The organism is Microbacterium sp. zg-YB36 (assembly GCF_024623575.2).
Taxonomy (GTDB): domain Bacteria; phylum Actinomycetota; class Actinomycetes; order Actinomycetales; family Microbacteriaceae; genus Microbacterium.
In genome coordinates this window covers 57672-112992 of the sequence record NZ_JANJFD020000003.1, presented here as the reverse complement: position 1 = coordinate 112992, position 55321 = coordinate 57672, and the positions used below count along the sequence as shown (strand labels likewise).

At 70.2% G+C, this 55321-nt stretch carries 55 protein-coding genes and 1 pseudogene (2 of these 56 only partly in view); 35 read left to right on the top strand and 21 right to left on the bottom strand.

Annotated elements, in window-relative coordinates; all coding sequences use genetic code 11:
- Window positions 1-283, bottom strand: partial view of a phosphotransferase gene (locus NQ151_RS09805; RefSeq protein ID WP_257527965.1) — the beginning only. The gene continues 443 nt to the left of window position 1, outside the view; only the first 283 of its 726 coding nucleotides appear in the window; the start codon lies at window positions 281-283; its stop codon lies off the left edge, out of view.
- Between the two features lie 136 nt (window positions 284-419).
- Here NQ151_RS09805 and NQ151_RS09800 point away from each other — a divergent pair, with 136 nt between their 5' ends.
- The 3 genes from NQ151_RS09800 to NQ151_RS09790 are packed head-to-tail and all read left to right on the top strand — an operon-like array spanning window position 420 to window position 2832.
- Window positions 420-1181, top strand: a complete 762-nt coding sequence (locus tag NQ151_RS09800) for an SDR family NAD(P)-dependent oxidoreductase (RefSeq protein WP_257507728.1) — start codon at window positions 420-422, stop codon at window positions 1179-1181.
- Between the two features lie 8 nt (window positions 1182-1189).
- Window positions 1190-2008, top strand: a complete 819-nt coding sequence (locus NQ151_RS09795; protein ID WP_257527964.1) for an enoyl-CoA hydratase/isomerase family protein — start codon at window positions 1190-1192, stop codon at window positions 2006-2008.
- Entirely contained in the window at window positions 2005-2832 is an 828-nt protein-coding gene (locus tag NQ151_RS09790; RefSeq protein WP_257527963.1) for an SDR family oxidoreductase, read from the top strand. The genes NQ151_RS09795 and NQ151_RS09790 overlap by 4 nt, the downstream gene beginning before the upstream one ends.
- 53 nt (window positions 2833-2885) lie before the next feature.
- Here NQ151_RS09790 and NQ151_RS09785 read toward each other — a convergent pair whose 3' ends face one another.
- The 4 genes from NQ151_RS09785 to NQ151_RS09770 all read right to left on the bottom strand — a co-directional run bounded on the left by NQ151_RS09785 (window position 2886) and on the right by NQ151_RS09770 (window position 8245).
- Window positions 2886-3731 carry a Cof-type HAD-IIB family hydrolase gene (locus NQ151_RS09785; protein WP_257527962.1) on the bottom strand — a complete coding sequence of 282 codons (846 nt, stop codon included), beginning with the start codon at window positions 3729-3731 and terminating at the stop codon, window positions 2886-2888.
- 78 nt (window positions 3732-3809) lie between these two features.
- Window positions 3810-5249 (bottom strand): glycoside hydrolase family 1 protein, encoded by a 1440-nt coding sequence (locus tag NQ151_RS09780; protein ID WP_502883573.1) that lies wholly within the window; start codon window positions 5247-5249, stop codon window positions 3810-3812.
- Between the two features lie 59 nt (window positions 5250-5308).
- Window positions 5309-7156: a beta-glucoside-specific PTS transporter subunit IIABC gene (locus NQ151_RS09775; RefSeq protein WP_257527960.1), complete on the bottom strand. Its 1848-nt coding sequence runs from the start codon at window positions 7154-7156 to the stop codon at window positions 5309-5311.
- 186 nt (window positions 7157-7342) lie between these two features.
- Window positions 7343-8245, bottom strand: a complete 903-nt coding sequence (locus tag NQ151_RS09770; RefSeq protein WP_257507512.1) for a PRD domain-containing protein — start codon at window positions 8243-8245, stop codon at window positions 7343-7345.
- A 73-nt stretch (window positions 8246-8318) separates the two neighbouring features.
- On the opposite strand from NQ151_RS09770, the gene NQ151_RS09765 reads away from it, so the two are divergent.
- Window positions 8319-8669: a VOC family protein gene (locus NQ151_RS09765; protein WP_257507513.1), complete on the top strand. Its 351-nt coding sequence runs from the start codon at window positions 8319-8321 to the stop codon at window positions 8667-8669.
- A 12-nt stretch (window positions 8670-8681) separates the two neighbouring features.
- Here NQ151_RS09765 and NQ151_RS09760 read toward each other — a convergent pair whose 3' ends face one another.
- Window positions 8682-9155: a GNAT family N-acetyltransferase gene (locus NQ151_RS09760; protein ID WP_257527959.1), complete on the bottom strand. Its 474-nt coding sequence runs from the start codon at window positions 9153-9155 to the stop codon at window positions 8682-8684.
- Window positions 9156-9223: 68 nt separating this feature from the next.
- On the opposite strand from NQ151_RS09760, the gene rlmN reads away from it, so the two are divergent.
- From rlmN to NQ151_RS09745, 3 genes are all read left to right on the top strand, one after another.
- Window positions 9224-10468 (top strand): dual-specificity RNA methyltransferase RlmN, encoded by a 1245-nt coding sequence (gene rlmN, locus NQ151_RS09755; protein ID WP_257527958.1) that lies wholly within the window; start codon window positions 9224-9226, stop codon window positions 10466-10468.
- 68 nt (window positions 10469-10536) lie between these two features.
- Complete coding sequence (locus NQ151_RS09750; RefSeq protein WP_257527957.1) at window positions 10537-11550, top strand: aldo/keto reductase family protein; 1014 nt, start codon at window positions 10537-10539, stop codon at window positions 11548-11550.
- On the top strand, window positions 11550-12029 hold the full coding sequence (locus NQ151_RS09745) for an NUDIX hydrolase (RefSeq protein ID WP_257507517.1): 480 nt from the start codon (window positions 11550-11552) through the stop codon (window positions 12027-12029). The genes NQ151_RS09750 and NQ151_RS09745 overlap by 1 nt, the downstream gene beginning before the upstream one ends.
- Before the next feature lie 31 nt (window positions 12030-12060).
- On the opposite strand, the gene NQ151_RS09740 is transcribed toward NQ151_RS09745, so the two are convergent.
- Window positions 12061-13677, bottom strand: coding sequence for an ABC transporter permease (locus tag NQ151_RS09740; protein ID WP_257527956.1), 1617 nt, complete (start codon window positions 13675-13677; stop codon window positions 12061-12063).
- The gene (locus NQ151_RS09735) at window positions 13674-14597 is read right to left on the bottom strand and encodes an ABC transporter ATP-binding protein (RefSeq protein WP_257527955.1); all 924 of its coding nucleotides are present in this window, start codon (window positions 14595-14597) and stop codon (window positions 13674-13676) included. The genes NQ151_RS09740 and NQ151_RS09735 overlap by 4 nt, the downstream gene beginning before the upstream one ends.
- Window positions 14598-14635: 38 nt before the next feature.
- Between NQ151_RS09735 and NQ151_RS09730 the strand changes: the two genes are divergently transcribed.
- The 12 genes from NQ151_RS09730 (at window position 14636) to NQ151_RS09675 (ending at window position 26792) form a co-directional block, all read left to right on the top strand.
- A complete protein-coding gene (locus NQ151_RS09730) occupies window positions 14636-15016 on the top strand; it encodes a hypothetical protein (RefSeq protein ID WP_257527954.1) in 381 nt (126 codons plus the stop codon).
- A 76-nt stretch (window positions 15017-15092) separates the two neighbouring features.
- Window positions 15093-15773: a GntR family transcriptional regulator gene (locus NQ151_RS09725; protein ID WP_257527953.1), complete on the top strand. Its 681-nt coding sequence runs from the start codon at window positions 15093-15095 to the stop codon at window positions 15771-15773.
- Between the two features lie 14 nt (window positions 15774-15787).
- Complete coding sequence (locus NQ151_RS09720) at window positions 15788-17314, top strand: MmgE/PrpD family protein (RefSeq protein ID WP_257527952.1); 1527 nt, start codon at window positions 15788-15790, stop codon at window positions 17312-17314.
- Window positions 17314-18213: a methylisocitrate lyase gene (prpB, locus tag NQ151_RS09715; RefSeq protein ID WP_257507523.1), complete on the top strand. Its 900-nt coding sequence runs from the start codon at window positions 17314-17316 to the stop codon at window positions 18211-18213. The genes NQ151_RS09720 and prpB overlap by 1 nt, the downstream gene beginning before the upstream one ends.
- Before the next feature lie 7 nt (window positions 18214-18220).
- The gene (locus NQ151_RS09710) at window positions 18221-19408 is read left to right on the top strand and encodes a bifunctional 2-methylcitrate synthase/citrate synthase (RefSeq protein WP_257527951.1); all 1188 of its coding nucleotides are present in this window, start codon (window positions 18221-18223) and stop codon (window positions 19406-19408) included.
- Between the two features lie 62 nt (window positions 19409-19470).
- Window positions 19471-20247 carry an electron transfer flavoprotein subunit beta/FixA family protein gene (locus NQ151_RS09705; protein WP_257527950.1) on the top strand — a complete coding sequence of 259 codons (777 nt, stop codon included), beginning with the start codon at window positions 19471-19473 and terminating at the stop codon, window positions 20245-20247.
- A 14-nt stretch (window positions 20248-20261) separates the two neighbouring features.
- Window positions 20262-21251 (top strand): electron transfer flavoprotein subunit alpha/FixB family protein, encoded by a 990-nt coding sequence (locus NQ151_RS09700; RefSeq protein ID WP_257507526.1) that lies wholly within the window; start codon window positions 20262-20264, stop codon window positions 21249-21251.
- 444 nt (window positions 21252-21695) lie between these two features.
- Window positions 21696-23003, top strand: a complete 1308-nt coding sequence (locus NQ151_RS09695) for a cytochrome b/b6 domain-containing protein (RefSeq protein ID WP_353477570.1) — start codon at window positions 21696-21698, stop codon at window positions 23001-23003.
- A gap of 6 nt (window positions 23004-23009) precedes the next feature.
- Window positions 23010-23825, top strand: a complete 816-nt coding sequence (locus NQ151_RS09690) for an MBL fold metallo-hydrolase (RefSeq protein WP_257527948.1) — start codon at window positions 23010-23012, stop codon at window positions 23823-23825.
- Window positions 23826-23890: 65 nt separating this feature from the next.
- A complete protein-coding gene (locus tag NQ151_RS09685) occupies window positions 23891-25072 on the top strand; it encodes an acyl-CoA dehydrogenase family protein (RefSeq protein WP_257527947.1) in 1182 nt (393 codons plus the stop codon).
- 4 nt (window positions 25073-25076) lie between these two features.
- Window positions 25077-25853: an enoyl-CoA hydratase gene (locus NQ151_RS09680; protein ID WP_257527946.1), complete on the top strand. Its 777-nt coding sequence runs from the start codon at window positions 25077-25079 to the stop codon at window positions 25851-25853.
- Between the two features lie 27 nt (window positions 25854-25880).
- Window positions 25881-26792: an alpha/beta fold hydrolase gene (locus NQ151_RS09675; RefSeq protein WP_257527945.1), complete on the top strand. Its 912-nt coding sequence runs from the start codon at window positions 25881-25883 to the stop codon at window positions 26790-26792.
- On the opposite strand, the gene NQ151_RS09670 is transcribed toward NQ151_RS09675, so the two are convergent.
- From NQ151_RS09670 to NQ151_RS09635, 8 genes are all read right to left on the bottom strand, one after another.
- The gene (locus tag NQ151_RS09670) at window positions 26758-27567 is read right to left on the bottom strand and encodes a glycosyltransferase family 2 protein (protein ID WP_257507532.1); all 810 of its coding nucleotides are present in this window, start codon (window positions 27565-27567) and stop codon (window positions 26758-26760) included. The genes NQ151_RS09675 and NQ151_RS09670 overlap by 35 nt on opposite strands.
- A 65-nt stretch (window positions 27568-27632) precedes the next feature.
- A complete protein-coding gene (locus tag NQ151_RS09665) occupies window positions 27633-28799 on the bottom strand; it encodes a 3-hydroxyacyl-CoA dehydrogenase family protein (RefSeq protein WP_286130181.1) in 1167 nt (388 codons plus the stop codon).
- A 29-nt stretch (window positions 28800-28828) separates the two neighbouring features.
- The gene (locus NQ151_RS09660) at window positions 28829-29590 is read right to left on the bottom strand and encodes an ABC transporter permease (protein ID WP_257527944.1); all 762 of its coding nucleotides are present in this window, start codon (window positions 29588-29590) and stop codon (window positions 28829-28831) included.
- Window positions 29587-30393: an ABC transporter ATP-binding protein gene (locus NQ151_RS09655; RefSeq protein ID WP_257527943.1), complete on the bottom strand. Its 807-nt coding sequence runs from the start codon at window positions 30391-30393 to the stop codon at window positions 29587-29589. Before NQ151_RS09655 ends, NQ151_RS09660 begins: the two co-directional genes overlap by 4 nt.
- Entirely contained in the window at window positions 30390-30773 is a 384-nt protein-coding gene (locus tag NQ151_RS09650; protein WP_257507536.1) for a DUF1048 domain-containing protein, read from the bottom strand. Before NQ151_RS09650 ends, NQ151_RS09655 begins: the two co-directional genes overlap by 4 nt.
- Window positions 30774-30775: 2 nt before the next feature.
- Window positions 30776-31105, bottom strand: coding sequence for a PadR family transcriptional regulator (locus tag NQ151_RS09645; RefSeq protein ID WP_257507537.1), 330 nt, complete (start codon window positions 31103-31105; stop codon window positions 30776-30778).
- Between the two features lie 276 nt (window positions 31106-31381).
- A complete protein-coding gene (gene cofE, locus NQ151_RS09640) occupies window positions 31382-32155 on the bottom strand; it encodes a coenzyme F420-0:L-glutamate ligase (RefSeq protein ID WP_374113778.1) in 774 nt (257 codons plus the stop codon).
- 5 nt (window positions 32156-32160) lie between these two features.
- The gene (locus tag NQ151_RS09635) at window positions 32161-32667 is read right to left on the bottom strand and encodes a GNAT family N-acetyltransferase (RefSeq protein ID WP_257507538.1); all 507 of its coding nucleotides are present in this window, start codon (window positions 32665-32667) and stop codon (window positions 32161-32163) included.
- 203 nt (window positions 32668-32870) lie between these two features.
- On the opposite strand from NQ151_RS09635, the gene NQ151_RS09630 reads away from it, so the two are divergent.
- The 3 genes from NQ151_RS09630 (at window position 32871) to NQ151_RS09620 (ending at window position 34910) form a co-directional block, all read left to right on the top strand.
- On the top strand, window positions 32871-33509 hold the full coding sequence (locus NQ151_RS09630) for a hypothetical protein (RefSeq protein ID WP_257527942.1): 639 nt from the start codon (window positions 32871-32873) through the stop codon (window positions 33507-33509).
- On the top strand, window positions 33425-34282 hold the full coding sequence (locus NQ151_RS09625; RefSeq protein WP_353477569.1) for an HNH endonuclease signature motif containing protein: 858 nt from the start codon (window positions 33425-33427) through the stop codon (window positions 34280-34282). The genes NQ151_RS09630 and NQ151_RS09625 overlap by 85 nt, the downstream gene beginning before the upstream one ends.
- 67 nt (window positions 34283-34349) lie before the next feature.
- Complete coding sequence (locus NQ151_RS09620; protein WP_257507540.1) at window positions 34350-34910, top strand: acyl-CoA thioesterase; 561 nt, start codon at window positions 34350-34352, stop codon at window positions 34908-34910.
- Between the two features lie 29 nt (window positions 34911-34939).
- Here the strand turns inward: NQ151_RS09620 and NQ151_RS09615 are convergent, their stop codons facing one another.
- Window positions 34940-35812, bottom strand: coding sequence for a class II glutamine amidotransferase (locus NQ151_RS09615; RefSeq protein WP_257527940.1), 873 nt, complete (start codon window positions 35810-35812; stop codon window positions 34940-34942).
- A 244-nt stretch (window positions 35813-36056) separates the two neighbouring features.
- Here NQ151_RS09615 and NQ151_RS09610 point away from each other — a divergent pair, with 244 nt between their 5' ends.
- From NQ151_RS09610 to NQ151_RS09565, 10 genes and pseudogenes are all read left to right on the top strand, one after another.
- Window positions 36057-39812 (top strand): proline dehydrogenase family protein, encoded by a 3756-nt coding sequence (locus tag NQ151_RS09610; RefSeq protein ID WP_257527939.1) that lies wholly within the window; start codon window positions 36057-36059, stop codon window positions 39810-39812.
- A 91-nt stretch (window positions 39813-39903) separates the two neighbouring features.
- Window positions 39904-40338, top strand: a complete 435-nt coding sequence (locus NQ151_RS09605) for a hypothetical protein (protein ID WP_257527938.1) — start codon at window positions 39904-39906, stop codon at window positions 40336-40338.
- A complete protein-coding gene (locus tag NQ151_RS09600; protein ID WP_257507544.1) occupies window positions 40338-40562 on the top strand; it encodes a helix-turn-helix transcriptional regulator in 225 nt (74 codons plus the stop codon). Before NQ151_RS09605 ends, NQ151_RS09600 begins: the two co-directional genes overlap by 1 nt.
- Window positions 40559-41572, top strand: a complete 1014-nt coding sequence (locus NQ151_RS09595) for an NAD(P)-dependent alcohol dehydrogenase (RefSeq protein ID WP_257527937.1) — start codon at window positions 40559-40561, stop codon at window positions 41570-41572. Before NQ151_RS09600 ends, NQ151_RS09595 begins: the two co-directional genes overlap by 4 nt.
- A gap of 147 nt (window positions 41573-41719) precedes the next feature.
- Window positions 41720-42604: a dimethylargininase gene (gene ddaH / locus NQ151_RS09590; RefSeq protein WP_257527936.1), complete on the top strand. Its 885-nt coding sequence runs from the start codon at window positions 41720-41722 to the stop codon at window positions 42602-42604.
- A 1-nt stretch (window position 42605) separates the two neighbouring features.
- Window positions 42606-43826 carry an ornithine--oxo-acid transaminase gene (gene rocD, locus NQ151_RS09585; RefSeq protein ID WP_257527935.1) on the top strand — a complete coding sequence of 407 codons (1221 nt, stop codon included), beginning with the start codon at window positions 42606-42608 and terminating at the stop codon, window positions 43824-43826.
- Between the two features lie 164 nt (window positions 43827-43990).
- Window positions 43991-45667 (top strand): circularly permuted type 2 ATP-grasp protein, encoded by a 1677-nt coding sequence (locus tag NQ151_RS09580; RefSeq protein WP_257527934.1) that lies wholly within the window; start codon window positions 43991-43993, stop codon window positions 45665-45667.
- Between the two features lie 79 nt (window positions 45668-45746).
- Window positions 45747-46679, top strand: coding sequence for an alpha-E domain-containing protein (locus tag NQ151_RS09575; protein ID WP_257507549.1), 933 nt, complete (start codon window positions 45747-45749; stop codon window positions 46677-46679).
- Window positions 46676-47521 carry a transglutaminase family protein gene (locus NQ151_RS09570; protein ID WP_257527933.1) on the top strand — a complete coding sequence of 282 codons (846 nt, stop codon included), beginning with the start codon at window positions 46676-46678 and terminating at the stop codon, window positions 47519-47521. The genes NQ151_RS09575 and NQ151_RS09570 overlap by 4 nt, the downstream gene beginning before the upstream one ends.
- A 263-nt stretch (window positions 47522-47784) precedes the next feature.
- A pseudogene (locus tag NQ151_RS09565) lies at window positions 47785-47984 on the top strand (rhamnose ABC transporter substrate-binding protein); the annotation flags it as partial.
- A 54-nt stretch (window positions 47985-48038) separates the two neighbouring features.
- Here the strand turns inward: NQ151_RS09565 and NQ151_RS09560 are convergent.
- Complete coding sequence (locus NQ151_RS09560; RefSeq protein WP_257527932.1) at window positions 48039-48188, bottom strand: hypothetical protein; 150 nt, start codon at window positions 48186-48188, stop codon at window positions 48039-48041.
- A 123-nt stretch (window positions 48189-48311) separates the two neighbouring features.
- Complete coding sequence (locus tag NQ151_RS09555) at window positions 48312-49310, bottom strand: LacI family DNA-binding transcriptional regulator (RefSeq protein ID WP_257527931.1); 999 nt, start codon at window positions 49308-49310, stop codon at window positions 48312-48314.
- Between the two features lie 177 nt (window positions 49311-49487).
- On the opposite strand from NQ151_RS09555, the gene NQ151_RS09550 reads away from it, so the two are divergent.
- On the top strand, window positions 49488-50885 hold the full coding sequence (locus tag NQ151_RS09550; protein ID WP_257527930.1) for a glycoside hydrolase family 5 protein: 1398 nt from the start codon (window positions 49488-49490) through the stop codon (window positions 50883-50885).
- Window positions 50886-50901: 16 nt separating this feature from the next.
- Here NQ151_RS09550 and NQ151_RS09545 read toward each other — a convergent pair whose 3' ends face one another.
- Together NQ151_RS09545 and NQ151_RS09540 are read right to left on the bottom strand one after the other, a co-directional pair.
- Window positions 50902-52545 carry an MGH1-like glycoside hydrolase domain-containing protein gene (locus NQ151_RS09545; RefSeq protein WP_257527929.1) on the bottom strand — a complete coding sequence of 548 codons (1644 nt, stop codon included), beginning with the start codon at window positions 52543-52545 and terminating at the stop codon, window positions 50902-50904.
- Between the two features lie 68 nt (window positions 52546-52613).
- Entirely contained in the window at window positions 52614-53933 is a 1320-nt protein-coding gene (locus NQ151_RS09540) for an ABC transporter substrate-binding protein (protein WP_257527928.1), read from the bottom strand.
- 303 nt (window positions 53934-54236) lie between these two features.
- Here NQ151_RS09540 and NQ151_RS09535 point away from each other — a divergent pair, with 303 nt between their 5' ends.
- Together NQ151_RS09535 and NQ151_RS09530 are read left to right on the top strand one after the other, a co-directional pair.
- The gene (locus tag NQ151_RS09535; protein ID WP_257527927.1) at window positions 54237-55184 is read left to right on the top strand and encodes a carbohydrate ABC transporter permease; all 948 of its coding nucleotides are present in this window, start codon (window positions 54237-54239) and stop codon (window positions 55182-55184) included.
- Window positions 55185-55224: 40 nt separating this feature from the next.
- A protein-coding gene (locus NQ151_RS09530) for a carbohydrate ABC transporter permease (RefSeq protein WP_257527926.1) crosses the window boundary here: on the top strand, window positions 55225-55321 show its 5' end (the start). It continues 812 nt past the right edge of the window; only the first 97 of its 909 coding nucleotides appear in the window; the start codon lies at window positions 55225-55227; its stop codon lies beyond the right edge, outside the window.

The following is a 55321-nucleotide window of genomic DNA, read 5'->3' as shown; positions in this document are numbered from 1 at the left end:
AGCGCCCCGGAACGGCTGCTGTCACGAGCCATTCATCCGCGCCATCGTCACCCGCGTCGAGTACGCGCGGCACCGGCGTGAGGGCGCCCGCCCAGCGCAGCCGTGCCGCTTCGGCGGCCAGCGAGGTCTCGCCGTTGAGCGGTCCGTGCTTGATGAACCGCCCGTCGTCGGTGCGGAACGTCACCCCGCCCGCGTTGTTGAGCCAGACCGGCGTGAGGGCGGCGAGGCCGGCGAGGGCGCGTACCCGGGTCGGCACGGTGATCGGCTCAACAGGGAAGGACACCGCATCATCCTGGCAGTCGACCGCGCTGCACCGCGCGCCCGGTAGCCTGTAACCGCGAGGCCCTACCACGGCACGCAGTCGCACCCAGCGTGAGACGCAGCACCAGTTCGGCGGCACCAGTTCGAAGGAGAACCAGATGGACATCGTCGGCGCATCCGCGCTCGTCACGGGGGGCGCGAGCGGTCTCGGCCTCGCCACCGCGCAGCGGCTGGCAACCGCCGGAGCGCACGTGGTGATCATCGACCTGCCCGGCTCTGCGGGCGCCGAGCGCGCCGCGGAGTTCGGCGGCACGTTCGCTCCCGCCGACGTCACCGACCCGAGTGAGGTCGCCGCCGCCGTGGCGACCGCCGCCAGCGTCGGACCCTTGCGCGTCGTGGTCAACTGCGCGGGCATCGCACCGCCGGCGAAGGTGCTCGACCGCGACGGCATGCCCACCCCGCTGGCGCACTTCGAGCGCATCGTGCGGGTCAACCTCATCGGCACGTACAACGTGATCGCGCAGGCATCCGCGGCGATCGTGCGCACCGAGCCCACCGCCGACGGCGACCGCGGCGTCATCGTCAGCACCGCCAGCGTCGCCGCGTTCGACGGGCAGATCGGCCAGCCCGCCTACTCGGCCAGCAAGGGCGGCGTGCACGCGATGACGCTGCCGATCGCGCGGGAACTCGCGCGCCACGGCATCCGCGTCGTCACGATCGCGCCCGGGATCATGGAGACGCCCATGCTCGCCACACTGCCGCAGGCCGCGCAGGACTCCCTCGGCCAGCAGGTGCCGTACCCGGCACGGCTCGGCCGCGCCGACGAATACGCCGCGCTCGTGCAGCACATCGTCGACAACGGCTACCTCAACGGCGAGACCATCCGCCTCGACGGCGCCATCCGCATGGCAGCGAAATAAGGAGAATCATGAGCGACGCCATCCTGTTCAGCGTCCACGACGGGCTCGCCCGCATCACGCTCAACCGACCCGCAAGTCTCAACGCCTTCGACGCCGCGCTCGCTCGGGAGTGGCAGCGCGTCACGGTCGAGGCCACCTCGCGCGACGATGTCGGGGCGATCCTGCTGGATGCCGCCGGGCGGGCGTTCTGCGCCGGCGGCGATGTCCGCGCGATGGCCCAGACGATGGGGTCGGGTCAGGACATCCGCGACCTCGCCGAGGTGATCAACACCGGCATCCGCGCGCTGACGGAGTCGGCCGTGCCGGTCGTCGCCGCGGCCCACGGCACCACCGCCGGCGGGGGCCTGGGCATCCTTCTCACCAGCGACTACGCGATCGTCGGCGCGGACTCGCGCATCGGCAGCCTCTACGCCAACATCGGGCTGACTCCGGATCTGTCGGTGTCGGCACAGCTCGCGCAGGCGGTGGGCGAGCGCCGGGCGCTGCAGCTCGTGCTGCAGGATCGGATGCTGACGGCGGACGAGGCTCGCGAGTGGGGGCTGGTGGCCGAGGTGGTCGCAGGCGAGGATGCCGAATCGACCGCCACCGCGGTGCGGGCACGCGCCGAGGAGGTCGCCCGGTTCTGGCTCGCGGGCGCCCACGGCGCCTACGGGCAGGCCAAGCGCCTCATCCGCTCCCGGCCCGAGCGCAGCTTCGCCGAGCAGCTCGACGAGGAGGCGCGTTCGATCGGGGCGGCCCTCGACACCCCCGAGGCGAAGGCCCGCGTGGCCGCGTTCGCCGCGGCATCCCGCAAAAACACCCCCTCGACCGCCAAGGAGACCGTATGAGCCTCGCCGGAAAGACCATCCTGATGTCCGGCGGGAGCCGGGGTATCGGGCTCGCGATCGCGCTGCGCGCCGCGCGCGACGGCGCGAACATCGCGCTGCTGGCCAAGACCGACACCCCGCACCCGAAGCTCGAGGGCACCGTGCACAGCGCTGCCGAGCAGATCCGTGCGGCCGGCGGCCAGGCGCTGCCGATGGTCGGGGACGTCCGCAACGACGATGACATCACCGAGGCGGTGCTGAAGACCGTCGGCGAGTTCGGTGGCATCGACATCGTCGTCAACAACGCCAGCGTGATCGATCTGTCCGGATCGCTGGAGCTCGCGGCGAAGAAGTACGACCTCATGCAGGACGTCAACGTCCGCGGCACGTTCATGCTCAGCCGCACGGCGCTTCCGGTCCTGAAGGATGCGGCAAACCCGCACATCCTGTCGCTGTCGCCGCCGCTGAACCTCGACCCCAAGTGGCTGGGAGCGCACACCGGCTACACGCTGGCCAAGTACGGCATGACGATGGTGACGCTGGGCCTGGCCGCGGAGTTCGCAGACTCCGGGATCGCCGCCAACACGCTGTGGCCGGCGACGACGATCGCGACCGCAGCGGTGCAGTACGCCCTCGGCGGCGACCGGATGATGAAGGTCAGCCGCACCCCGGAGATCTACGCCGATGCGGCATACGAGGTGCTCATCCGCCCCGCCGCGGAGCGGACCGGGCAGAGCCTCATCGTCGAAGACGTGCTGGCGGATGCCGGGGTGACCGACTTCGCGAAGTACGCCGCCGTGCCCGGCACCCCCGACAGCGAGCTGTTCCCCGACATCTTCCTCTGACCCGGGCCCCGTCCCCGGCTCGCCTGCAGGGGAGCCGGCCGTAACGCGCGGGGTCAGACGGCGACGAGACCGTGCCGGACGAACGCGTTCCACACGCCGTCCTCGCGGACGCTCGTGGTCACCTCGTCGGCGCGTTCCTTCAGCTCGGGCTCGGCGTTGCCCATCGCGATCCCCACCCCGCACACCTCGAACATCTCGACATCGTTCCAGCTGTCACCGATGCCGATCGACGCGCTCGGGTCGATCCCCAGGTGGTCGAGCACCTTGAGGATCGCCGATCCCTTCGTCGTGCCGCGCATGCCGATCTCGCCGTTGGAACCGCCGGGCAGCGGCATGCTGCCGGGGACGACGTGGAAGCGGTCGCCCAGCTCGGCCTGCGCGTGGGCGACGGTGTCGGTGGCCTCGCCGAGGAACACCGCCTTCGCCACGTGGTCCAGGTCGATCTCCGCCAGGTCGCGGAACCGCGGCGCACCCTGCGGGGCGGTCTGCGGCTCGTCGGCCTCGGCGTGCACGCCCAGCCAGCGGTTCATCAGGTCCGCCGTGGCCGCCTGCACCTCCGGGGACGCATAGACGGCGGCATCCGTCTGCAGGAAATACGGGATGCCGCGGCGCTCGAAGTACGCCATCAGGCGTTCCACGGCGTCACGCGGCATGGCGTCGGCGACGATGGTCTCCTCCCCGCTGATGGCATACGCGCCGCCGTTGGTGATGGCGCCGTCGAAGCCGATGGCGCGGACGTCGGGGTGGATGTCACCGGCGGAGCGGCCGGTGCTGAGGTAGACGAGGCAGCCGGCGGCGCGGGCGGCGCGCACGGCTTCGACGGTCGACGCGGCGATGGTCCTGCCGTGATCGAGGATGGTGCCGTCGACGTCGAGGAAGGCAATGCGGGGGGCGGTCACGTGGTGATTCTCCAGACGGTCGTGTCCAGGATGCCTCATGGGCACCCTGGACACGATTCGAGACAGCGGGTCAGTGGGTCAGTGGGTCAGCGAGGCGCCGTTGGTGCGGATGACCTCGGCGTACCAGTCGAACGACTTCTTCGGGAAGCGCTCGAGCGTGCCGGTGCCGTCGTCGTTGCGGTCCACGTAGATGAACCCGTAGCGCTTACTCAGCTGGGCGGTCGATGCGCTCACCAGGTCGATGCAGCCCCATGAGGTGTAGCCCATCACGTCGACGCCGTCGGCGAGCGCTTCGCCCACCTGCACCAGGTGGTCGTTGAGGTAGGCGATGCGGTAGTCGTCGATGACGGTGGTGACCCCGTCGACCTCGACCAGCTGGTCCTTCGCACCCAGACCGTTCTCCACGATGAACAGCGGCTTCTGCCAGCGGTCCCAGAACTGGTTGAGTGCGATGCGCAGCCCCACGGGGTCGATCTGCCAGCCCCACTCGGATGCCTTGAGCGTCGGGTTGTGCACACCACCGAAGATGTTGCCCTCACCGATCACGCGGCGCGACTCGTCCGCCGTCTCGCAGATGCTCACGTAGTAGCTGAACGACACGAAGTCGACGGTGTTCTCCTTCAGGAGCGCACGGTCCTCGTCGGTGATCGACAGCTCCACGCCCTTCTCGCGCAGGCTCCGCAGGTAGTAGCCGGGGTACTCGCCGCGCACGTGGATGTCGCCGAAGGCGAGGTTGGTGCGGTCGGTGGTGAGCGCCGCGAACACGTCGGCGGGATCCGGAGTCAGCGGGTAGGTCGGCATCGCGAGGATCATGCAGCCGATCTGCGCCTTCGGGGCGAGCTCGCGTGCCACGCGGGTGGCCAGCGCGCTCGCGACCAGCTCGTGGTGCACCGCCTGGTAGAGGTCGCTCGGGGAGAGCTGCTCCTTGGGGGTGTTGATGCCGCCGGACATGAAGGGAGCGTGGATGACCGAGTTGATCTCGTTGAAGGTGAGCCAGTACTTCACCCGGGCGCCGTAGCGTGTGAACAGCACCCGGACGTACCGCTCGTAGAACCCGATCAGGTCGCGGTTCACCCAGCCGTCGTAGGTCTCCGCGAGGTGCAGCGGGGTCTCGTAGTGCGAGATGGTGACCAGCGGCTCGATGCCGTGCTTTTCGAGTTCGTCCAGCACGCGGTCGTAGAACGCGAGGCCCTCTTCGTTGGGCTCGGTCTCGTCGCCCTTCGGGAAGATGCGGCTCCACGCGATCGAGAAGCGGTACGTCTTGAACCCCATCTTCGCGAACAGCGCGATGTCTTCCGCGTAGCGGTGGTAGAAGTCGATCGCGACCTGCTTGAGGTTGTCGTCGGTGGGACCCTCGGTGCGCGGCGTCGTGATGCCGTGCGGCATGACGTCCTGAATGGACAGGCCCTTGCCGCCCTCGTTGTACGCGCCCTCGACCTGGTTGGCGGCGGTCGCGCCGCCCCAGAGGAAGCTGTCGGGGAAAGTCGTTGCGGTGGTCATGTTCTCTTCCTGGTTCATGGTTTCCCCGGCGGGACGCGCGAGGGCGCCCCGCCGGGGAGGAATGGATGCCGCGCGGGTTACTTGGCAGCCAGTGCCGGCTGCTCCGCGATCGCGAAGAACAGCGGGTCGCCGTGGGCGATCGGGCCGGTCGCGGGCGTGCCGACCGTCGGGTACAGATCGGCGTTGGTCACCACGACCGGGGTCGTGAGGTCGTAACCGGCGGCGGCGATCGCGTCGAGGTCGAACTCCACGAGCAGGTCGCCCGCCTTGACCTCCTGGCCGCTGGTCACCTTGAGCGAGAAGTGCTGCCCGCCGAGCTTGACGGTGTCGATGCCGATGTGGATCAGCAGCTCCGCGCCGTCATCGTGGCGCAAGCCCACCGCGTGACCGGTCGGGAAGGCCGCGACCACGACCGCGTCGAACGGTGCGTACACGGCGCCCGAGCGAGGAATGACCGCGACGCCCTGACCGAGACCGCCCTCGGCGAATGCAGCGTCGGGCACCTGGGACAGCGGCACGGCGGTGCCGTCGAGGGGGCTCAGGACGGCGACATCCGTGCTCTCGGCGGGGATGACGGCATCCTCTTCGGGGTCCTTGAAACCGACGATCACGGTCAGCAGGAACGGCACGATGATCGCCACGCCCAGGCCGATTGCGAGCAGCACCATGCTGCCGTTGCCGAACAGCGCGGGCAGGGCCAGGCCCGACGGGACGACGAAGCTCGTGGAGAAGACGCCACCGGCGGACATCAGCGCGCCGCCGAGGACACCGCCGACGATGCCGAAGGCGAACGGGCGCTTGAGGGGCAGGTTGATGCCGTAGATCGCGGGCTCGGTGATGCCGGCGAGGAAGCCGGACAGCGTCGCGGGAGCTGCGAGGGACTTCAGACGCTTGTTGCGGGTGCGCACCCACACGCCGGCGACGGCTGCGGCCTGTGCGAGAACGGCCGCGAAGACGGGCGCGGTCAGCAGGATCTGTCCGGTCGTCTGGTACTCGAGGCTGAACAGCGGCACGAGGCCCCAGTGCAGGCCGAAGATCACGAACACCTGCCACAGGCCACCCATGAGGGCGCCACCGAGCCACGGCACGGTCGCGAAGACCCAGCCGATGCTGGTGCCGATCCAGCCGCTGAGGATGGCGGAGATGGGTCCGATGACGACGAACACGAGCGGCACCGCGATGAGCACGATGATCATCGGAGTGACGAACCGGCGCACGGCGCTGGGGAGCTTGGCGTAGAGGAACTTCTCGGCGTGGCTCTGCAGCCACACGACGATGATGATCGGGATCACGCTGGAGACGTAGTTGACCATCGTGAAGGGGATGCCGAAGAACGTCAGGTCCGCCGCACCCACCAGCGGCGTGATCGTGGGGTACAGCAGCGCCGCGGCGATCGCGAACGACGTGAATTCGGATGCCTTGAAGTAGCGGGCCGCCGTGAACGCCAGCGCGAGCGGCAGGAAGTTGATGAACGCGTCCGACAGTGCGTTGAGCACGGTGTAGGTCGACGTCGCGGTGTCGATCCAGCCGAAGGTGACGGCGGCGGCGAGGAAGGCCTTCAGCAGCCCGGTGCCGGCGAGGGCCCACAGCAGCGGGGTGAAGATCGCCGAGATCATCGAGATGAACCGGTTGAGCAGGTTCCCCCTCGGGGCATCCTGCGCGGGTGTCCCGCCGCCGCCGAGCTTCGAGATCTTGCCGAGCTCGGCGAACACCTCGGGCACGTCGTTGCCGATGACGACCTGGTACTGACCGCCGGCCTGAGCCGTCGTGATCACGCCGGGCGTGGCCTTGATCGCGGCGGTGTCGGCCTTGGCCTCGTCCTTCAGGACGAAGCGCAGCCGGGTGGCGCAGTGCACCACCGATTGCACATTCTGTTCCCCGCCGACGCCCTTGAGGACGCCCGCAGCGGTCTTTGAGTAGTCCATCGGACCGGCTCTCCTTCTGCCGCAGCTCTGCGGCATCCATTACTCGGGGAGGTCGACGGGGTGTTTCCGGGCAACAAAAAAACCTGAACTCGTTCACCGCCGATTCCGGCGATGTGAGCTCAGGTTTTGCCCGCTGACGCGGTAACAATCCGAAGACGTCCACAGGGCGTCACCGCCCTGCGTCGCTTACGGTAGCACGGGTGTCTGGGTGGGTCCAGGCGAGACGTGCTGGGCGAGACGCTCGACGTGCACGATCACGTACAGCAGTTCCTCGTCGGTCAGCTCCGACCCGGTCGCCTCGCGGACGTACCCCTTGACCCGCTCCGCGATCGCGAACGAGCGGGGATAGCTGTGCTTGGCGAACTCGAAGAACGACGTGTCGCTGCCCCGCAGCATCGACCGGGAGACCAGCCGCTGCAGCAGGAACTGCACGTGCAGGATGAACCGCGCGTAGTCGGGGCTCTCGACGTTCAGGTCGACGCCGAGCCCCGCCTCCACCGTCGCCACGACGTGCTGCACGCGGCGGAACAGCAGCGCTGCGGTGCCGTTGGGCTCATCGCGGGTCGCGTTGAGCAGGTGCATCGTGAGGAACACGGCCTCCTCGTCGGGGAGACGGGTCTCCAGCGCCGCGCTGATCGAAGCGGCCATGCGGGTGGCGGCGGCGAACTCCTGCGGATGCAGCACCCGTAGCTCCGGCATGGAAGTCGTGGGGATGCGGATCCCCTGAGCCAGCCGCTCCAGCACGAATTGGATGTGGTCGATCACAGCCACGGTGAGGTGCCGGCCGAGGTGGTGACCGAGCGACCGCTCCGCCTCGTCGACGGCGCGGGTGACCGCCTCGATCACGGGATACGGCACGTCGGAGAGGATCTGGCGCTCGCGTTCTCCGTCGGCTCCGCCGTCGAGCACGAAGGTCTTCTCAACCTTGGCCGGGTCGATGATGTCCTCGGGCTTCACCTGGAAACCCAGGCCGCGACCCATGAGGACCCGCTCGGTGCCGGCGGCATCCACCGTGATGACCACGTTGTTGTTGAGCACCTTGTGCGCGACTACGGCTTTCGCCGCGATCGGCTTCGGTTCGGTGCTCATGGCCAGATTCTAGACGGGGGGATTTTGCGGCACCCGAGTGTGCCGCGATGACCCGCGGGCGTAGGGTGTCGCCATGACGGTGAGGAGCCTGTTTCCGATCCTGCGCACCGCCGACCTGGCATCGCTGGTGACGTTCTACGAGCGGGCGTTCGGGGCCACCGTGACCTACCGCTTCGAGGACGTGTACGTCTCGCTCGCGGTCGGCGCCGGCGCGCTGGCGGTCGGCCTGGAGCCGCAGGTGGTGGCATCCGATCGCGTGGCGCTCTGGCTCTATGTCGACGACGTGGACGCGGCGTATCGGGCGGCGCTGGCTGCCGGCGGTACGTCGGTGGAGGTGCCGGCGGACATGCCGTGGGACGAGCGGGTCGCGCAGGTGCGCGATGTCGACGGCAACCCGCTGTACCTGGGCGCCCCCGCGGGCTGAGCCGGGTGGGGGTCAGGCCAGCGGCTTGCGCAGGAAGACCTGATCGGAGCCCTCGCCCGGTACGCGCTCGGACTCGCGGTAGCCCTCGCGCTCGTACAGGCGCAGATTCGCCTCACTGAGCGACCCGGTGAACAACTCCGCCGTCGTCGCGCCGACCTGTCGGCCGCGCTCCTCGACCGCCGCGAGCAGCTTCGTGCCGATGCCGCTGCCCTGCTGGTCCGGGGCGATCGCGAGCCTGCCGATCAGCAGCAGGTCACCATCGCGCCGCGCGCGCACCGCGCCGACGATGCGCGTACCGGCCAGGGCGACGCAGCCGAGGTTGGTCGCGAGCTCCGCGGTCAACTCGTCGAGCGTCTGGGTCAGCGGGGGCATGTCGGGGGCGCCGTAGATGATCGCTTCCTGCACGAATGCCGCCCGTTGCAGGGTCAGCACCTCACCGGCATCCTCGGGGCGGATGTCGCGGATCTCGATTCCGTCGTCACTCACCCCTCCACGCTAACGCCGCCGAACCGCGGATCGAGCATCCGTCCAGATGGCACGCGTACCCTGGAGGGATGACCGACTCTTCCCCCGTGCGCGCCACCAAACCGCGGCAGGTGCGTCCGACGACCGAGGGATGGTCGCAGCAGAAGGACGCCGAAGGCAGGCCGCTGCTGCAGTTCGCCAGCCCGAAGCGCGGCAAACCGCCGGTGCACCTGGCCGACCTCACGCCCGAACAGCGCGTCGAGAAGGTCAAGGAGCTCGGGATGCCGGGCTTCCGCGCCGCCCAGCTGGAGAAGCACTACTTCACGCACTTCACCGCCGACCCCGCACAGATGACGGACCTTCCGGCCGCCGGCCGCGAGGAGTTCGTACACGGCATGCTGCCGCCGCTGCTGACCGAGGTGCGTCGCCTCGAGACGGACAAGGGCGACACGATCAAGTTCCTGTGGAAGCTGCACGACGGCGCCTTGGTCGAGTCCGTCCTCATGCGCTACCCCGGCCGCATCACCCTGTGCGTGTCGAGCCAGGCCGGCTGCGGCATGAACTGCCCGTTCTGCGCCACCGGCCAGGCGGGCCTGACCCGCAACATGTCGGCCGCCGAGATCGTCGACCAGATCGTACGAGCGAACCGCCTCATCGCCGAGGGCGACCTGGGTGATCCCCGTAAGGTGGGCCACGAGGGTGAGCGCGTCACCAACATCGTCTTCATGGGCATGGGTGAGCCCCTGGCCAACTACAACCGCGTCATGCAGGCCGTGCGCACGATGGTCGACAAGAAGCACGGCATTGGAATGAGCGCCCGCGGCATCACCGTCTCGACGGTCGGTCTCGTGCCGGCGATCCGCAAGCTCGCCGAGGAGGACATCCCGGTCACGTTCGCGCTGTCGCTGCACGCCCCCGACGATCTGCTGCGCGACGAGCTCATCCCGGTGAACTCCCGCTGGAAGGTCGACGAGGCCCTCGACGCCGCCCGCAACTACTTCGACAAGACCGGCCGCCGCGTGTCGATCGAGTACGCCCTCATCAAGGACATGAACGACCACGCCTGGCGCGCGGACCTGCTCGCCGAAAAGCTCAACGCGCGCGGCCGTGGCTGGGTGCACGTCAACCCCATCCCGCTGAACCCGACCCCCGGCTCGATCTGGACCTCGTCCGACAAGGACGTGCAGGACGAGTTCGTGCGCCGGCTCAACGACGCCGGCGTGCCGACGACCCTCCGCGACACCCGCGGCAAGGAGATCGACGGTGCCTGCGGGCAGCTGGTGGCCACCGAAGACGACGAGCGCGCCGCCGAGGACGTCCCCGTCGAGGTCTGACGTACACCGCCGGCTGCGGGCTGTCTACTCCCGCACAGGCCTGCCTCGTCGGGGGGTAGCGTTCTCTGATGGTCAACTATCGCTATCTCGGCAACAGTGGGTTCAAGGTCTCGGAAATCACCTACGGCAACTGGGTCACCCACGCGTCGCAGGTCGAGAACGACGCCGCCATCGCCACGGTGCACAAGGCGCTCGATCTCGGGATCACGTCGTTCGACACCGCCGACACCTACGCCAACACCGCAGCCGAAGTGGTGCTCGGGGAAGCGCTGAAGGGGCAGTCGCGCGAGAGCCTCGAGATCTTCACGAAGGTCTACTTCCCGATCGGCCGCAAGGGTCCCAACGACCACGGGCTCAGCCGCAAGCACATCTTCGACGGCATCCACGGTTCGCTGCGACGCCTGGGCGTCGACTACGTCGACCTCTACCAGGCCCACCGCTACGACTACGAGACTCCGCTGGAAGAGACGATGCAGGCCTTCGCCGACATCGTGCGGCAGGGCAAGGCGCTGTACATCGGCGTCTCGGAGTGGACGGCCGAGCAGTTGCGGGAGGGCCACGCGCTGGCCAAGGACCTGGGCGTGCAGCTGGTGTCGAACCAGCCGCAGTACTCCGCGCTGTGGCGCGTGATCGAGGGCAAGGTCGTGCCGACCTCCCAGGAACTGGGCATCTCGCAGATCGTGTGGTCGCCGATGGCTCAGGGTGTGCTCAGCGGCAAGTACCTGCCGGGTCAGCCGGTGCCGCAGGGCTCGCGGGCGACCGATGAGAAGAGCGGCGCGAGCTTCGTCAAGCGCTTCCTCGACGACGACGTGCTCACCGCCGTGCAGAAGCTCAAGCCGGTTGCCGAGCAGGCGGGCCTCACCATGCCGCAGCTGGCGATCGCGTGGGTGCTGCAGAACCCGAACGTCGCCGCTGCGCTGGTGGGAGCATCGCGCCCCGAGCAGCTCGAGGACTCCGTCAAGGCCTCGGGCGTCACCCTCGACGCCGACACGATGACGGCGATCGACGACGCCCTCGCCGGTGTGGCCGAGACGGACCCCGCGGACACCTACGAGGTGTCGCCGAAGGCTCGCCTGACCTGATGAGCATCCACAGCGCCGGCCTCCTGCTCTACCGGCTCTCCGGCGCCGGGCCCGAAGTGCTGATCGCCCACATGGGAGGTCCGTTCTGGGCGAGCAAGGAGGCCGGTGCGTGGTCGATCCCCAAGGGTGAGTACGACCCCGACGCCGAATCGGCGCTGGATGCCGCGACGCGCGAGTTCCGTGAGGAGCTGGGGGTCGACCCGCCGGAGGGGCCGTATGCCGAACTCGGCACGTATCCGTACTCGTCGGGAAAACGCGTGACGGTGTTCGTCGCGGATGGCGGCGCGTTTGCGGCATCCGACTTCGTCTTCGGCGAGTTCGAGATGGAATGGCCCCCGCGGTCGGGCAAGACCGCCCGCTTCCCCGAGGTGGATCGCGCGGAATGGGTGGCGATGGATGCCGCGGCCCAGCGGCTCGTGAAGGGTCAGCGCCCCGCGCTCGAAGCGCTGGCGGAGCGCCTCGCCGACGCGGGGGCGTAGCGCCGACCGTGCGTCCCCGTCGATCTCGCCGTCATGCGGCGAGCTCCCGTCGCTTCATGAGCGTGAGCGATGCCGCCGCCCCGGCGACCGATGCAAGGATGAGCCACCACAGCCCCTTGACGTCGATCGTGTCGCCGCTGACGGCAGGCACGTCGGCGATCGGCGAGATGCTCACCACCCAGTCGGGCAGGCCGAAAAGTGCGCCGAACAGGCCCAGCACCACCCCCGCGAGCACCAGCGTCCAGCCCAGGCCGATCGTCCACCGGGGCGCGAGGACGAACACAAGCGCGGTGACGACGAGGTAGACCGAGGCGGCGGCGATCTGCCCGCCGCCGGACACCGCCGCGTCGCGCACGAGGTCGGTGCGGAAGGTCGGATCCGTCGCGGAGCCGGCTACCCCCAGCACGGCGCCGAGCACCCCGCTGGCGACGACGAGCACGACGCCGGCGAACGCCACGAGGAGGTAGTCGGCCAGCCAGCGCACGCGGCCGACGGGCGATGCGCGCACAGCTTCTGCCGTGCCGCGCGCCTCCTCCTGGCGGGCTCGACACACCGTTTGGACGGCCGCGCATGCTGCGAGCACGCCGACGATCAGGAAGAAGATGACCACCATGCCCTGTTGCAGGCTGCCGTTCTTCGACAGCGCGGCCATGACGGCCTCCACTGCGGGGATCTGGGTACCGACCCGATCGATGACCGAGGCGAGGCTGGTGGCCAGCAGCCCCGTCACCAGGCCACCGATGCACCAGCCGACGAGTGAGCTCCACGTGAGGCGCCACACCAGCCCCGTGGAGGAGGACAGCAGTGCTCGGGCCTCGACGCGGCCTGCCCGTTGCGGGATGAGGCTCTCACCGACATCCCGTGCCGACTGCAGCGCGACGGCAGCCGCGCCGAGCGCGACCGCCACGATGAGGCACAGTGCCAGCGGCCACGGCGCATCGTCGGCGAAGGGGCGGGTGTTCTCAGCCCAGCCGAACGGCGAAAGCCACGTCAACCACGAGCTGGTGATGCTCTGCAGGTCGTCGCTGGGCGTGCCGAGCGCATTGCCGACACCGCCGATCAGGAACGTGAGGAGGAGAACCCACACGGCAAGCGAATTGGCAGCCCGCGATGTGCGCAGCAGCTGGCCGGCGACCAGCCCCACGGCGAGGAACGACAACCCGACGGCGCCCGCAGCGGCCCCCGCGACGAGCGCACCGAGGGGCGGGAAGCCGGCGCCGAGGAACACGACGGCGACTACGAGCGCGAGTGCCGTGTCGGCCGCGGTGCCGTGCACGATGGTGGCTACGAGTGGCGCGATGCGGCCTGCGGGGGTGGCGCCTACGAGCTCCGCGCGGGCGGACTCCTCCTCCATCCGTGTGTGCCGCACCGCGAGAAAGGTGCTCATGAACGCTGCCATGAGCGCCAGGAACGGCAGGATCAGGAACAGCGTGAATGCCTCGCGGTCAGCGCCCGAGGGGAGTCCGCGGAACAGCAGGATGACCGGGTTGGCCATGACGGCGGCGAGTACCTCGGTGCGATCGCGCTGAGTGCCGTACGACTGCTCGGCCCCGCCGACCGCGGATGCCGCGAGTGCGGCCGTGCCCAGGATCCACAACAGCAGCTGCAGTCGGTCGCGCTGTAGCCGCTGGCGAAGCAGCGCGCTCATGAGGGCGGCTCGCGGGTGGGGGACGCATCGTCTCCGTAGTGCCGAAGGAACAGCTCTTCAAGCGACGGTGGGTTGACCCGCAGGCCGGTGACGTGCAGCGCCGCGAGCCGCGGCAGCACGCCGGATACGGCATCCGAATCCACCGTGAACCGCGCGCGACCGGCGTCGTAGGTGACGTCATGCGCGGCGGGGAGGACGGTGAGTGCATCCGCATTGGGGGCCTCGAACGACACCTCGGTGCGCGTCAGGTGTCGCATCGCTGCGAGCGTGCCCGACTCGACGACGGTGCCGGCACGGATGATCGAGACACGGTCGCACAGCAGCTCGACTTCGGAGAGGATGTGGCTGGACAGCAGCACAGTGGCTCCGGCGCCCCTGAGGTGCTGCACCTCGGTGCGGAACACCACCTCCATCAGCGGATCCAAGCCGCTGGTCGGCTCGTCCAGGATGTACAGGTCTGCAGGCACGGCGAATGCTGCGATGAGGGCGACCTTCTGCCGGTTGCCTTTGGAGTACGCGCGGCCCTTCTTGCGCGGGTCGAGCTGGAACGCCTCGAGCAGCCTGTCCCTGCCGGCACGGTAGGCGCGATCGCGGCGACGGGCGCCGCGCAGTCGAGCGAGGAAGTCGATCGATTCCCCGCCGGAGAGGTTCGGCCAGATGGCGACGTCGCCCGGCACGTAGGCGATTCGGGCGTTCAGGGCGACCGAGTCGCGCCACGGGTCGCCCCCGAGAACCGAGGCCGTTCCCGAGGTCTTGCGCGCAAGGCCCAGCAGGATGCGGATCGTGGTGGTCTTTCCGGCGCCGTTGGGCCCGAGGAAACCATGCACCTGACCGGCGTCGACGGTGAGGTCCAGCCCGTCGAGTGCCTTCACCTGGCCGTAGCGTTTCGTGAGCCGATGCGTCTGGACGACGGCGTTCATGGCGGACAAGCTACATCCGCTCCACTGCGGGAGGAATAGTGCCCACGGCGCGGGGCGGGTGGGACTTCGGCGGCGACCGTGCGCCGCAGTCGGTGTTCTTCCGCGCGGCCAGCGCCGTGCTGGGGATCACGGTGGGGGAGCAGGATCGCGCCGGCACGCGAGCGGGACAGCTTGAGGCGCTGCTCGCCGACGCGGGCTGTGGCGAGGTGCAGGGCGGGGAGCTCACGGTGCGGTCGACCTTCGCGAGCATCCAGGAGTGGTGGGAGCCCTACACCCTCGGCGTTTCGCCGGCCGGTGCGCTCGTGGCGTCGCTGGACGCGCCGACCCGCGCCCGGATCCTGGAGCGGGCTCGCGGGGAACTGGGGGCGGGGCCGGTCAGCGTCACGGCGACCGCGTGGGTCGCGGGCGGCCGGGCGTGACGGCCCTCTGTATACGCAATGGCCCCGTGTTGGGCTCGACTAGGCGCAAGGGTGCAGGTATGTATACACTGCTGGGATGGCTACCGACGGCGTGATCCAGGCGCGGGCGGGCGAACGCGCTTACGCGACGCTGCTCGAGGAGATCCAGTCCGGCGCGCTGCCGGCGGGAACCGTGCTCGGCGAAGTCGAGCAGGCCGCCCGGCTGGGCGTGAGCCGCACCCCGCTGCGCGAGGCCCTCCGGCGCCTGGCCGCCGACGGGCTCGTCGCGCAGCAGTCGCCGCGGGTCACCGTCGTCACCGCCGTGGAGCCCGACGACATCCGCGCCCTGTTCGAACTGCGTCGCGCGCTGGAGGAGACCGCCGCGGGCATCGCCGCCGAACGCGGCGACCGTGCCGTCTTCGCCGGCCTCGTCCGCGACTTCGCCGCCGTCGACCTCGTCGCCCCCGGCGGGGCGGATGCCTACTACGCGCTCATCGCGCGCTTCGACGCCGAGCTGGACGCCGCCGTCGCCAACGACTACTTCACCGCGACGCTGCGCACCACCCGCACCCACCTTGTGCGGGTGCGTCGGCTCGCGCGCGACAACCCCGACCGACTCGCGGCATCCGTCGCCGAGCACCGGCTGATCGCCGCCGCGATCGCCGAGGGCGACCGGGAGCTGGCCGCCCACGCCACCCACATCCACCTGCACAACGCACTCGAGAGCATTCTCGCCTCGCTCGACGACGGCCTCGCAGCACGGCATCCCGCGCTGTAGAGAAAGGACCCACCATGACCATCACGCACCACCTCCGCGTCCACCGCAGCGACGAGGACCTTCCCCGCGAGGGCCAGCTGGCCTGGCACATCGCCGAGGTCGCCGCCGACCCGGTCGCCGTCGACTCCGAGGTCGTCGACATGATCATCAACCGCATCATCGACAACGCCTCCGTCGCCGCGGCCTCCCTCACCCGCGCCCCCGTCAGCGCCGCCCGCCAGCAGGCCCTCGATCACGCCGTCTCGGTCGGCGGTGCCGGCGCAACCGTCTTCGGCTGCGCGCTCGAACGTCGTACCAGCCCGGAGTGGGCAGCATGGGCCAACGGGGTCGCGGTGCGCGAACTGGACTACCACGACACGTTCCTGGCCGCCGACTACTCCCACCCCGGCGACAACATCCCGCCGATCCTCGCCGTCGCCCAGCACGTCGGCGCCGACGGCGCGGCGCTGGTGCGCGGCATCGCGACCGGCTACGAGATCCAGATCGACCTGGTGCGGGCGATCTGCCTTCACAAGCACAAGATCGACCACGTCGCCCACCTCGGCCCCTCGGCCGCCGCCGGCATCGGCACCCTCCTCGGCCTGCCCGTCGAGACGATCTACCAGGCGGTCGGTCAGGCGCTGCACACCACCACCGCCACGCGGCAGTCGCGCAAGGGCGAGATCTCCACGTGGAAGGCCTATGCCCCCGCGTTCGCCGGCAAGCTGGCCGTCGAAGCGGTCGACCGCGCGATGCGCGGGCAGACCTCCCCGTCGCCGATCTACGAAGGCGAAGACGGCGTCGTGGCGTGGCTGCTCGACGGCAAGGATGCCGCCTACGACGTGCCGCTGCCCGGCGTCGGCGAGCCCAAGCGCGCGATCCTGGATTCGTACACGAAGGAGCATTCGGCCGAATACCAGGCGCAGGCCTGGATCGATCTGGCTCGCAAGCTCCACAGCGAGCACCCCGAGGTCGCCGACCCGGCCAACGTCGAGTCGATCGTGCTGCACACCTCGCACCACACGCACTACGTGATCGGCTCCGGCGCCAACGACCCGCAGAAGTACGACCCGACCGCGTCGCGCGAAACGCTGGACCACTCGATCCCGTACATCTTCGCCGTCGCGCTGCAGGACGGCGGCTGGCACCACGTCGACTCCTACGCCCCGGAGCGCGCCGCCCGCACCGACACCGTGGCCCTGTGGCAGAAGATCACCACGGCCGAGGACGCCGAGTGGACGCGCCGCTACCACTCCGACGACCCGAACGAAAAGGCCTTCGGCGGCCGCGTGGAGATCCGCCTGACCGACGGCACCGTGATCGAAGAGGAGATCGCCGTCGCCGATGCCCACCCGCTCGGTGCGCGTCCGTTCGCCCGCGAGGACTACATCCGCAAGTTCCGCCTGCTCGCGGTGCCCGTGCTCGAGCCGGAAGAGATCGAGCGGTTCCTCGACCTCGTGCAGCGACTGCCCGAACTCGGTGCCGACGAGGTGCGCGAGCTGTCGATCGTCGCCAAGCCTGGCCTGCTGCTGGCCGCGCCCGCCCCGAAGGGGCTGTTCTGATGCTGTACTCCGCTGTCTCCGCCGCCGAGAAGCGGCGGGTGCTGCGCGAGCGACTCGCCTCCGGGGAGCTGCTGCGCTTCCCCGGGGCGTTCAATCCGCTCTCGGCGCGCCTGATCCAGCAGAAGGGCTTCGAGGGCGTCTACATCTCCGGTGCCGTGCTCAGCGCCGACCTGGGGCTGCCCGACATCGGGCTGACGACCCTCACCGAGGTCGCCGGCCGCGGGCAGCAGATCGCGCGCATGACCGACCTGCCCGCCATCATCGACGCCGACACCGGGTTCGGCGAGCCGATGAACGTGGCCCGCACGATCCAGACCCTCGAGGATGCCGGCATCGCCGGGGCCCACATCGAGGACCAGGTCAACCCGAAGCGCTGCGGGCACCTCGACGGCAAGGCAGTCGTCGACCAGGACACCGCCGTCAAGCGCATCCGCGCCGCCGCCGACGCCCGCCGCGACCCGAACTTCCTCATCATGGCGCGCACCGACATCCGCGCCGTCGAGGGGCTGGATGCCGCGATCGACCGCGCCAAGGCGCTCGTGGATGCCGGGGCGGACGCGATCTTCCCCGAGGCGATGCGCACCCTGGAAGAGTTCGAGGCCGTCCGCGGCGCCGTGGACGTGCCGATCCTGGCCAACATGACCGAGTTCGGCAAGAGCGAGCTGTTCTCCGTCGACCAGCTGCGCGATGTGGGAGTGAATATCGTGATCTGGCCGGTGTCGCTGCTGCGCATCGCGATGGGCGCGGCGGGGCGGGCACTGGATACGCTGACCGCAGAGGGGCACCTCACCGGCAAGCTGGACGAGATGCAGCACCGCGCCGACCTGTACGACCTGCTCGACTACGAGGCATACAACCACTTCGACACGAACGTCTTCACCTTCGAGATCCGGAAATGAGCACCCCATGAGCGACGACATCAAAAAGGGACTGGCCGGCGTCATCGCCGACGTCACGGCCGTCTCCAAGGTCAACCCCGACACCAACAGCCTGCTGTACCGCGGCTACCCGGTACAGGAGCTGGCCGCGACCCAGCCATTCGAGGCGGTGGCCTACCTGCTGTGGACCGGTGAACTGCCCGATGAGGCGCAGCTGGCCGAGCTGCGCGAGACCGAACGCGCCCACCGCGTGCTGCGCGAGGACGTCAAGGCCGCGATCGACCTCGTGCCGCTGGACGCGCACCCGATGGACGAGGTGCGCACCGCCGTCAGCCTGCTGGGCGCGGTGGATCTGGCCGGCACCGGCTCGGTGCTCGATGCCAGCGGCAACGCCGAGGACAACCTCGCCCGCAGCATCCGCCTGTTCGCCGCCCTCCCCGCCATCGTCGCGTACGGCCAGCGCCGCCGCCGGGGGCTGGAGCCGGTGGCGTCGCGGGACGATCTGGACTACGCCGCGAACTTCCTGTGGCTCACCTTCGGGGAAGAGGCCGACCCGGTCGTCATCGACGCGTTCAACCGCTCGATGATCATGTACGCCGAGCACTCCTTCAACGCGTCCACCTTCACCGCACGGGTGATCGCCTCGACTCTCAGTGACCTGTACTCCGCCGTCGTCGGTGCGATCGGGGCACTGAAGGGCCCGCTGCACGGCGGCGCGAACGAGGCCGTGCTGCACATCTTCGACGAGATCGGGGCGGCCGAGAACGTGACGGCCTGGCTCGACGAGGCGCTCGCGAGCAAGCGCAAGATCATGGGCTTCGGCCACCGCGTCTACAAACGAGGCGACTCGCGCGTGCCTACGATGAAGGCCGCGCTGGACGAGCTCGTCGTCTTCTACGACCGCCCCGACATCGCCGCGCTCTACGACGCGCTGGAGTCGGAGTTCGTGGCGCGCAAGGGCATCTACCCGAACCTGGACTACCCGTCCGGTCCGGCGTACAACCTGATGGGGTTCGACACGATCACCTTCACGCCGCTTTTCGTTGCGGCCCGAGTGACAGGGTGGACCGCGCACATCAGCGAGCAGCTGGCATCCAACGCCCTCATCCGACCGCTGTCGCTGTACACCGGTCCCGATGAGCGGCACATCGACGGCTATGTGGCCGACACCGCGACGCTGCAGGTGGCGGAGCGCCCGGAGGAAGCGGCCGACTGAACCGGCGCGTCATCCGTGTGCTTTCGGATTGTATAGAGTCGATCCACGCCTGAGGAGAGTCAATGAAGATCGTCGTGCTGGTCAAAGAAGTCCCGGACACCTATGGTGACCGCAAGCTGAACCCGGAGACGGGTTTGGCCGATCGAGGTGCGAGCGAGCGTGTGCTCGACGAGATCGGGGAGCGGTCCCTCGAGGTGGCGCTGAGCTATGCCGACGCCCACCCCGGCACGGAGGTGGTGGTGCTGTCGATGGCACCGGAGGCTTCGGCTGCGACGATCCGCAAGGGACTCGCGATGGGCGCCGGATCCGCCGCGCAGGTCGTCGATGAGGCACTCGCCGGCGCCGACCTGGGGCTGACGGCAGAGACCTTGGCCGCGGCGATCAAGCGCACCGGCTTCGACCTCGTGATCACCGGTAACCAGTCCACCGACGGCTCCGGCGGCGTGATCGGCGCGATGATCGCGGAGCACCTCGGCGTGCCGCACGCGACGGCCCTCGCGGCGGTCGAGATCGGCGAGACGTCGGTGTCGGGAACCCGGGTGACCGATGCCGGCAACGCGCGCGTCACCGCGCCGCTGCCCGCCGTGATCGCGATCACCGAGGCGCTGCCCGACGCGCGATTCCCGAACTTCAAGGGCATCATGGCGGCCAAGAAGAAGCCGTTCGAGACCCTGTCGCTCGCCGACCTCGAGGTGGATGCCGGTGTGGACACCGTCGCACGGTCGATCATGACCGCCGTCAGTGAGAAGCCGCCGCGTTCGGCGGGCGTGAAGATCATCGACGAGGGCGACGGTGGCGAGAGGCTCGCCGCGTTCCTCATCGAAAACCGGCTGGCGTGAGGGGATCGGAAATCGTGACCGACTTTGCAGCAGATTCGATCCTGGTCCACCTGGACGTCATGCCGAACGGCGAGCTGGCCAAATCGGCGGCCGGCCTGCTGGGCGCGGCCGCCGCGATCGGCACCCCGGTGGCGCTGATCGTCGCCGCACCCGAGCGGCACGACGCACTGGCATCCGCCGCGGGTGACCTCGGCGCGCAGGCGGTGCTCACGGCCGGGCTCGGCGGCGCCGACAACGCACTGACGATCCCGTTCCTGGACGCGCTCGTCGCGGCAGCCGACCTCGTGCAGCCCGACGCGGTGCTCGTCTCCAACTCGATCGAGGGCCGCGACATCGCCGGCCGGTTCGCCGCCCGCACGAAGCGCGCGCTCGCCGTGGACGCCATCGGCGTCGCCCGTGACGACGAGGGCGTGCTCGCGCAGCACTCGGTGTACGGCGGGGCCTACAGCGTCACGTCCGCGCCGACGTTCGGCGCCTACGTGATCACGGTGCGTCAGGGCGCGATCGATGCGCGCGCCGAGGCGGTCGCAGCTCCTGCCGTTTCGCCGCTCGAGGTCACGCCGTCGGGTGCCCCCGCGGCGACGGTCGACTCGTTCGAGGAGGCCGTCGTGGCATCCTCGCGTCCGGAACTGCGGGGTGCGGCCAAGGTCGTCTCCGGCGGCCGAGGACTCGGGTCGGGGGAGAAGTTCGCGCTCGTCGAGCAGCTTGCCGACACGCTGGGCGCCGCGATCGGCGCGTCGCGCGCCGCAGTGGATGCCGGCTACGTGCCGTACTCGTACCAGGTGGGGCAGACCGGTGTGTCGGTGTCCCCGCAGTTGTATGTCGCTCTCGGCATCTCCGGGGCGATCCAGCACAAGGCGGGAATGCAGACCGCGAAGACGATCGTCGCGATCAACAAGGACGCGGACGCCCCGATCTTCGAGATCGCCGACTTCGGCGTGGTGGGCGATCTCTTCCAGATCGTGCCGCAACTGATCGCGGCCCTCGAGTCGAAGAAGGCGTAGCGCGCGATGGCGACATACGGGCGAACCGTGCGCCGGGGCCTGCCGCGGGTGGCCGGCGGTGAGCCGTGGCCTGCCGCCGGTGCCGCGCCCGTCGGTGTCGCCGCGCCCGCCCCGGCCACGCCCGCCCCGGCCGCGCCCGCCGCGGAAGTGGCAGTTGCTGCCGCCCCCGCGCCCGCGGAGCGACACGAAGTGACACCTGAACCGGCGCCCGCGGCGACAAGCGACGCTCAGGTGGCAGTTGCTGCCGCTTCGGCGCCCGCGGAGCGACACGAAGTGACACCCGAACCGGCGTCGGCCGGGCGCGCGCTGCGGCGCGGCCTGCCGCGGGTGCCCGGTGGCGAGCCCTGGCCCCCCGCGGGCGCTGCCGCGGCTCCCGCTGCCGCGGCTCCCGCAGCCGCTCCGGTGTCGGTTATGGCGGGTGTTTCTGCCGCAGAGCGTGCGGACGTGACACCCGAGCAGCCCGCGCAGCCCCCGCAGTCCGTGCCAGCGACGGTCGCCGCGGATGCCGAGGACGGTGTCGCGCTGAGGCGCGGACTGCCTCGCGTCGCGGGTGGCGAGCCCTGGCCGCCGGCGGGAGTCGCGCGGCCTATCGTGACGGATGCCGCGCCCGTGACGGATACCGCGCCCGTGACGGATGCCGCACCGGTGACGGATAGCGCTCTCGTGGCGGCGGCCGCAACTACCGCTACCGCGCCCGCAACCGCAACCGCAACCACAGCACACGCCCCCGCGTCCCCCACCGGCCCGCGCCCGCCGCTCACGGTGCCCCGCACCGTGTGGCCGGGAGCGGCGGCATCCGTCCGCCCGGCGCCGAAGCCGGAGCCCACGCGCATCGGTGCGTTCACCCGCACGCAGTGGGCGGGAATCGTGGTCGTCGGCGGCGGTGGCCTGCTGGTGGCGGCAGCCCTCGCGGTGTTCTTCGTGCGCTGGTTCCTCAGCCTCGAGTTCATGCAGGACTTCCTCGTCACCTACCCCGGCGAGTACCACCTGCCCGAGGGGGCGCCTGTCGGCTTCCCGGCGTGGCTCGGGTGGCAGCACTTCTTTAACGCGTTCTTCATGGTGCTGATCATCCGCACCGGCCTGCAGATCCGCACCGAGAAGCGGCCGACGGTGTTCTGGACGCCGCGGGGCGACAAGAAGGGCAAGACCAGCCTCACCATCTGGCTGCACCAGGCCCTCGACGTGCTGTGGATGGTCAACGGCCTCGTGTTCCTGGTGCTGCTGTTCACCACCGGGCAGTGGATGCGTATCGTCCCCACCAGCTGGGAGGTCCTCCCCAACGCACTGTCGGCGGCGCTCCAGTACGTCTCGCTGGACTGGCCCACCGAGAACGGCTGGGTCAACTACAACGGGCTGCAGCAGCTGGCCTACTTCACGACGGTGTTCATCGCCGCGCCGCTGGCCGCCATCACCGGCTACCGCATGAGCGGCATGTGGCCGAAGAACAACGCGCGGCTCAACCAGGCCTACCCCGTGGAGTGGGCGCGCGCGCTGCACTTCCCGGTGATGCTCTACTTCGTCGCGTTCATCATCGTGCACGTCGCGCTGGTGTTCGCCACCGGGGCGCTGCGCAACCTCAACCACATGTACGCCGCGCAGGGGTCGGTCGACCCCACCGCTTATGCGGACAACTGGACCGGGTTCTGGATCTTCATCGCCTCGGTCGTGGCGATCGCGATCGGGTGGATCGCCGCGAGGCCGCTCGTGGTCGCGCCGATCGCGCGGCTGTTCGGCACGGTCAGCGGGCGGTAGCGGCAGATGGCGGATGCCGGGGCGGAGCGCTGGACCATACTGGTCTCCCGCGTGCTCGCGCCCAACGCGGGGCCGATGACCCTCGACGGCACGAACTCGTTCGTGATCCGGGCGCCCGGCAGCGGCAGCATCGTCGTCGTCGACCCCGGTCCCGACGACGCCGCCCACCTCGATGCGCTCCGCGGTGCGGGGGAGGTGGAACTCATCCTCCTCACCCACCACCACCGTGACCACACCGAGGCGGCACCGCGGTTCGCCGAGCTCAGCGGGGCGCCGGTGCGAGCCCTCGATGAGCGGCTGTGCATCGGGGCGCCACCGCTGGACGACGGGGAGCAGCTGCACGCCGCCGGCATCCGTATCGACGTCGTCGCGACCCCCGGCCACACCGCCGACTCCGTCTCGCTGCACCTGCCCGACGACGCTGCGCGGGATGCCGCCGACACCCCCGGCGGCACCATGCTCACCGGGGACACGATCCTCGGCCGCGGCACGACGATCATCGCCGCACCCGACGGGTCGCTGGCGGACTACCTCGACTCGCTCACCCGGCTGCGCGGCTACGGCGCGATCCCGGTGCTGCCGGCCCACGGCCCGCAGCTGCCGGACCTCGCCGCCATCTGCCGCACCTACGCCGCCCACCGCCGCACCCGCCTCGACGAGGTGCGCGCCGCCCTCGGCACGCTCGATCGAGCCCCCGCGCCCGACGCGGCCCTGGTGGCCGAGGTGACCGATATCGTCTACGGTCACATCGACCCCGCGGTGCGGTTCGCCGCCGAGGCATCCGTGCGGGCGCAACTGACCTACCTCAGCGCGCGCAGCTAAACTACGCACATCGCCCACCGCGAGGCCAAAAGCCTGCACAGGATGGAAAGCCGATGTCGTCGACGATGAACACACCGCCCACGCTGACCGATGATGAGCGCGCGGCGATCCTCGCCGCGGTGCGGGAATTCGCCGCCACCGAGCTGGCGCCCTACGCCCTGGAACGCGACGAGCACGCGATCTTCCCGCGCGACGCCCTGCGCCGGGCGGGCGACCTCGGCCTCGGCGGCGTCTGCGTGCGGGAGGACGTAGGCGGCACCGGGCTGTCGCGCAGCGACGCGGTGGCGATCTACGAGGCGCTCGCGGAGGGCGACACGTCGCTTGCGGCCTACATCTCGATCCACAACATGGTCGCCGGGATCATCGACACCTGGGGGAGCGCCGCGCAGGGGCAGGAGTGGCTGCCGCGCCTGGTCGAGATGAGCGAGGTGGGCTCCTATTGCCTGACCGAGCCGGGGGCGGGGTCGGATGCCGCGGCGCTCGTCACCGCCGCCGTGGCCGACGGCGAGGACTACCGGCTCACCGGCGTGAAGCAGTTCATCTCCGGTGCGGGCGAAGCGGGGGTGTACGTCGTGATGGCCCGCACCGGCGCGCCAGGGGAGCCGGGTTCCCCCGGCGCTCGGGGCATCTCGGCGTTCCTCGTGCCGGCCGGGACCCCCGGACTGTCGTTCGGCGCGAACGAGAAGAAGATGGGCTGGAGCGCGCAGCCGACCCGCCAGGTGGTGCTCGACGACGTGCGTCTGCCGGCATCCGCCCTCATCGGCGGCGTGGGCGAGGGTTTCCGCATCGCGATGGCGGCCCTCGACGCGGGCCGTCTCGGCATCGCGGCGTGCTCGATCGGGGGCGCCCAGTGGGCGATGGACCGCGCGGTGCGCTACGTGCAGGAGCGTGAGACCTTCGGTGAACCGCTGTCCGAGCGTCAGGCGGTCGTGTTCATGCTCGCAGACATGGCCACCGAGCTGCGCGCGGCCCGCGCGCTGGTGCGCGACGCCGCCCGTGCGCTGGACGAGGGCGCCGACGACGCCGCAGTGCAGTGCGCCATGGCCAAGCGCTTCGCCACCGACGCCGGTTTCCGCGTCGCCAACGACGCGCTGCAGCTGCACGGCGGCTACGGGTATCTGCGCGAACTCGGCATCGAGAAGGTGGTGCGGGATCTGCGGGTGCACCAGATCCTGGAAGGCACGAACGAGATCATGCGTGTCATCGTCGGCCGCGATCTGCTGCGCCGCGGTCGCGTGGCACGATGAGGGCATGACCGCATACGAGACGCTCATCGTCGAGACCCGTGGCCGCATCGGCTGGGTCACCCTCAACCGGCCTCAGGCCCTCAACGCCCTCAACGCCCAACTCGCCGCCGAGCTCGGTGAGGCGGTGACCGCGTTCGACGCCGACGAGAACATCGGATGCATCGTGCTGACCGGTTCCGAGCGGGCTTTCGCGGCGGGCGCCGACATCAAGGAGATGGCGGGGAAGAGCTCCCACGAGATGACGATGCACAACCCGTTCGCGGGGCTCGAGCAGCTCTCCCGCGTACGGACGCCGGTGGTGGCCGCGGTGGCAGGCTTCGCCCTCGGCGGCGGGTGCGAGCTGGCGATGATGTGCGACGTCATCCTCGCCGCCGACACCGCCCGGTTCGGTCAACCCGAGATCAACCTCGGGGTCATCCCCGGCATCGGCGGCACGCAGCGGCTGACCCGGGCGGTCGGCGCCTACAAGGCGGCGGAGCTCGTGCTGACCGGGCGCATGATGGATGCCGCCGAGGCGGAACGTGCCGGCCTGGTGTCCCGGGTCGTGCCGGCATCCGATCTGCTCGACGAGGCCGCGAAGACGGCCGAGACGATCGCGTCGAAGTCGCTGCCGGTGCTGTACGCCGCCAAAGAGGCACTGCGAGCGGCTCAGGAGACGAGCCTGGCCGAAGGCCTGCGCCTGGAGACGCGCATCTTCACGTCGCTGTTTGCCCTGGAAGATCAGAAAGAGGGCATGGCCGCCTTCAGCGAGAAGCGCGCGCCGCGGTTCAGCCACCGCTGAGTGCGGAGGGCACCCTAGGATGCCCTCGTGAGCGTCGACAGGGCGGACGGGGAAGCTCAGGGCATCGCCAGCCGGGCGGCCCAGTTCGACGCCGCGCTCGGGCCGATCGACTGGAGCCTGCTGCCGCCCGACGTGCAGCGCGACCGTGTCACCGCGCCGTCCGGCGCGCTCGCCCGCATCAGCATGGGCCCGGTCGACGGGCAGCGCGTCGTGCTGGTGCCCGGCGTCACGGGGTCCAAAGAGGACTTCATCCGGATGATGCCGATGCTGGCAGCAGCGGGCTATCGGGTCGAGTCGTTCGACATGGCGGGGCAGTACGAGTCCTACACGGCGGGGCCGGAGAACCTCGTGCCGCCGCAGCGCCGGTACACGCTGGAGCTGTTCGTCGACGACCTGCTGGCAGTGCTGGCCACCGGCGCCACGCCGGCGCACGTGCTGGGCTACTCGTTCGCCGGCACCGTCGTCGCGGCCACCGCCGTCGCCCATCCCGAACTGTTCTCGAGCATCACGCTGCTGTCGGCGCCTCCGATCGCAGGCCAGGCGCTGCGCGCCTTCAAGATCCTGGGCCCCGTGAGCGGCCCGATCCCGGCACGCACCGCGGCACGCCTGATGATGTGGGGCGTGCGCAACAACGTGCACCGCGGGCCGCAGGACCGCGCCGTCTTCGTGCGGGCGCGGTTCGCGCTCACCCGCACCTCCAGCGTCGAGGACATCTTCTGGCTCATGAAGCACACGCCGGACCTGGCCGATGCGCTACGGGCGCTGGGTCTGCCGATCCTCGTCGTCACCGGCACGGGTGATGTCTGGCCGGTTGCGGCGCACCAGGCATACGCCGCGCGGCTCAACGCCGTGCTGCGGGTGATCGACACCGGCCACAGCCCGTGCGAGTCGGCGCCGCATCAGCTCACCGAGGCGATGCTGGTGCACTTTCCGCGCTGACCCGTCGCGCCTCGCGGCGGGCTTCGCGGCGGACCGCCCGGCGCCGGTGGCGTCCTAGCGCGCACCGCCAGTGCCGGCGGAGAGCGCCGACCTCGGACAGGTTGACGCCGATGTCGTGGAACGCCCACACGACTCGTCGGCGGAAGCCGGCGAACGAGTCGAAGGGGCGAGCGGACACCCCGACGCGCAGCAACCGGTCGAACTCGACGCCCGCGCCGAAATCGAGGGCGAAGCTGACTTCGAGGTCATCGTGCATGCGGGGGTCGTCCAGATGCACGCGTTCGCGCACCTGCGGCCATGCGCTGCGGCGGAGCGCGAAGTTGGAACCGAACACGGGCACGTGCCCCATGACCAGGCGCATGGACCAGAAGTAGCCGCCGAGGTACCCGTACCGGCCGATGACTTCCCATACCCGGGCGCCGCCGTAGAACACGCCCGTGCCGGTCAGCGCGGTGAGGGTGGGATCGGCATCGAAGCGCTGTTCCAGACGCGCGGTCCACTGCGGCGACGGGATCGAATCGGCATCCAGTCGCCCGATGATGTCGCCGCGGGCCGCGTCGAAGCCGCTCGCGGTCGCGCGCAGCACCCCGCGGCGCGGTTCGCTCACCAGCACCGCACCGGCGGCGCGGGCGACGTCTGCCGTGCTGTCGGTGGATCCGTTGTCGACGACGATGATCTCGTCCGGCTGTCGCGTCTGGTCGGCGAGGGCGGCCAGGCAGTTCGTCAGCATGAACGCATCGTTCAGAGACGGGATGACGACGCTCACTGTGCTCATCGAGCGTCAGCCTAGGGCCTGCGTCGCCGTCATGTGGCCTTGGAGCACTCGGTGCGTCGCCGATCTCACTCGCGCCGGAAGTCCTGGCCGGCCTCCGCCCTTTTCCAAAGCGACGCCGGCGGGACGAAGCGCTCGCCGAAGGCGTCGGCCAGCTCCCGCGCCCGGGCGACGAAGCCGGGCAGGCCCCCCTCGTACTGGTTGACGTACTGCAGCACGCCTCCCGTCCATGCCGGAAAGCCGATGCCGTAGATCGAGCCGATGTTGGCGTCGGCCACCGACGCGAGTACCCCCTCATCGAGGCAGTGGATCGCCTCGAGCGCCTCGGCGAACAGCATCCGCTCCTGCAGATCCACAAGCGCCACGCGTGTGCGGCCGGAGTCGAATCGCTCGCGCAGCCCCGGCCAGATCCTGACGCGTTCCCCACGCTCGTCGTAGTCGTAGAAGCCGCGGCGGGCCGCGCGGCCTCGGCGCTTCGCGTCGTCGACCATCCAGTCCACGACGGCCTCCGACGGGTGTGCGACCCAGTTCGCGCCCGCCGCCTCGGTCGCGGCGCGCGCGGCGACTCGCATCTTCTGCCCCAGCGACAGCGACAGCTCGTCCAGCAGGTGCAGGGCGCCGGCCGGATAGCCCGCCTGCAGGGCGGCCTGCTCGACGGAGGCCGGTTCCACGCCTTCGCCGACGGCGGCGACCGCCTCGGCGAGGCGCGCGCCGATCACGCGGGAGGTGAAGAAGCCGCGGGAGTTTGTCACGACGATGGGGGTCTTGCGGATCTGCTGCACGAAGTCGAACGTCCTCGCCAGCGCCTCGTCGCCGGTGCTCTCGCCGCGGATGATCTCAACGAGCGGCATGCCGTCGGCCGCGGAGAAGACGTGGACGGGACTCACGGTGGCCTGGACCTCCGGGGACACCCGCGGCTTGCCTGATACCGATTCGGATACCGCCTCGATGACGATGTCCACACCGGAGAAGTCCGCGGGGTCGGCGGTGGGGTGGATGCGCTCCAGCAGCGCCTGGCTGCGCTCCTCGGTGGTTTCGCCCCGGGCCACGGCCTTCTGCTCCCGGCCGTGGGCGTGCTCCTTGCCCTTCTCCGCGGCTTCGGGGGAGAGCTCCAGGAGGACCACGTCGATGCCGGCTTTCGCCGTGGCGTAGGCGATGGCGGCGCCCATCATGCCCGCACCGAGGACGCCGACCTGCTCACAGACCGGCACCGCCGGGCAGCGGCGCTCGGTCACGTAAGCGAGAGTACGCTCGGCCGGCGGCGTCAGGAGATCTTGCGCTTGTAGATGGTCATCGCGAACCCGAACGCCACCACCAGGATGCCCAGGCACCACGCCAGCGCCACCCAGATGTCGGTGCCCACCGGCTGACCGGCGAACAGGGCACGGGTGCTGTCGACGATCGAGGTGACCGGCTGGTTCTCGGCGAACCAGCGCACCGGGCCCGGCATGGTCTCGGTGGGGACGAACGCAGAGCTGATGAACGGCAGGAAGATCAGCGGGTACGAAAAGGCGCTCGCGCCGTCGACCGTCTTGGCCGAGAGCCCCGCGATCACGGCGATCCAGGTGAGGGTCAGCGTGAACAGCAGCAGCATGCCGACGACCGCGAGCCATTCCAGGACGTTCGCGTCGGTGCGGAACCCCATGAGCAGGGCCACGCCGACGACGATCGCCATCGAGATGGCGTTGGCGACCATCGAGGTCAGCACGTGCGCCCAGAGCACACCGGAGCGGGCAATGGGCATGGACTGGAAGCGTTCGAAGATGCCGCCCTGCATGTCCAGGAACAGCCGGTACGCGGTGTACGCGATGCCGGACGCGATCGCGATCAGCAGGATGCCGGGGAGCATGTAGTCCACATACGCCTCGGTGCCCACGTCGATGGCCCCGCCGAACACGTAGACGAACAGCAGCATCAGCGCGATCGGGGTGACGGCGGTGGTGATGATGGTGTCGGGGCTGCGCAGGATGTGTCGCAGTGACCGGCCGGTCAGCACGGCGGTGTCGGTGAGGCCGTGGCCGGTCATGGTCGTTCCTTTCCGGTGGTCGCCGGTGCGCCCGGAGCGGCGGCATCGCTGCCGATGATGGCGAGGAAGACCTCCTCGAGGGTGGGCTGCTTCTCGACGTACTCGACCTTCGCCGGCGGCAGCAGCTTCTTCAGTTCCGCCAGCGTGCCGTTCGCGATGATGCGGCCCTGGTGGAGGATCGCGATGCGATCGGCGAGATGCTCGGCCTCGTCGAGGTACTGCGTGGTCAGCAGCACCGTGGTGCCGCCGCGGGCGAGTTCCCGCACCGCTTGCCACACCTCCAGGCGGGCTTCCGGGTCGAGACCGGTCGTGGGTTCATCCAGGAAGATCACCGGCGGGTTGCCGATGAGACTCATCGAGATGTCCAGACGCCGCTGCATGCCGCCGGAGTATGTCCCGGCCCTGCGGCCGCCGGCGTCGGTGAGCCCGAAGCGGGCCAGCAGCGAGTCGGCGATGGTGCCGGGATCCTTGAGGTGGCGGAGCTTGGCGACCAGGACCAGGTTCTCCCGACCGGTGAGCACCTCGTCGACGGCGGCGAACTGCCCGGTCAGGCTGATCGACTCGCGCACCTGGGCGGCCTGCGCGGCCACATCGGCGCTGTTGACCGTCGCCGTTCCGGCATCCGCCCGCAGCAGTGTCGACAGGATGCGCACGACGGTCGTCTTGCCGGCGCCGTTGGAGCCGAGAAGGGCGAAGATGCTGCCCCGCGCGACGTCGAAATCCACACCCTGCAGCACGCGCAGGTCCTTGAACGACTTCTCCAGACCCGCCACCTCGATGGCGGGTGCCGGTGTGGCGGTCATGATTCCGCCTCCTTTCCGGTGCCATCGCCGGTCACGCCGTTGATGGCCTTGACCAGCCGCGCACGTTCCTTGTTGATCCACTGCCCGGCGGTGTAGTTGCGCAGGAACTCTTCGGCGAACTCCACCGGGTCATCGCCGACGATCGCGCGGATCGGCGTGCCGTCGGCGGCTGCCTGCTCGAACAGGTCGGCGAGGTCGCGGAGCATCGCGAGCATGATGTCGCCCTTGGTGATCGAGCCGTAGTACATCAGGTAGCGCTCCAGCGCCATGGCGGCGGTGCGATAGTCCGCGGGCAGCTGCTCCACTCGCGCCTTGTACTGCTTGTACTGCTTCTTCTCTTCGAACGGGCCGGTGACCTTTTCGAGCCAACCTGCAGCCATGTTCACTTGCCTCCTCGGTGGAGCTGTTCCAGACGTTCTGCCAGGAAGCTCCACGTCCTCCAGAACTCTTCGAGCTGTTCGTGTCCCTGCGCGTTGAGCGAGTACACCTTGCGCGGGGGCCCCTTTTCGGACGGGACCTTCTCCACGTCCACGAGGCCGCGCTGTTCGATGCGCACCAGCAGTGCGTAGACGGTGCCTTCGGCGATGTCCGCGAAACCCTGCTCGCGCAGCCAGCTCGTGATCTCGTACCCGTATGCCGGGCGCAGCGCGAGGATCGCCAGGACCACGCCCTCCAGCGTGCCCTTGAGCATCTCGGTCATCTGCTTGCTCATCGTTCCCACTCACTACTCAGTGTGGCTAACTACCGGTAGTCAGTATCACTGAATAGCGACGCGTGCGCAACGGTCGAGTCCGAGATCGGGTCGCGGGCGCGCGGCATCCGCGTCGCCCGTTCTTCGGAGAACGCCGCGATTTCGGACCGAATGGGGCGGATGCCACCGAAGAACCGGTGATCTCCGAAGAACCGGCGCGCGCCGGCGGGGCCTGTGGGGGACGACTGGGGGACGACTGGGGGACGACTGGGGACGACGGGGGACGACTGGGGGGCGTCAGTCCGCGTCGGTGGCGGCGCCGGCGGCGAAGCCGGCCGCGTACCCCTGCGCGTGCGCTTCGTCGGCGCCCAGGTGGAAGAAGTCGCGTTCGGCCGGGCGCACGATCGAGCGGGCGCCGGGCAGATCCAGGGGGCCCACGAGATCCGCGCGCCCTCGGACGACGGCGACCGGGCGACGCGAGGCCTTCCCCTTGACGAGGTCGGCCGCCGCGGCCAGCTCATCGGCCACGCAGGGCATGGTCACCACGAGCGGGCGACCTTCGGCATCCGTCTGGCCGCGCAGGTCCGCCATGACCGTGACGCCGCCGGCGCCGATGGCGTGATCGGTCTGGCCCTCGCGCCACGCCCTGCCGAGGGTGTCGGAGACGATGACGCCGACGTGCACCCCGAGCCGCTCCCGCAGGCCGGCGGCGATGGCGCGGGCCGAGGCATCGGGGTCGACGGGGAGCAGCAGCACGGTGCCGTGAGGGGTGTTCGAGGCATCCACGCCGGCGGCGGCGGAGACGATGCCGAGCCGGTTCTCCACGATGCGCGTGAGGTGTCCGGATGCCGAGGTGCGCGACGCCACGACGCGTACGGTCTCGGCGGTGATGGCCGCTTCGCGGTCGTCGGCGCGGATCATGCGGCCCTCGGCCTTGGACACGATCTTCGACGTCACCACGAGGATGTCGCCGTCGGCGAGTGTGCCGCCCGCGGCGGCGGAGATCAGCGTGACGAGGTCGTCACCGATGGCGACCTCGGGAATACCGTCGAGCGCCCAGACCTGCAGCACGACGCTCAGCGGACGAAGCGGACTTCGGTCAGCGTTTCGCCGAGGAAGGGTTCGGTGTGCGCCGCGCCGTCGAGGACGAAACCGTTGCGCTGGTAGAACCGGTGCGCGCGGGGGTTGTCCTCGGCGACCCAGAGGTAGGCCTGTTCGTCCTGGTGGATCGCGGCGTCGAAGAGGCGCTGGCCGGCGCCGGTGCCCTGGTACTTGGCCAGGAGGTAGATGAAGTACAGCTCGCGGGTGCGTGGCGCATCCCGGTCGCGGGCGGGGCCGGAGCCGACGAATCCGACGATCTCGCCGTCGTCGAGTGCGGCGTGCATGCGGAAGTCGGGACCCTGCTGAGCCCAGTGCGTCCACAGTTCGGCCAGACGTCGTGGCGAGACGTTCTCGAGCGCGGCCTTGCTGATGAGGTGGTCGTAGGTCTCGTGCCAGCACTGGGCGTGCACGCGGCCCAGGGCCTCTGCATCCACGTCCCGCACCGGACGGACGACGATGTCGGTCTGGGTTTCGCGTTCCATGTCGTGACTCTACGCGCGGGTCGCGCGGGGGCGAAATCGGAACAGCCGGGGTAATTCGGCGGGTGGTCGGCGTCTCCCCTCGGCGCCGCGGGGCTTTCTCCACAGGGCCGACTTCCACGGGTTGTCCACAGATCGGGAATTGACCGTATGATCGGGCCCTTCTTGGGGGCGCCAATGTCGGAGGGGGTGAGCAGAATTGGCGCATGAGCACCTTCCTGAACCGACTTGAGGCGCTGCGAGAGCATGTCGCCGAAGTGGTGTCCGACGGGGTGCGCAGCGGGGAACTGGCGAGCCAGACCGAAGCGGATCTGGCGCGGCTGCTCGGGGTCGTCGGGGGCATCGGGCGGTGGGTGGATGCCGCGCTCATTGGGATCGTCGGCGAGGTGCAGTCCCGCTCCGGGGGTCCCCGCGATGACCGGATGACGACGCGCCTGGGGTGCCATGACGTCTCGGAACTGGTGCAGCGGGCGGCGCTGGTGGCACCGCAGACGGCTTCGCGATTGCGTAGGGTCGCGGCGGTGGTGCGGCCCGAGGAGTCCTTCCTCACCGACGAGCCGCTGCAGTCGCAACTGCCCGCGCTGCGGGAGGCCGTGCTCGACGGCGTGGTCGGACTCGACGGGGCGCTCGCGATCGCGGAGCCGCTGCTGGCGATGGGGAGCCGGGTCGGGCGCGAGGCCCTTCTCCTTGTCGATGGCCTCCTCGCCGCCGAGGCGAGGGTCCCGACGGCGCGCCGCCGGCGTGCCCGGATCTGCTTCGCGTGCAGGCGCAGGCGTGGTCAGTGGCGTTGGATCAGGACGGCGCCGAGCCCCGCGAACGAGCGACCATGCACAGGCGATCGCTGATCCTCGGCACCCCCACTGCGTGCGGGGTGCCCGTGCGCGGGATGCTCATGCCCGAGGTCGCCGCTCAACTGGAGCGGATCTTCGACGCCACCCTCTCACCGCGGGGCAAGGTGGCCTTCGTTGCAGGGGTGAGCGACTCCGACGAGGAGTGGAGCCACGACAGCGTGCCGCCGGTGGACGGGCGCACGCGCCCGCAGAAGCAGCACGATGCCCTCGCGATCGCGCTGACTGTGGCTGCCGCCAGCGGATCGCTGCCGACGATCGGGGGTGCGGCGCCGACCCTGGTCGTGACGGTGCGCGCCGAGGATGTCGCCACCGGCCAGGGCTACGCCCACGTCGACGGGTGCGATGAGCCGGTTTCCCTCGCTGCGGCGCGGCACGCCGGCTGCGCCGGGGCCATCCAGCGCGTCACGCTGACGGCTGAGGGGCGGATCGTCGCGATCGGCACCGAGGACCGGGTGTTCAACCGGCATCAGCGCCGGGCAATCGCCGCCCGCGACGGCGGCTGCTTCATCCCCGGATGCGGGGTGCCCGCCGCATGGTGCGAGATCCACCACGTCGTCGAGCACGCCAAAGGCGGTCGCACGCACACCGACAACGGCGTGCTGTTGTGCTGGTTCCACCACCGCTTCCTCGACGTGCACGGGTGGCGCATCCGGATGAACAAGGGGGTGCCCGAGGTGCGGGCACCCGGGTGGAACGACGCCTCCGGCCGGTGGCGACGGGTGACCCGGTCGCCCGCGCGGCTGAAGGATCTGGTGCTGCGCAGATGACCGGCGTTGTCGGCATCCCACAGCGGGATTGCCGGAACGGCGGCTGACCGGGCTAGCATCACGCCTCGTGAATGTATGGTGGCGGACTCTCCTGACGATCCTGCGCGCGAAGGCCATGCTGCGTCGCAACGGCGCGGCCCATCCGGCCACGGTCGGGCGGGTGCGGGTGCGGACCCTGCCCACCGACATCGACCTGCTCGGGCACATGAACAATGGTCGCTACGCGTCGCTGTTCGACCTCGGCCGGTTCGACCTGCTCATCCGCACCGGTATGTGGGACCTTTTCAACGCCCGCGGGTGGTACGCCGTCGTGGCGAGCGAGACCATCACGTTCCGCAAATCCCTCGGGCTGTGGCAGCGGTTCACCGTCGAGTCGCGCCTGCACGGACACGACGACAAGTCGGTCTACATGATCCACCGCGCCGTGGTGAACGGTGAGATCTACGCCGAGATGCTGGTGCGGGCCCGGTTCCTGCGCCGCGGGGGCGGCATCGTCCCCCTCGAGGAACTGTTCGAGGCGCTGCACCGTCCCGACGACCTGCCGCCGCTGGAACCGTGGATGCTGCAGTGGGCCGCGGAATCCGCCCTGCCCTCGACCAAGAGCCCGGCTCCCAGCGTCTGGGACTGAGCCGCTGCACCGTCTTCCCGGCGCGGGGTTCAGCTCAGCGCGGTGAACACCGGTGCGGCGTCGCGGGTGATGACCCCGATGGTGCCGGCCGGGATCTCCTGCCACCTGCGCCGCGACCAGTGCAGCTCGAGCGGTTCCGAGACGACGAGCTGCGCGTCGCGGGGGAGCTGTTCGGTCCGTCCCTCACCGACGTGCAGGGTCTCGGGTCCCGCGCTGTGGAACAGGGACGGCGGCGGCAGCTGCGTGGCATCCGGGCTCGACCAGCGCAGGACGACGAGTCGGTCTCCGTCCGAGGCGCACATCGCACCGCGGAATGCGCCGGAGGTGCCGTGATCACGCCGTGCGGTCTCGACGCGTTCGACCATGCGCCGGAGGGCGGCGACCGGGTCCGTCGCGAGCCCGTAGGTGAGGGCGAGGAAGAAGCAGACCTCGCTGTCGGTCGTGCCCCTGATGAACGGGTACAGCTCCGGCGCCACCGCCATCGTGAGTTCGCGCTTGAGGTCGGCGAACCCGCTGATCTCGCCGTTGTGCTGGAACATCCAGCGGCCGTGCACGAACGGGTGCGAGTTCTGCTCCGCGATCGTGCCGCCCGGGGCTGCCCGCACGTGCGCGAGGAAGCAGCCCGATTCGATTTCGGCGGCGAGGTGGCGCAGGTTGTCGCTGTCCCACGCCGGCGTGGTCTGCCGGTATTGCCCCGGGGTGTCCCGCCGTCCCGCCCACGCGACGCCGAACCCGTCGCCGTTGGTCGGGAACGCGTGCTCGCGGAACTGCGAGGCCATCGCCGTTCCCGGCAGGTACAGCTCACGCGCCAGCAGGCTCTGATCGATCAGCGAGTGGTCGGGGCGGACCAGGATGTCCTCGAGCGGCAACGCAGATCCGAGGTACGCGATCCAACGACACATATCGACTCCTCGCAGCTGCCGGTTCGAGGCGTCGCGGCAGCCCTGCGGCCATGATCTCAACCATTCGACCGTGCGTCGATGGCCTCGGAGGTCGTTCGGCGTCGGAATTCAGGCTGAGAAGCCGGGAACCGGCGAATCCGGGCTGGAACCGCACGCACAGGCTGAATTCCGACGCGGTGCGGCCGGTGCCGCCGCGGCCGCGTCCCTCCTCGGTGCGACAGCGGGCTGGACGTAGGCTGGGCGCATGCCGCAGACCTACGACGAGGCACCGCAGTCGCCCATGTCCGCGGACCTCGCCGACCGCGCGATCGACCTCGCCCAGCGGTGGGTCACCGAGTCCGCCAGCGTCGAGACCGACCCTGCGGCCAAGCGGCTGGCCGGGGTGCTCAAAGACCCCCGCGGACTGCCGTTCACGATCGGCTTCGTCGACGGGGTGATGCGGCCGGAGAGCTTGTCGGCGGCGGCATCCCACCTCACCCGCATCGCGCCGCTCGTGCCCGACTTCCTGCCCTGGTACCTGCGCGGCGCGGTGCACGTGGGTGGTGCGGTGGCGCCGGTGCTGCCGACGCCGGTGGTGCCGATCGCACGCCGGGTGCTGCGCGAGATGGTCGGGCACCTCATCGTCGACGCCCGACCGGGCAAGCTCGGGCCGGCCATCACGCGCATCCGGGAGAGCGGCGCGCGGCTGAACCTCAACCTGCTGGGCGAGGCCGTGCTGGGTGAGGCCGAGGCCGTGCGCCGCGCCGACGGCATCCACGACCTCATCCGTCGGGAGGACGTCGACTACGTCTCGGTCAAGGTCTCCGCGATCATGCCGCGCATCTCGATGTGGGCGTTCGACCAGACGGTGGAAGCGGTCGTCGAGCGGCTGCTGCCGCTGTACCTGACCGCGGCGGACCCCGCGACGCCGGGCGGTCCGACGTTCATCAACCTCGACATGGAGGAGTACCGCGACCTGGACCTCACGATCGCGGTGTTCACCCGGATCATCGAGGACCCGCGGCTGCAGCAGCTGGAAGCGGGCATCGTGCTGCAGACGTATCTGCCCGACGCCCTGCCGGCCCTGCAGGAGCTGTCGGCGTGGGCGCGCATGCGGCTGGCCGCAGGTGGCGCGCGCATCAAGATCCGGCTGGTCAAGGGCGCCAACCTCGCGATGGAGCGAGTGGAGGCCGCGATGCACGACTGGCCGCTGGCGACCTACGACAGCAAGCTCGACACGGATGCCAATTACCTCCGGTGCCTCGACTGGGCGCTGCAGGCCGACCGCACCGCCGCCGTGCGGATCGGCGTCGCCGGTCACAACCTGTTCGACATCGCCTACGCATGGCTGCTGGCCGGCCAGCGCGGTGTGCAGGACGACATCGACGTGGAGATGCTGCTGGGCATGGCGCAGGCGCAGGTGCACGCCGTCTCCCGCGAAGTCGGTCCGGTGCTGCTGTACGTGCCGGTCGTGCGCCCCGATGAGTTCGACGTCGCCATCAGCTACCTGGTGCGCCGGCTGGAGGAGAACGCCTCGAGCGAGAACTTCCTCTCCGCGGCCCTGGACCTCGCCGCCGATCCGGCGCTGTTCGACCGGGAGCGCGACCGGTTCCTCTCGTCGCTTGACCGCAGCGCCGAACCCGGGCTCGCCCTGGGCCCGAACCGCACGCAGGATCGCAGAGCCGACCCGGTGCGGCGTGCCCAGAGCATCGTGCGCGACGCTGCGGCATCCGATGACGAAGCCGGATTGACCCAGGCGGTGCTCGGCATCGCACGGTCGGCCGGGACGGATCCGAGCGACACCGTGCCGCTGGAACCATCGGCCGACGCCATGCTGTTCGGTGGCCAGGAATTCGTCGAGACCGCGGTGTTCGCACCGCGCGAGACGCGCCGTGCGCTGGGCGCTCCCGGCTTCCGCAACGCCGCCGACACCGACCCCGCCGTCCCGGGCAACCGCGCCTGGGCCGGTGCCGTGCTCGAACGGGTCGAGGTCAGCGCCGCGGGGGATGCCACCATCGACGCCGCGCGGGTGACCGATGTCGGCGCCCTCGAACGCGTCATCGCGACCGTGACCCAGGGCGCCGGCACATGGGGCGGCCTCGCCGCCGCCGAGCGCGCCGTCGTGCTGATCGCCGCTGGCCGCGCCCTCGAGGCGCACCGGGCGGAGCTGATCGAAGTCGCCGCGTCGGAGACCGGAAAGGTGCTCGCCGAGGCCGACATCGAGGTGAGTGAAGCGGTCGACTTCGCCAACTACTACGCCGCGACCGCGCGCGAACTCGACCGCGTCAGCGGCGCGGTGTTCGAGCCGTCCCGGCTCACCGTCGTCGCACCGCCCTGGAACTTCCCCATCGCGATCCCCACCGGCGGGGTGCTCGCCGCGCTCGCCGCAGGGTCCGGCGTCGTGCTCAAACCCGCGCCGCAGGCCCGCCGCTGCGCCGCCGTCATCGCCGAGGCGCTGTGGGAGGCCGGCGTTCCCCGCGACGTGCTGGCCCTGGTCGACGTCGATGAAGACGACCTGGGGCAGCGGCTCATCTCGCACCCGGCGGTGGATCGGGTGATCCTCACCGGCTCCTGGGACACCGCCGCACTCTTTGAATCGTGGCGGCCCGGGTTGCCGCTGCTGGCGGAGACCAGCGGTAAGAACGCGATGATCATCACGCCCACCGCCGACCTCGACCTGGCGGCATCCGACCTCGTCCGCAGCGCCTTCGGGCACGCCGGCCAGAAGTGCTCGGCGGCGTCGCTGGCGATCCTGGTGGGACCGGTCGGACGGTCCAAACGGTTCGCCCGGCAGCTGGTGGATGCCACCCGGTCGCTGCGCGTGGGCCCGCCCACCGACCCGCTGGCCGAGATGGGGCCGCTCATCGCGGCACCCACCGGCAAGCTCGACTGGGCGTTGCGCACCCTTGAAGAGGGGGAGCAGTGGCTTGTCGAACCGCGCCTCCTGGAGGGCGTGTTCCCGGAGTACGAGGGACGGCTGTGGACCCCCGGCATCCGCGTGGGGGTGCAGCCCGGGTCGCGTACGCACCTCGAGGAATTCTTCGGGCCGGTGCTCGGCATCATGCACGCGCACTCCCTGGCGCAGGCAATCGAGATGCAGAACGCCGTCGCCTACGGGCTGACGGCAGGGCTGTATACGCAGCACCCCGACGACCTCGCGCTGTGGCTGGACCGCGTGCAGGCGGGAAATCTCTACGTCAACCGCGGGACGACGGGCGCGATCGTGCAGCGGCAGCCGTTCGGCGGCTGGAAGCGGTCGTCGGTGGGCGCCGGCGCAAAAGCGGGCGGACCGAACTACCTCATCGGCCTCGGTTCGTGGCGTGCGTCCGCCGGCGGGGCATCCTCCTCGACGCTGCACCTGCGGGGACTGGACTCCCGCATCACGTCGCTCATCGAGGCGGCCCAGCCCACCCTCGACTACGAGGGCTTCGACTGGCTGCGCCGCGGCGCCCTGTCGGACGCGATCGTCTGGGATCGCGAATTCGGCCGTGTCCGCGACGTGTCGCAGCTGGGCGTGGAGCGCAATCTCTTCCGCTATCGCCCGGTGCCGGCCGTCACAATCCGGGCGACATCGGATGCCACCTGGCAGGCGGTGCTGCGCGTCGTGGTCGCCGCGATCCGCGCCGGGGCCCCCTTCACCCTCAGCGCGCCGGTGGGTCTTCCCGCCGCGGTGCGCCGGGCGCTGGGTGACCTGCGGGCGTCGGTGCACGTGGAGACCGACCAGCAATGGCTCGAACGCATCGTGGGCACCGGCGACGGCGTGGCATCCGCCGACCTCGGACTGGACCTCACCGCCCGGCGCCCCTCCCGCGCCCGGCTGGTGGGACCGCGGGAGTCCGTCGCGGCGCTGCGCCGCGCACTGGCCGAGGCCGTGGGCGGCGACCCGGACCTGGCGATCTACGACAACGAGGTGACCACCGCCGGTCGGCTGGAGCTGCTGCCGTTCCTGCGGGAGCAGTCGATCACGATCACCGCGCACCGGTTCGGCAACCCGGACCCGACATTCGACGACGTGATCTAGCGCCGACTCGATGTAAAAGATTCTTGACACGGATGCCATCCGGGTCGATACTCGAGGTGTCAAAGATTCTTGACACCTTCGAGGGGGTCCCATGGTCTATCAAGAGCGCAACACGTGGTCGCAGCTCATCGCCACGGTCGTGGCGATGACGGTGTACGTCATCGTGATCCTGCAGACCGCCGCAGGCGGCCCCCTCGCCGAGGTGCAGTGGTGGCCCGTCATGCTCTGGACGATCGTCGGCAGCATCGTCGGCTCGATCGTCGTGAGCATCGTGTGGGGCATGGTCGCGGGCGTGCGTGACCCCGACGGGGTGGGCGCATCGGATCTGCGCGACCGCGACATCGCCCGCCTCGGCTCCCGTGTCGGCCAGGCCTTCATGGTCATCGCCGGTCTCGGCGTGATCACGCTGTGCGCCCTCGAGGCGTCCTGGTTCTGGATCGCGAACACCATGTTCTTCGGGTTCGCGGTGTCGGCTTTCATCGGCGGCATCGCCCAGGTCATCGCCTACCGACGGGGTCTGGCCTGATGGTCAAGCCCACCAAGGTCACCAACGACATCCGCACGCTGCGCGAGGCGGCAGGCCTGACCCAGGCCGAGCTCGCCCGCCGCGTCGGCGTCACGCGCCAGACGCTCATCGCCATCGAACAGGGCAAGTATTCGCCCACGCTCGAGCTGGCATTCCAGATCGCGCACGTCTTCGGCCGCAGTCTCGACGACGTGTTCCAGTACCCCGAAGAGGAGGCATCATGAACGCGGATGCCGCAGTCCCCACCACCATGACCGCCTGGACGCAGCACCGCTACGGCGGCGCCGAGGTCGTCGCCCCCGAGCAGGTGCCGGTGCCCTCGCCCGGTCCGGGCGACGTGCTCGTGCGCGTGCAGGCGACGGCGCTCAACTCCGCCGACGCTCGCATCATGCAGGGCAACCCCCTCGCGCTGCGCCTCGCGTTCGGGCTGCGCCGCCCCCGCACCACGGTGCAGGGGCGCGACATCGCCGGCATCGTCGTCGCCGTCGGCCGCGACGTCACGACGCTGCGGGTGGGCGACGCCGTACTCGGCGAGGGGACCGGCGGCGGGCTCGCCCCCTTCGTCGTGGTGGCGGCGGCGCGCCTCGTCCGCCGGCCCGATGGGCTGGACGCCGTCGTCGCTGCCGCGCTGCCGCTGGCCGGTGGCACGGCGTGGCAGGCGCTGGCGCGCGCAGGCATCACCGGCGACAGGGCTCGCGGCGCCCGCGTGCTGGTGGTGGGCGCCGGGGGAGGGGTCGGTCACTTCGCGGTGCAGCTGGCCGCCCGCCGCGGCGCCGACGTCACCGCCATCGCCGGGGAGCGCTCGCGGTCGGTCGTCCGGGAGCTGGGAGCGACGACCGTGCTGGATCACCGCCGCACCGACCCGGCCACGCTCGCCGCGGCATCCTTCGATGCCGTGCTGGTCACCGCCGGCGACCACTCACTGCGGGCACTGCGCCGGCTGCTCGTCCCCGGCGGCAGCGTCGTGCTCATCGGCGGCGGCACCGGACGAATCATCGGCCCGATCGCGATGGTGCTGCGCGCGCTGCCGATGTCGCTCGTCGGGTCGCGGCGGGTGCGACCCCTCACGGTGGTGACGAAGCCCGAGATCACCGCGGAACTGGCGCGCCTGGCCGCCGCGGGGGAGCTCACGCCGCACATCGAACGGGTGTGGCCACTGGCGGAGGCGAACGCGGCACTGGCGCACATCGCCTCCGGTCACACGATCGGAAAGGTCGTCGTCCGCGGCGGTTGACGTGGCATCCAGACGCAGCCGGACCCGCCATGTCACAATGGTCCCGGCGTGTCCGGATCGCCCCTTTCCCGCAGCACAAGAGCACCGCGGTCGAAGGGCCACCGGGCCAAGGGGACAGCGTCCGCCACCTTTGCGAAAAGGAGCACAATGTCCACGCACCCGACCCTCCCGCAGACCCAGCAGCCCGGGCCCGAGGCTGCGGAACGCATCGCGCAGCACCGCCGCTACCTGATGTGCCGTCCGGAGCATTTCACGGTGAGCTACCGGATCAATCCCTGGATGGAGCCGGCCCGGCCCACCGACACCGCCAAGGCGCTGCGCCAGTGGCAGGAGCTGCACGACACCTACCTGCGGCTGGGGCACGAGGTCGAGCTGATCGACCCGGTCCCGGGGCTCCCGGACATGGTCTACACCGCCAACGGCGGGTTCATCATCGACGGCCGTGCGCTGGGCGTGCGCTTCCGCGTGCCGGAACGCCGCGGCGAGGAGCGGCCGTTCATGGACTGGTTCGCCGCGCACGGGTTCGAGGTGATCGAACCCGTCGAGGTGCAGGAGGGCGAGGGTGACTTCCTGCTCGTGGGTGACACGATCCTCGCCGGCACCGGCTTCCGCTCCGTCGGCGACAGCCACCGCGAGGTGGCCGACGTGTTCGGGCGGGAGGTGGTGAGCCTGCGCCTGATCGACCCGCGGTTCTACCACCTCGACACCGCGATCGCCGTGCTGGACCCGGTGCAGGGGCACAGCGGCGTCGACCGCGCCAACATCGCGTACCTGCCCACCGCGTTCGACGACCACTCCCGCGCCGTGCTGGCCGAGCGGTTCCCGGACGCCATCGCCGTCTCCGACGAGGACGGCGCCGTCTTCGGGCTCAACACCGCCAGCGACGGCCGCAACGTGATCGTCTCCCCGCGCGCGGTCGGGTTCATCGGTCAGCTGCGCGATCGCGGTTACATCCCCGTCCCCGTCGATCTGTCCGAGCTGCTGCTCGGCGGCGGCGGCATCAAGTGCTGCACCCTCGAATTGAGAGGTTGACATGACCACCCCGCAGAACATCGACCCCGCCGCCCTGAGCCTGATCGCCGCCGAGGAGCAGCACGTCGCGCACAATTACCATCCGCTGCCGGTGGTGGTCGCCAGTGGCGAGGGGGTGTGGGTCACCGACGTCGAGGGGAAGCGCTACCTCGACCTGCTGTCGGCGTACTCCGCGATGAACTTCGGGCACCGGCATCCGCAGCTCGTCGCCGCCGCGACCGCGCAGCTGGGACGCATCACCCTCACCAGCCGCGCGTTCCACAACGACCGGCTCGGCTCGTTCGCCGCGGCGCTGGCGCAGCTGTGCGGCAAGGATCTGGTGCTGCCGATGAACACCGGCGCCGAGGCGGTCGAGACCGGCATCAAGGTCGCCCGCGCCTGGGCGTATCGGGTGAAGGGGGTGCCGGCGGATGCCGCGACGATCGTCGTCGCCAACGGCAACTTCCACGGCCGCACCACCACGATCATCGGCTTCAGCGACGACCCCAGCGCCCACGACGACTTCGGGCCCTATGCGCCCGGATTCCTCTCGGTGCCGTTCGGCGACGCCGCCGCGATCGAGGCCGCGATCGACGACAACACCGCGGCCGTGCTGGTCGAGCCGATCCAGGGCGAGGCGGGCGTCATCATCCCGCCGGAGGGCTACCTCGCCGCGGTGCGGGAGATCTGCACCCGCCGCAACGTCCTGTTCATCGCGGACGAGATCCAGTCGGGCCTGGGCCGGGTCGGCACGACGTTCGCCTGCGACCGCGAGGGCGTGGTGCCCGACGTGTATCTGCTGGGCAAGGCGCTCGGCGGCGGCATCCTGCCGGTGTCGGCGGTCGTCGCCGACGCCGACGTGCTGGGGGTCATCCGTCCCGGCGAGCACGGGTCGACCTTCGGCGGCAACCCGCTGGCCGCCGCCATCGGGCAGCGCGTCGTGGAGATGCTCGCGACCGGCAAGCTGCAGAGCCGCGCGCAGCTGCTCGGTGAGCACCTCGACGAGAAGCTGCGGGAACTCATCGGCCACGGTGTCACCGCCGTGCGCACGGCGGGGCTGTGGGCCGGCATCGACATCGACCCCGCGCGCGGCACCGGCCGCGAGGTGGCCGAGCGGCTGCTGACGCGCGGGGTGCTCGTGAAGGACACCCACGGCCAGACCCTGCGCATCGCGCCGCCGCTGGTGATCCGGGCCACCGAGCTGGACTGGGCCGTGGAACAGTTGAAGGTCGCGCTCGGCTGACCCGCGGCATCCGTCTCCTGGACACTCCTGTGTCGGAGAAGGCGGCACCGGCGACGGGTGGATGCCGCGTGCGCGCGGCCACGGCGCGACACCACTGCACCCCCGCGCTGTCAAGACCTTCGGCCGAAACACGGCGGCAATGCGCCCGCGGATAGGGTGAAAGCATGGGTGATCTGTTCGACGGTTACGGCTCCGTACTGGCGCCGCGCAAGACGCCCTCCGGCGTACCGGCGTACGACGAGATGTTCGGTCACGCCGACCGCCCGGGCGCCCCGGTGCCGTCGCGTCGGGCGTACCGCGAGCTGTACCAGGCGCTGGCCCAGATGACCCAGGAAGAGCTGCGCGGGCGCACCGATTCGCTTGCGAGCTCGTACCTGGCGCAGGGCGTGACGTTCGACTTCGCCGGTGAGGAGCGGCCCTTCCCGCTGGACGCGGTCCCCCGCATCATCGACTACGACGAGTGGTCCCGCATCGAAGCGGGCGTGAAGCAGCGGGTGCTGGCGCTGGAGGCGTTCCTCGACGACACCTACGGGCACCAGCACTGCGTGCGCGACGGCGTGCTGCCGGCCGGACTCATCGCCTCGTCGCAGTACTTCTACCGGCAGGCCGCCGGCATCCACGCCGCCAACGGCGTGCGCATCCACGTCTCGGGCATCGACCTCATCCGCGACGAGCACGGCGAGATGCGCGTGCTCGAGGACAATGTGCGGGTGCCCTCCGGCGTCAGCTACGTCATCTCCAACCGCCGCGTCATGGCCCAGACCCTGCCCGAACTGTTCGTGTCGATGCGGGTGCGGCCGGTCGGCGACTACCCCAACAAGCTGCTCGCGGCGCTGCGCGCATCGGCGCCCCCCGGAGTCGAGGACCCCAACGTCGTCGTGCTGACCCCCGGCGTGTACAACTCTGCCTACTTCGAGCACACGCTGCTGGCCCGCCTCATGGGCGTCGAGCTCGTCGAGGGCCGCGACCTGCTGTGCGTCGGCGGCAAGGTGTTCATGCGCACCACCCGCGGCCCGCAGCGCGTCGACGTCATCTACCGCCGCGTCGACGACGACTACCTCGACCCGCTGCAGTTCCGCGCCGACTCGATGCTCGGCGCCCCCGGGCTCATGCTCGCCGCGCGGCTGGGCAACGTCACCATCGCCAACGCCGTGGGCAATGGCGTCGCCGACGACAAGCTGCTGTACACCTACGTGCCCGACCTCATCCGGTACTACCTCGCCGAGGAGCCCATCCTCAAGAACGTCGACACCTGGCGCCTCGAGGACCCGGGCGCGCTCGAGGAAGTGCTCGACCGACTGGACGAGCTCGTCATCAAGCCCGTCGACGGCTCCGGCGGCAAGGGACTGGTCATCGGACCGGATGCCTCGCCGGCCGAACTCGCCAAGCTGAAGACGCAACTGCGTGCCGACCCGCGGGGCTGGATCGCGCAGCCGGTGGTCATGCTCTCGACGATCCCGACGCTCGTCGAGGACGGCATGCGCCCGCGTCACGCGGACCTCCGCCCCTTCGCCGTCAACAACGGCGACGAGGTGTGGGTGCTGCCCGGCGGTCTCACGCGGGTCGCGCTTCCCGAGGGGCAGCTGGTGGTCAACTCCAGTCAGGGCGGCGGCTCGAAGGACACCTGGATCGTGGGCGGCTCCGCCCCGGGCCGGGTCGAGTACGGCCAGGGCCAAGGTCTGTCCGGGCTCGTCGCCGATCAGGCGGCCGTCACCGAGGCGATCCCGATCGTCTACGACGGTCAGCCGGAACCCGCTCACTCCCCGCAGGACCGTCCGCTCTCGCATACCGAGCAGCAGGAGCAGCAGCAACAGGGTCGCGATGCGGGGGAGGCGTCGTGATGGCCTCACGGATAGCTGCCCTTCGATACGCGCCCTGCGGGCGCTACTCAGGGACCGGACACGGGGGGACGTGCCACGAATGCTGAGTCGCATTGCCGAGAGTCTTTTCTGGATCGGGCGGTACATCGAGCGCGCCGACGGCACCGCCCGCATCCTCGACGTGCACCTGCAGCTGCTGCTGGAGGACCCCTGGATCGACGAGGACACCGCCTGCCGGTCGCTGCTGAGCGTCATGGGCTCCACGGCGCCCGAGCACCTCGAGCGCGTCGAACGTCAGGATGTGCTCGCCCGTCTCGCCGTGGATCGCACCAACTCCTCGAGCATCGCCTACTCGCTGCAGGCGGCTCGTGAGAACGCCCGTCGCGCGCGGGAGATCGTCTCCACCGAACTGTGGGAGACGCTCAACACGACCAACTCGCGGATGCCGCGCCGGTTGCAGTCCGAGAAGGTGCACGAGTTCTTCCAGTGGGTCAGGGAGCGCTCGGCGCTGGCGGTCGGCATCGTCGACTCCTCGACCAGCCGTGACGAGGCGTGGCAGTTCTTCACCCTCGGCCGCAGCATCGAACGCACCGACATGACGGCACGCATGCTCGCCACGCGGTCGCTGACGGAGGCATCCGGACCGTCCTGGACGACCATCCTTCGTTCGTGCGGCGCCTACGAGGCGTACCTGCGCACCTACCGCGGCATGCCCAGCTCGCGCAACGCCGCCGAGTTCCTGCTGCTGGACCGCCTGTTCCCGCGGTCGATCATCTACTCGATCCAGCGCGCCGAGGAATGCATGAGCGCGATCGACCCCCGTGCCGATCGCGTGGGGCACTCCAACGCGGTGGCCCGCGCACTGGGGCGCATCCGCAACGACCTGGAGTACAGCCCGATCGGTGACATCCTGGGCGAACTGCCCGAGCATATGGAACGAGTGCAGACGGTCACGCGGGAGGCATCCGAGGCGATCCGCCACCGGTTCTTCCCGACGCAGGCCGAGCCCAGCTGGGTGGGAGAGATCACATGATGCGCCTGCGGATCGAACATGCCACCGGCTTCACGTACCCGGGTGACGTGTCGGCGTCGTATAACGAAGCGCGCATGCTTCCGGTTTCGACCGAGAACCAGTTCGTGCTGAGCTCATCGCTCGACATCGAGCCCTCCTCCAGCGTGAACCAGTACGTCGACTACTTCGGCACCCGCGTGGCATCCTTCGATGTGCTGTCCGGGCACACCGCGCTGGGCATCACCGCCCGGTCGCTTGTGGAGGTGCGGCCCCGGCCGCTGGAGCACCCCGAGATCTCGTGGGAAGATCTCCGTGGCGAGGCCCAGCGCTCGATCTCGACCGTCGAGATGCTTGCACAGTCGCCGCGCACCGCCGCGCACCCCGAGGTCGCCGAACTCGCCCGCATGATCGCGGCGCAGCACGACAACCCCGGTCAGGCGGCGCTGGCGATCGCGGTGGCGATCGGCGACACCGTCGAGTACATGTACGGGTCCACCGGCGTGCAGTCCACCGCCGCCGAGGCGTGGGAGCAGCGCAGCGGTGTCTGTCAGGACATGGCCCACATCACGCTGGGGGCACTGCGCGAGGTCGGCATCCCTGCCCGCTATGTCTCGGGCTACCTGCATCCGGATCCCGAAGCCGAGGTGGGGGTCGCCGTCGTCGGCGAGTCGCACGCCTGGGTGGAGTGGTTCGCGGGCGATTGGCACGGGTTCGACCCCACGAACAACACCGAGATCGGCGAGCGGCACGTGCTCGTTGGGCGAGGCCGCGACTACAACGACGTCCCGCCGCTGCGCGGCGTGTACGCCGGCACATTCGCAAGCGACCTGCACGTGAAGGTGACGATCACCCGCGAGGCCTAGCCGCCGAGTGAGTATTCACGCTGCCGAGTGAGTATTCGTGGCGTCGAGTGAGTACTCGTGGCGTCGAGTGAGTACTCGCGGCGTCTCACGCGCACAGGAAGAATCACCGGGACAGGACGTTTTGGCCGGAATCGTCCTGTTTCCGGGAGTTCTCCTGTGTCCGAGAGGTGGGCAGACGGATGCCGGCGGCGCGGGCCAGTGCGCAGCGGTCGAGGCCCGCACGATCAGCTCCGGCGGGCGCGCGAACCACCCCGACATCGAACTCGTCGTGGAACCCGGCCGACCTCGGCTACCTCGCCGCGTGGGCGGCGCAGGCGCTCATCACGGAGGAGATCACCGGCGAAGAGGGCGATACGTTCGAAGCCGGCAAGCTCGGCTCGTTCGAGGTCGCGCCGACGGCACGGTGCTGCTGGGCGACCCGTTCGTGTTCACCGCGGACAACATCGGCGACTTCGACTTCTAGAGGTCGCCGCAGTACAAGACCCGGCCGGACCCGTTCCGACTGGGTCTTGTCGTGTCAGGCCGGCGGGCTGTCGGGGTCGAGGGTCTTCAGCGTCTGCTCCTCAGCCGGGTTGTCGGCCTCGAGCTGGGCTTCGGTGCCCTCGTCGCCGCCGAGCGGTGCGTCGTCGCCGACCGGTTCCTGCGGGTTCTTCTGATCCTGGTCCATGCCCCCACGCTATGCCGCCGAGTGAGTATTGGTGCGGCCGAGTGAGTATTGGTGCCGAATACTCACTCGAGGCGACGAATACTCACTCGAGGCGGCGAATACTCACTCGGGGGCGACGAATACTCACTCGGGAGCGGCGGTGGAGCGGCGTACCTCCAGGCGCGGCTGGAACACGACGTTGTGCTCGGGCGGCGACCCGGCGATCAGGGCGCGCATCCGGCCCCACGCGAGGGTGCCCAGCACGTCGTGCGGCACCGACGCGGTCGTCAGCGACGGCGAGAGGAACCGCGCGAACGGGATGTCGTCGAACCCGGTGACGGAGATGTCGCCCGGAACGCGGATGCCGCGCTCCACCAGCCCGTGCACGAGCCCCACCGCGACGAGATCGTTGAACGCCAGCGCCGCCGTCGCCCCGGTGGCGGCCACGGCCTCGACGGCGGCGAGCCCGTCTTCGCTCCCGGCGCCCCCGGCCACGTGCGTGATCGTGACGTCATCGACGCTCTGCAGGAAGTCGCCGAGGCCCTTGACGCGGTTCGCGTTGGCGACCCCCTCGGGGCCGGCGACGTAGACCAGCCGGCGGTGGCCGAGCGAGTACAGGTGCCCGGCGATGAGTTCGAATCCTGCCCGGGAATCGACCGACAGCGTCGGGGCGGACACCCGGGGGCTCGACCGGTTCATCAGCACGACCGGGCCGAGCGTCGCGGCGGTGCGCTCCAGGTCGTCCTCGCTCATGCGCGGCGCGCACAGCACGATCGCATCGCACCGGCTGCGGACCTCCGCCGCCAGCACCGGCTCGTCGTCGGGCGACTCCGCGGAATCGGCCACCAGCACGCGGTACCCGTCGGCGGCGGCGGCCTTGCTCAGTCCTGCGAGCACCGTCTGGAAGGCGGGGTTGGCGAGGTCGGGCACGAGGAACGCGATCGCCTTGGTCTTACCCAGCGCGAAGCTGCGTGCGAGATGGTTGGGGGAGTAGTCCAGGTGCCGCGCCGACGCCCGCACCCGGTCGGCGACGGCGGGTTCGCCCAGGAAGTGCCCGTTCATGACGCGTGAGACGGTCGCCGCGGAGACGCCGGCGTGTGCGGCGACGTCGGCGATCGTGGTGGCGCGTGCGCGCTTGCCCATCGGGTCCCCTCCCGGACCGTCGTCGGCGTCGCTGCCGAGGTCCAGCAGTCATCCTATCCACTGAAACCGCTTTCTCCCGTAGAACCGGGTGATGCGCCGTCATTCCGGCATGGATGCCCACGCGCATGAGAAAGCGGTTTCTTGTAGGGTGGTGCGAACACGACCCGAAGGAGCGCCGTGAGCACTCTCGATTTCCTCGCCGTATCCGGGGCCGAGCTCGTCGACACGACGGGCGCCCCGGTGCGCCTGGCCGGTGTGGGCCTGGGTGGCTGGATGAACATGGAGAACTTCATCACCGGCTACCCCGGCGACGAAGGCACGATCCGCCGGCTGCTGCGGGATCGGATGGGCCGCGAAGCGTACGACGCCTTCTTCGACACGTTCTCGCGCGACTTCTTCGATGAGCAGGATGCCGCCCACCTGGCATCCCTCGGGATCAACAGCGTGCGCATCCCGTTCAACTACCGGCACTTCGAAGACGACGCCGCGCCATTCGTACTCAAGGAGGAAGGCTTCCAGCGCCTCGACCGCGTCGTGACGCTGCTGGCGCGCCATGGCATCTACTCGATCCTGGACCTGCACGCGCTGCCCGGCCGGCAGAACCAGCACTGGCACAGCGACAACCCCACCCACATCGCCGAGTTCTGGAACCAGCGGCACTTCCAGGACCGGGTCGTGCACCTGTGGGAGGCGCTCGCCGACCGCTACAAGGATCGCCCCGAGGTGGCCGGCTTCAACCCGATCAACGAGCCGAGCGACCCCAGCGGCCAGGCGCTGCCGGCGTTCTACGAGCGGCTCGAGGGCGCCATCCGCGCGATCGACCCCCACCACATCCTCTTCCTCGACGGCAACCGGTACTCCACCGACTTCTCCTTCCTCGACGCGCGCGCCGAGCCGATGGCCAACACCGTGTACACCGCGCACGACTACGCGCTGCCGGGCATCACCAGCGCCACCGCCTACCCCGGGGTCACCCGCGGGGAGTACTTCGACCGCTCGGTGGTGGAGCAGACGTTCCTGCGCCGCACCGAGTACATGCGTCGCACCGGAACACCCGTCTGGATCGGCGAGTTCGGCCCGGTGTACTCCGACGATCGTTCCCAGGATGCCTGGCGGCTGCAGCTGCTGCGCGACCAGCTGGAGATCTACCGCGAGCACGGCGCCAGCTGGGCGCTGTGGACCTACAAGGACATCGGGCTGCAGGGCCTCGTGTCCGCCCGCGCCGACAGTGCGTATCTCGAACTCATCGGCGACCTCGTCGAGAAGAAGCAGCGCCTGGGGGTGGACTCCTGGGGTGGGTCGGATGCCGGCGTCCGCGACGTGCTCGACCCCATCGACGCCCTGTTCGACCGCGAGTTCCCCGGCTACGCGCCGTATCCGTGGGGTCGCCAGCCGCACATCGCGGTGCTGGTGCGCCACATCCTGTTCGCCGAACCGCTCGCCCAGGAGTTCGCCGACCGGTTCGCCGGCACGACGCCCGAGCGTGCCCGCGACCTGGCGGCATCCTTCCGCTTCGACGCGTGCGATGAGCGCGAGGGGCTGTCGGCGGTGCTGCGCGAGCACCTGCGCGGCTGAGCCGAGGACAGTCAGGTCACCAGCGCGGCGGCGTGAATCCGCGGGCGATCACGCCCCCCGCCCGGCCGCCGTCGATCGCCACCCGGTCGTTGGGCGCGAGGTCCAGCGCGATCTCGGCGTCGACACCCGCGCCCGCGATGCGCAGGATGCCGCGCACGGCGCCGGCCGCGAGCCCCACCACGGCCGCGACCTCGCCGTGTGAATCGAGCACGACTCGCCACCCGCGCGGGAAGCCCAGCCACGGCGTGCCGTCGCGGTGCACCTCGATGCGCTCGTCGTCGCCGACGAGCTCGTAGTGGATGCCGCCGACGGTGCGGGCGGCGCCGGTCGCGACCGGCGCCTGCCCGTGGTCCAGCCGGGTCGGGGTCAGACCGCTCAGCCACACCTCGCCGTCGGGGCGCGGCAGGATGCCGGCGTCGCGCTCGAGGGTGTCCAGCAGCCACAGGATGGCGGGGGAGTAAGCCTGGGTGTACCCGGCGTCGCCGGTCCACGGGTCGTAGCACTGCGCGAACCGGTCATGACCGGCCATCGCCGCCAGCAGCGGCGCGTGGGTGAGGGCAAGCTCCGCGACGCGGCCGTGGTGCTCGAACGCGTGCGCCGCGCGCAGCAGCGTCAGCGCGTTGACGGGGCCCGCCCACGAGTTGCGGGTGTGGTCCCCGTCGAACCGCGGGTCGTCCATCGCGATCGAGGTGAACCCCGCCTGCGAGAGGAACCGGCGTGTGTTCATGAGGTGGTCCGCCAGCGCGGCGGCGAACGCGTCGTCGTCGCCGATCTCGCACGCCAGCACCCGCAGCAGCACGTCGGAGTCCACCCGCACGTGACTGCCGTCGGCGGCGCGATCGTAGAACATGCCGTCGACGTGGCACTGCGCGAACAGCGCGTCGCGTGACGCCGTCGCGGCCACCAGCCACGGCGCCGGATCCTCGCCGAGCTCGGCGGCGATGCGGGCGAGGTACTCCCGCTGGCAGGCGACGTTGGCGGTGAGATCGGGGGCCACCAGCGGCAGGGTCGGGATGCCGGGATCGAACGCCGTGGCATCCCCGCGATGACACCGCTCGGGGGTGTGCCAGAACCGGGGGGAGAGGTCGTGCCCGGTGTCGAACGTGCAGAACGCCTCGACGCCGCCGGTGCCGCGGGTGTCGCGATGCGCCGCGAGCCACGCGTCGTTGCGCGTCATGGCTGCGTGCATGCGGGCGAGGTAGTCGCGGTCGCGACCGGTGAGCAGGTAGTGATGCCACACGCACCGGGCCAGTGGCGTCACCGTCTGGATCTGCGTGAACGCCGGGCCGGCGGCGGTGATCTTGTACGGCAGCAGGCCGTCGTCGCGCTGCGCGGCGGCGAGGGCGAGGTGGGTCGCCCGGGTCACGGCGGGGGCGAAGCGGTCGAGGATCTCGGCGTTGATCGTGGCGGTGCTCTCCAGCCAGGCGCCGTCGTACGCGCCGCCCTCGCGCAGCAGCGGTGCGTCGCCGTCGATCGGGGCGATGCAATCGCGCAGCTCCCGCCATGCGCGCTGCCAGCGGGCCTCCAAGCCGCCGCCGAGGGCGACGAAGCGGATGCCGCTGCCGCGGATCTCCTGCGCGACGGCGTCGCCTGAGGCCGCGTCGGGCAGCGGCCCGTCCGATTCCCGCAGGCGCAGCAGCGCCCGGTCGATCTGCGTCATGATCCCTCGGTCCTCCGCAAACGCCTCGTGGGCGGGCCCTCGGATGAGGCCCGCCCACGAGGGTACGGTCAGTCGTTCGCGAGTGCTTCCGACAGTTCGTCCACCCACTGCTGTGCGCCGTCCGCGGCGCTGGTGTTGCCGAACAGGATGTCGGACTCGATGCGCTGCGACAGTTCGTTCAGCATCGCGCCGCCCGCCGGCTGCGGCGGCGCGTGCACGCCGACCTCGAGCACCTTGCCGAGGTACTCGGCGGACTGCGCATCGGCCGGTGCGAGCAGCGGCTCGACGACCGCGAGGGTGTCGGGGTTGAACGGCAGACCCCGGTTGGCAAGGATCAGCTCGGCCGGCTCCGGCTGGTTCAGCATCCAGTCCACCAGCAGCGCGGCGGCCTCGGGGTGCTCGGACTCCGACGCGATCGCCCAGTACTGCGAGGGCAGCACCGCGACACCGGAGACATCCGTCGAGGTCGGCGGCGTGAGGATCTGCACCTCGGCGCCGGTGCCTGCGCCGTATGCGCCGATCTGGTTGCTGTAGGCGAAGGCCATGCCCGCCTTGCCGGTGCCGAACAGAGTGAGGTCGGGGGTCACGTTCCAGTGCTCCACGATCACCGACGGGTCGGGCAGGCCACCGGACTCGACGAGATCCTGCTCCATCTCGAACCACTGCTGGATGACGTCGGCCTCGACCGACAGTTCGCCGTCCCAGTCGTAGATGCCCGTCTCGGTGTACTGCGCGACATACGTGCCCAGCACGTCCTGGATGCGCAGGTCGAGCCCGACGATGCCGTCGCCGGCGTTGGCGGAGATCTCGTTGGCGATCTCGGTGAACTCCTCCCACGTCCACGACTCGTCGGGAAGATCGACCCCGGCCGCTTCGAAGATCGCCGGGTTGACGACCACGCCGATCGCGTTGCCGCCGGTGGGAAGGCCGTAGAGGGTGTCCTCGACGGTCGCGCTGGTCAGGGTGAAGTCGGGGTAGGCGTCGGTGGGCAGGTATTCCTCGACCGTCGAGAGGTCCAGCAGTGCGCCGGCCCCGCCGTACTCCTGCGGCTTGGCGCCGCCCAGGGCGAACACGTCGGGCGCGGTGCCGGAGGCGAAGTCCGTCGCGAGGCGGTTGAACAGGTCGTCGGGTGCGCCGACCGGCTCCTCCACGACGGTGATGTTCGGGTATTCCTCCTCGAACAGGTCGACGGCCTCGGCCATGATGGCCGAGCGCTCGTCGTTGCCCCACCAGGCGATGTGCAGTTCGATCTCCTCTTCGGGGTCGAACCCGCCACCCTCGGCCGGTGCGGGGTCGCCGCCGCCGGAGCAGCCCGCGAGGGCGAGAGCGGCGACGAGGAAGGTCCCGGCGGCCGCGCGGGTCGCGATGGGTCGTGCTGAACGCGTCATTGCGCCTCTTTTCAGGTCGTGTCCGCGGGGGCCGGCTCTGGCGCCCCGTGCCCGGCCGTGGTCGCCGGCGGGCCTGGCGGCGGTATCCGAAGAAACCGCTTTCACCGGAAAGTAGCAGCGAGGGCCACCGCTGTCAATTGTTGTTGCATGCTCGTTATTCGCCAGATCCGCCCGGATGCCGGTGTTCCCCGGGATTCTGGAGTTCTCGAGGCGTTGACGGGGTTGCCGTCGGTGGTCCATACTGATCGGCGCACGTGAAAGCGGTTTCTCCTCGCGTGCCGGAACGAGGACGAGGAGGTCTCCGTGAGCAGCATCGGCGAGTTGCGCAAGCTGGCAATCCGACCACGCGGCGCGGCCCGGGTGAAGGGCGGCCGCAACCGGCATCCCGACAACAAAGCGGGCTACGTCTTCCTGGCACCCTGGCTCATTGGGGTGCTCGTCTTCACCGTCGGGCCCATGCTCGCGTCGCTGTATCTGGCGTTCACCGACTACAACCTGCTGCAGCCCCCGCAGTGGTCGGGCTTCGACAACATCATCCAGATGTTCGGCGACGCCCGGCTGTGGAATTCGCTCCGGGTGACCCTCGTCTACGTGTTCGTCTCGGTGCCACTGCAGCTGGCGCTGGCCCTCGTGGTGGCGATGCTGCTGGACCGCGGCATGCGGGGACTGGCCTTCTACCGCTCGATCTTCTACCTGCCGAGCCTGCTGGGCGGGTCGGTGGCGATCGCGATCCTGTGGCGTCAGGTGTTCGGCAAGGAAGGGCTCGTCAACGAGTTCCTCGCGGTGCTCGGCATCGAGGGGCCGGGGTGGATCTCCCACCCCGACTATGCGCTGGCGACGATCATCATCCTGCACGTGTGGACGTTCGGCTCACCGATGGTGATCTTCCTGGCGGGGCTGCGGCAGATCCCGGAGATGTACTACGAGGCGGCGCAGATGGACGGCGCCGGCAAGATCCGCCGGTTCTTCTCGATCACGTTCCCGCTCTTGACCCCCATCATCTTCTTCAACCTGGTGCTGCAGATCATCTTCGCGTTCCAGTCGTTCACGCAGGCCTACATCGTCTCGGGGGGCACGGGCGGGCCGTCGGATTCGACGATGTTCTTCACGCTCTACCTCTACAAGGAGGCCTTCACCGAGCTGAACATGGGCTACGCCTCGGCGATGGCCTGGTTCCTGCTGCTGATCATCGGCGGCTTCACCCTGCTCAACTTCTGGCTGTCGAAGTTCTGGGTGTTCTATGACGACTGAGCAGCCGACACCGACGTTGAACCGCGCGGAAGAGAGTGCCATGACCACCACCACCCCCGACGACACCCTGGCCGTCGTGCTGCCGGACGCGGGCGAAGAAGCCCGCCGCCGGGTGCGCCGGCGCAGCAGCATCCGAT

What these genes read in the sequence shown, in the direction of transcription:
- NQ151_RS09735 (WP_257527955.1), bottom strand. Translation starts at nt 14,597, where the DNA reads ATGAACGCCGTCGTCCAGACGCATCGGCTCACGAAACGCTACGGCCAG.
- NQ151_RS09600 (WP_257507544.1), top strand. Translation starts at nt 40,338, where the DNA reads ATGGTCAAGCCCACCAAGGTCACCAACGACATCCGCACGCTGCGCGAG.
- NQ151_RS09725 (WP_257527953.1), top strand. Translation starts at nt 15,093, where the DNA reads ATGGCTACCGACGGCGTGATCCAGGCGCGGGCGGGCGAACGCGCTTAC.
- ddaH (WP_257527936.1), top strand. Translation starts at nt 41,720, where the DNA reads ATGTCCACGCACCCGACCCTCCCGCAGACCCAGCAGCCCGGGCCCGAG.
- NQ151_RS09560 (WP_257527932.1), bottom strand. Translation starts at nt 48,188, where the DNA reads ATGGACCAGGATCAGAAGAACCCGCAGGAACCGGTCGGCGACGACGCA.
- NQ151_RS09630 (WP_257527942.1), top strand. Translation starts at nt 32,871, where the DNA reads ATGAGCACCTTCCTGAACCGACTTGAGGCGCTGCGAGAGCATGTCGCC.
- NQ151_RS09750 (WP_257527957.1), top strand. Translation starts at nt 10,537, where the DNA reads ATGGTCAACTATCGCTATCTCGGCAACAGTGGGTTCAAGGTCTCGGAA.
- NQ151_RS09775 (WP_257527960.1), bottom strand. Translation starts at nt 7,156, where the DNA reads ATGGACTACTCAAAGACCGCTGCGGGCGTCCTCAAGGGCGTCGGCGGG.
- NQ151_RS09705 (WP_257527950.1), top strand. Translation starts at nt 19,471, where the DNA reads ATGAAGATCGTCGTGCTGGTCAAAGAAGTCCCGGACACCTATGGTGAC.
- rocD (WP_257527935.1), top strand. Translation starts at nt 42,606, where the DNA reads ATGACCACCCCGCAGAACATCGACCCCGCCGCCCTGAGCCTGATCGCC.
- NQ151_RS09790 (WP_257527963.1), top strand. Translation starts at nt 2,005, where the DNA reads ATGAGCCTCGCCGGAAAGACCATCCTGATGTCCGGCGGGAGCCGGGGT.
- NQ151_RS09580 (WP_257527934.1), top strand. Translation starts at nt 43,991, where the DNA reads ATGGGTGATCTGTTCGACGGTTACGGCTCCGTACTGGCGCCGCGCAAG.
- NQ151_RS09690 (WP_257527948.1), top strand. Translation starts at nt 23,010, where the DNA reads ATGGCGGATGCCGGGGCGGAGCGCTGGACCATACTGGTCTCCCGCGTG.
- NQ151_RS09660 (WP_257527944.1), bottom strand. Translation starts at nt 29,590, where the DNA reads ATGACCGGCCACGGCCTCACCGACACCGCCGTGCTGACCGGCCGGTCA.
- NQ151_RS09650 (WP_257507536.1), bottom strand. Translation starts at nt 30,773, where the DNA reads ATGGCTGCAGGTTGGCTCGAAAAGGTCACCGGCCCGTTCGAAGAGAAG.
- NQ151_RS09555 (WP_257527931.1), bottom strand. Translation starts at nt 49,310, where the DNA reads ATGGGCAAGCGCGCACGCGCCACCACGATCGCCGACGTCGCCGCACAC.
- NQ151_RS09800 (WP_257507728.1), top strand. Translation starts at nt 420, where the DNA reads ATGGACATCGTCGGCGCATCCGCGCTCGTCACGGGGGGCGCGAGCGGT.
- NQ151_RS09720 (WP_257527952.1), top strand. Translation starts at nt 15,788, where the DNA reads ATGACCATCACGCACCACCTCCGCGTCCACCGCAGCGACGAGGACCTT.
- NQ151_RS09780 (WP_502883573.1), bottom strand. Translation starts at nt 5,249, where the DNA reads ATGAACCAGGAAGAGAACATGACCACCGCAACGACTTTCCCCGACAGC.
- NQ151_RS09540 (WP_257527928.1), bottom strand. Translation starts at nt 53,933, where the DNA reads ATGACGCGTTCAGCACGACCCATCGCGACCCGCGCGGCCGCCGGGACC.
- prpB (WP_257507523.1), top strand. Translation starts at nt 17,314, where the DNA reads ATGCTGTACTCCGCTGTCTCCGCCGCCGAGAAGCGGCGGGTGCTGCGC.
- NQ151_RS09770 (WP_257507512.1), bottom strand. Translation starts at nt 8,245, where the DNA reads ATGAGCACCGAACCGAAGCCGATCGCGGCGAAAGCCGTAGTCGCGCAC.
- NQ151_RS09765 (WP_257507513.1), top strand. Translation starts at nt 8,319, where the DNA reads ATGACGGTGAGGAGCCTGTTTCCGATCCTGCGCACCGCCGACCTGGCA.
- NQ151_RS09680 (WP_257527946.1), top strand. Translation starts at nt 25,077, where the DNA reads ATGACCGCATACGAGACGCTCATCGTCGAGACCCGTGGCCGCATCGGC.
- NQ151_RS09605 (WP_257527938.1), top strand. Translation starts at nt 39,904, where the DNA reads ATGGTCTATCAAGAGCGCAACACGTGGTCGCAGCTCATCGCCACGGTC.
- NQ151_RS09745 (WP_257507517.1), top strand. Translation starts at nt 11,550, where the DNA reads ATGAGCATCCACAGCGCCGGCCTCCTGCTCTACCGGCTCTCCGGCGCC.
- NQ151_RS09615 (WP_257527940.1), bottom strand. Translation starts at nt 35,812, where the DNA reads ATGTGTCGTTGGATCGCGTACCTCGGATCTGCGTTGCCGCTCGAGGAC.
- NQ151_RS09595 (WP_257527937.1), top strand. Translation starts at nt 40,559, where the DNA reads ATGAACGCGGATGCCGCAGTCCCCACCACCATGACCGCCTGGACGCAG.
- NQ151_RS09645 (WP_257507537.1), bottom strand. Translation starts at nt 31,105, where the DNA reads ATGAGCAAGCAGATGACCGAGATGCTCAAGGGCACGCTGGAGGGCGTG.
- NQ151_RS09795 (WP_257527964.1), top strand. Translation starts at nt 1,190, where the DNA reads ATGAGCGACGCCATCCTGTTCAGCGTCCACGACGGGCTCGCCCGCATC.
- NQ151_RS09740 (WP_257527956.1), bottom strand. Translation starts at nt 13,677, where the DNA reads ATGAGCGCGCTGCTTCGCCAGCGGCTACAGCGCGACCGACTGCAGCTG.
- NQ151_RS09655 (WP_257527943.1), bottom strand. Translation starts at nt 30,393, where the DNA reads ATGACCGCCACACCGGCACCCGCCATCGAGGTGGCGGGTCTGGAGAAG.
- NQ151_RS09570 (WP_257527933.1), top strand. Translation starts at nt 46,676, where the DNA reads ATGATGCGCCTGCGGATCGAACATGCCACCGGCTTCACGTACCCGGGT.
- rlmN (WP_257527958.1), top strand. Translation starts at nt 9,224, where the DNA reads ATGACCGACTCTTCCCCCGTGCGCGCCACCAAACCGCGGCAGGTGCGT.
- NQ151_RS09545 (WP_257527929.1), bottom strand. Translation starts at nt 52,545, where the DNA reads ATGACGCAGATCGACCGGGCGCTGCTGCGCCTGCGGGAATCGGACGGG.
- NQ151_RS09575 (WP_257507549.1), top strand. Translation starts at nt 45,747, where the DNA reads ATGCTGAGTCGCATTGCCGAGAGTCTTTTCTGGATCGGGCGGTACATC.
- NQ151_RS09710 (WP_257527951.1), top strand. Translation starts at nt 18,221, where the DNA reads ATGAGCGACGACATCAAAAAGGGACTGGCCGGCGTCATCGCCGACGTC.
- NQ151_RS09635 (WP_257507538.1), bottom strand. Translation starts at nt 32,667, where the DNA reads ATGGAACGCGAAACCCAGACCGACATCGTCGTCCGTCCGGTGCGGGAC.
- NQ151_RS09670 (WP_257507532.1), bottom strand. Translation starts at nt 27,567, where the DNA reads ATGAGCACAGTGAGCGTCGTCATCCCGTCTCTGAACGATGCGTTCATG.
- NQ151_RS09610 (WP_257527939.1), top strand. Translation starts at nt 36,057, where the DNA reads ATGCCGCAGACCTACGACGAGGCACCGCAGTCGCCCATGTCCGCGGAC.
- NQ151_RS09685 (WP_257527947.1), top strand. Translation starts at nt 23,891, where the DNA reads ATGAACACACCGCCCACGCTGACCGATGATGAGCGCGCGGCGATCCTC.